The sequence below is a fragment of the Pseudarthrobacter sp. S3 genome (assembly GCF_050156905.1).
Lineage (GTDB): Bacteria > Actinomycetota > Actinomycetes > Actinomycetales > Micrococcaceae > Arthrobacter.
Genome location: NZ_CP189583.1, coordinates 2,673,471 through 2,729,820 on the forward strand (window position 1 = coordinate 2,673,471; position 56,350 = coordinate 2,729,820).

At 66.0% G+C, this 56,350-nt stretch carries 52 protein-coding genes (2 of these 52 only partly in view); 20 read left to right on the top strand and 32 right to left on the bottom strand.

Annotated features, from left to right (window positions below; translation table 11 throughout):
• From ACQCSV_RS12825 to ACQCSV_RS12840, 4 genes are all read left to right on the top strand, one after another.
• Positions 1 to 1,081, top strand: the 3' portion of a protein-coding gene (locus ACQCSV_RS12825) for a malate:quinone oxidoreductase (RefSeq protein ID WP_354153669.1). It extends 422 nt beyond the left edge of the window; only the last 1,081 of its 1,503 coding nucleotides appear in the window; its start codon lies beyond the left edge, outside the window; it ends in the stop codon at positions 1,079 to 1,081.
• An 80-nt stretch (positions 1,082 to 1,161) separates the two neighbouring features.
• Positions 1,162 to 4,395, top strand: a complete 3,234-nt coding sequence (locus tag ACQCSV_RS12830; protein ID WP_426938530.1) for an efflux RND transporter permease subunit — start codon at positions 1,162 to 1,164, stop codon at positions 4,393 to 4,395.
• 113 nt (positions 4,396 to 4,508) lie between these two features.
• On the top strand, positions 4,509 to 5,618 hold the full coding sequence (locus ACQCSV_RS12835) for an LLM class flavin-dependent oxidoreductase (protein WP_426938531.1): 1,110 nt from the start codon (positions 4,509 to 4,511) through the stop codon (positions 5,616 to 5,618).
• A complete protein-coding gene (locus ACQCSV_RS12840; RefSeq protein WP_426939564.1) occupies positions 5,618 to 6,103 on the top strand; it encodes a MarR family winged helix-turn-helix transcriptional regulator in 486 nt (161 codons plus the stop codon). Before ACQCSV_RS12835 ends, ACQCSV_RS12840 begins: the two co-directional genes overlap by 1 nt.
• Before the next feature lie 57 nt (positions 6,104 to 6,160).
• On the opposite strand, the gene ACQCSV_RS12845 is transcribed toward ACQCSV_RS12840, so the two are convergent.
• Together ACQCSV_RS12845 and ACQCSV_RS12850 are read right to left on the bottom strand one after the other, a co-directional pair.
• On the bottom strand, positions 6,161 to 6,967 hold the full coding sequence (locus ACQCSV_RS12845; protein ID WP_426938532.1) for a transglutaminase-like domain-containing protein: 807 nt from the start codon (positions 6,965 to 6,967) through the stop codon (positions 6,161 to 6,163).
• 68 nt (positions 6,968 to 7,035) lie between these two features.
• A complete protein-coding gene (locus ACQCSV_RS12850) occupies positions 7,036 to 7,851 on the bottom strand; it encodes a hypothetical protein (protein WP_426938533.1) in 816 nt (271 codons plus the stop codon).
• Positions 7,852 to 7,945: 94 nt separating this feature from the next.
• Here ACQCSV_RS12850 and ACQCSV_RS12855 point away from each other — a divergent pair, with 94 nt between their 5' ends.
• The 3 genes from ACQCSV_RS12855 (at position 7,946) to ACQCSV_RS12865 (ending at position 10,036) form a co-directional block, all read left to right on the top strand.
• Positions 7,946 to 8,608 carry a DUF1684 domain-containing protein gene (locus ACQCSV_RS12855; protein ID WP_426938534.1) on the top strand — a complete coding sequence of 221 codons (663 nt, stop codon included), beginning with the start codon at positions 7,946 to 7,948 and terminating at the stop codon, positions 8,606 to 8,608.
• A gap of 70 nt (positions 8,609 to 8,678) precedes the next feature.
• Complete coding sequence (locus ACQCSV_RS12860; RefSeq protein ID WP_426938535.1) at positions 8,679 to 9,527, top strand: fumarylacetoacetate hydrolase family protein; 849 nt, start codon at positions 8,679 to 8,681, stop codon at positions 9,525 to 9,527.
• Positions 9,528 to 9,544: 17 nt separating this feature from the next.
• Positions 9,545 to 10,036: a GtrA family protein gene (locus ACQCSV_RS12865; RefSeq protein WP_426938536.1), complete on the top strand. Its 492-nt coding sequence runs from the start codon at positions 9,545 to 9,547 to the stop codon at positions 10,034 to 10,036.
• Here the strand turns inward: ACQCSV_RS12865 and ACQCSV_RS12870 are convergent.
• From ACQCSV_RS12870 to ACQCSV_RS12890, 5 genes are read right to left on the bottom strand one after another with little or no spacing between them, the layout of a single operon-like run.
• Entirely contained in the window at positions 10,033 to 11,187 is a 1,155-nt protein-coding gene (locus tag ACQCSV_RS12870) for a cysteine desulfurase family protein (RefSeq protein WP_354223125.1), read from the bottom strand. The genes ACQCSV_RS12865 and ACQCSV_RS12870 overlap by 4 nt on opposite strands.
• Before the next feature lie 7 nt (positions 11,188 to 11,194).
• Complete coding sequence (nadC, locus tag ACQCSV_RS12875) at positions 11,195 to 12,067, bottom strand: carboxylating nicotinate-nucleotide diphosphorylase (RefSeq protein WP_426938537.1); 873 nt, start codon at positions 12,065 to 12,067, stop codon at positions 11,195 to 11,197.
• Positions 12,060 to 13,865: an L-aspartate oxidase gene (locus tag ACQCSV_RS12880; RefSeq protein ID WP_426938538.1), complete on the bottom strand. Its 1,806-nt coding sequence runs from the start codon at positions 13,863 to 13,865 to the stop codon at positions 12,060 to 12,062. Before ACQCSV_RS12880 ends, nadC begins: the two co-directional genes overlap by 8 nt.
• Positions 13,866 to 13,918: 53 nt before the next feature.
• A complete protein-coding gene (nadA, locus tag ACQCSV_RS12885; RefSeq protein ID WP_354153658.1) occupies positions 13,919 to 15,241 on the bottom strand; it encodes a quinolinate synthase NadA in 1,323 nt (440 codons plus the stop codon).
• The gene (locus tag ACQCSV_RS12890; RefSeq protein ID WP_354153787.1) at positions 15,238 to 15,948 is read right to left on the bottom strand and encodes an NrtR DNA-binding winged helix domain-containing protein; all 711 of its coding nucleotides are present in this window, start codon (positions 15,946 to 15,948) and stop codon (positions 15,238 to 15,240) included. The genes nadA and ACQCSV_RS12890 overlap by 4 nt, the downstream gene beginning before the upstream one ends.
• Before the next feature lie 477 nt (positions 15,949 to 16,425).
• On the opposite strand from ACQCSV_RS12890, the gene ACQCSV_RS12895 reads away from it, so the two are divergent.
• From ACQCSV_RS12895 to ACQCSV_RS12915, 5 genes are all read left to right on the top strand, one after another.
• On the top strand, positions 16,426 to 17,805 hold the full coding sequence (locus ACQCSV_RS12895) for an amino acid permease (protein ID WP_426938539.1): 1,380 nt from the start codon (positions 16,426 to 16,428) through the stop codon (positions 17,803 to 17,805).
• 33 nt (positions 17,806 to 17,838) lie between these two features.
• The gene (locus ACQCSV_RS12900; protein WP_354223133.1) at positions 17,839 to 18,132 is read left to right on the top strand and encodes a biotin/lipoyl-containing protein; all 294 of its coding nucleotides are present in this window, start codon (positions 17,839 to 17,841) and stop codon (positions 18,130 to 18,132) included.
• A gap of 14 nt (positions 18,133 to 18,146) precedes the next feature.
• Positions 18,147 to 18,974: an alpha/beta fold hydrolase gene (locus ACQCSV_RS12905; RefSeq protein WP_354153655.1), complete on the top strand. Its 828-nt coding sequence runs from the start codon at positions 18,147 to 18,149 to the stop codon at positions 18,972 to 18,974.
• An 83-nt stretch (positions 18,975 to 19,057) separates the two neighbouring features.
• Positions 19,058 to 19,381 (top strand): hypothetical protein, encoded by a 324-nt coding sequence (locus tag ACQCSV_RS12910; RefSeq protein WP_354153654.1) that lies wholly within the window; start codon positions 19,058 to 19,060, stop codon positions 19,379 to 19,381.
• Positions 19,382 to 19,472: 91 nt separating this feature from the next.
• Entirely contained in the window at positions 19,473 to 20,120 is a 648-nt protein-coding gene (locus tag ACQCSV_RS12915; protein WP_354153653.1) for a phosphoribosyltransferase family protein, read from the top strand.
• Between the two features lie 120 nt (positions 20,121 to 20,240).
• Here the strand turns inward: ACQCSV_RS12915 and ACQCSV_RS12920 are convergent, their stop codons facing one another.
• Positions 20,241 to 21,575, bottom strand: a complete 1,335-nt coding sequence (locus ACQCSV_RS12920) for an MFS transporter (protein WP_354153652.1) — start codon at positions 21,573 to 21,575, stop codon at positions 20,241 to 20,243.
• 281 nt (positions 21,576 to 21,856) lie between these two features.
• On the opposite strand from ACQCSV_RS12920, the gene ACQCSV_RS12925 reads away from it, so the two are divergent.
• On the top strand, positions 21,857 to 22,582 hold the full coding sequence (locus ACQCSV_RS12925) for a helix-turn-helix domain-containing protein (RefSeq protein ID WP_354153651.1): 726 nt from the start codon (positions 21,857 to 21,859) through the stop codon (positions 22,580 to 22,582).
• Between the two features lie 43 nt (positions 22,583 to 22,625).
• Here the strand turns inward: ACQCSV_RS12925 and ACQCSV_RS12930 are convergent, their stop codons facing one another.
• The 4 genes from ACQCSV_RS12930 to ACQCSV_RS12945 all read right to left on the bottom strand — a co-directional run bounded on the left by ACQCSV_RS12930 (position 22,626) and on the right by ACQCSV_RS12945 (position 29,407).
• A complete protein-coding gene (locus ACQCSV_RS12930) occupies positions 22,626 to 23,945 on the bottom strand; it encodes an MFS transporter (RefSeq protein WP_354223135.1) in 1,320 nt (439 codons plus the stop codon).
• Between the two features lie 127 nt (positions 23,946 to 24,072).
• Complete coding sequence (locus ACQCSV_RS12935; protein WP_426938540.1) at positions 24,073 to 27,150, bottom strand: AAA family ATPase; 3,078 nt, start codon at positions 27,148 to 27,150, stop codon at positions 24,073 to 24,075.
• A complete protein-coding gene (locus tag ACQCSV_RS12940; RefSeq protein WP_354153648.1) occupies positions 27,147 to 28,328 on the bottom strand; it encodes an exonuclease SbcCD subunit D in 1,182 nt (393 codons plus the stop codon). The genes ACQCSV_RS12935 and ACQCSV_RS12940 overlap by 4 nt, the downstream gene beginning before the upstream one ends.
• 71 nt (positions 28,329 to 28,399) lie before the next feature.
• Positions 28,400 to 29,407: an aquaporin gene (locus ACQCSV_RS12945; RefSeq protein WP_354153647.1), complete on the bottom strand. Its 1,008-nt coding sequence runs from the start codon at positions 29,405 to 29,407 to the stop codon at positions 28,400 to 28,402.
• Positions 29,408 to 29,550: 143 nt separating this feature from the next.
• Here ACQCSV_RS12945 and ACQCSV_RS12950 point away from each other — a divergent pair, with 143 nt between their 5' ends.
• Positions 29,551 to 30,633 (top strand): ADP-ribosylglycohydrolase family protein, encoded by a 1,083-nt coding sequence (locus tag ACQCSV_RS12950; protein WP_354153646.1) that lies wholly within the window; start codon positions 29,551 to 29,553, stop codon positions 30,631 to 30,633.
• On the opposite strand, the gene ACQCSV_RS12955 is transcribed toward ACQCSV_RS12950, so the two are convergent.
• Together ACQCSV_RS12955 and ACQCSV_RS12960 are read right to left on the bottom strand one after the other, a co-directional pair.
• Positions 30,620 to 31,138, bottom strand: a complete 519-nt coding sequence (locus ACQCSV_RS12955) for a DUF4395 domain-containing protein (protein WP_354153645.1) — start codon at positions 31,136 to 31,138, stop codon at positions 30,620 to 30,622. The two genes, ACQCSV_RS12950 and ACQCSV_RS12955, sit on opposite strands and share 14 nt — an antisense overlap.
• A gap of 66 nt (positions 31,139 to 31,204) precedes the next feature.
• Entirely contained in the window at positions 31,205 to 32,197 is a 993-nt protein-coding gene (locus ACQCSV_RS12960) for an exonuclease domain-containing protein (RefSeq protein ID WP_354153644.1), read from the bottom strand.
• A gap of 178 nt (positions 32,198 to 32,375) precedes the next feature.
• Here ACQCSV_RS12960 and ACQCSV_RS12965 point away from each other — a divergent pair, with 178 nt between their 5' ends.
• Positions 32,376 to 33,149 (top strand): DedA family protein, encoded by a 774-nt coding sequence (locus tag ACQCSV_RS12965; protein ID WP_426939565.1) that lies wholly within the window; start codon positions 32,376 to 32,378, stop codon positions 33,147 to 33,149.
• A gap of 101 nt (positions 33,150 to 33,250) precedes the next feature.
• Here ACQCSV_RS12965 and rdgB read toward each other — a convergent pair whose 3' ends face one another.
• The 6 genes from rdgB to clpS all read right to left on the bottom strand — a co-directional run bounded on the left by rdgB (position 33,251) and on the right by clpS (position 37,647).
• Positions 33,251 to 33,907, bottom strand: a complete 657-nt coding sequence (gene rdgB / locus ACQCSV_RS12970) for an RdgB/HAM1 family non-canonical purine NTP pyrophosphatase (protein WP_354153643.1) — start codon at positions 33,905 to 33,907, stop codon at positions 33,251 to 33,253.
• Between the two features lie 11 nt (positions 33,908 to 33,918).
• Positions 33,919 to 34,677, bottom strand: coding sequence for a ribonuclease PH (gene rph / locus ACQCSV_RS12975; protein ID WP_056349350.1), 759 nt, complete (start codon positions 34,675 to 34,677; stop codon positions 33,919 to 33,921).
• Positions 34,678 to 34,764: 87 nt separating this feature from the next.
• Entirely contained in the window at positions 34,765 to 35,562 is a 798-nt protein-coding gene (locus ACQCSV_RS12980; RefSeq protein WP_282328972.1) for an MBL fold metallo-hydrolase, read from the bottom strand.
• Complete coding sequence (gene murI / locus ACQCSV_RS12985) at positions 35,559 to 36,626, bottom strand: glutamate racemase (protein WP_354153642.1); 1,068 nt, start codon at positions 36,624 to 36,626, stop codon at positions 35,559 to 35,561. The genes ACQCSV_RS12980 and murI overlap by 4 nt, the downstream gene beginning before the upstream one ends.
• A 69-nt stretch (positions 36,627 to 36,695) precedes the next feature.
• Entirely contained in the window at positions 36,696 to 37,262 is a 567-nt protein-coding gene (locus tag ACQCSV_RS12990; RefSeq protein WP_426938541.1) for a DUF2017 domain-containing protein, read from the bottom strand.
• The gene (gene clpS / locus ACQCSV_RS12995; RefSeq protein ID WP_354153640.1) at positions 37,255 to 37,647 is read right to left on the bottom strand and encodes an ATP-dependent Clp protease adapter ClpS; all 393 of its coding nucleotides are present in this window, start codon (positions 37,645 to 37,647) and stop codon (positions 37,255 to 37,257) included. Before clpS ends, ACQCSV_RS12990 begins: the two co-directional genes overlap by 8 nt.
• Before the next feature lie 111 nt (positions 37,648 to 37,758).
• Between clpS and ACQCSV_RS13000 the strand changes: the two genes are divergently transcribed.
• Together ACQCSV_RS13000 and ACQCSV_RS13005 are read left to right on the top strand one after the other, a co-directional pair.
• Positions 37,759 to 39,087, top strand: coding sequence for a nicotinate phosphoribosyltransferase (locus ACQCSV_RS13000; protein WP_426938542.1), 1,329 nt, complete (start codon positions 37,759 to 37,761; stop codon positions 39,085 to 39,087).
• On the top strand, positions 39,087 to 39,719 hold the full coding sequence (locus ACQCSV_RS13005) for an isochorismatase family protein (protein ID WP_193342345.1): 633 nt from the start codon (positions 39,087 to 39,089) through the stop codon (positions 39,717 to 39,719). The genes ACQCSV_RS13000 and ACQCSV_RS13005 overlap by 1 nt, the downstream gene beginning before the upstream one ends.
• 86 nt (positions 39,720 to 39,805) lie before the next feature.
• Here the strand turns inward: ACQCSV_RS13005 and ACQCSV_RS13010 are convergent, their stop codons facing one another.
• From ACQCSV_RS13010 to ACQCSV_RS13045, 8 genes are all read right to left on the bottom strand, one after another.
• Entirely contained in the window at positions 39,806 to 41,590 is a 1,785-nt protein-coding gene (locus ACQCSV_RS13010) for a DEAD/DEAH box helicase (protein WP_354153638.1), read from the bottom strand.
• Positions 41,590 to 41,931, bottom strand: a complete 342-nt coding sequence (locus ACQCSV_RS13015; protein ID WP_354153637.1) for a DUF3039 domain-containing protein — start codon at positions 41,929 to 41,931, stop codon at positions 41,590 to 41,592. The genes ACQCSV_RS13010 and ACQCSV_RS13015 overlap by 1 nt, the downstream gene beginning before the upstream one ends.
• A gap of 122 nt (positions 41,932 to 42,053) precedes the next feature.
• Entirely contained in the window at positions 42,054 to 42,836 is a 783-nt protein-coding gene (gene nagB / locus ACQCSV_RS13020) for a glucosamine-6-phosphate deaminase (RefSeq protein WP_354153636.1), read from the bottom strand.
• Positions 42,837 to 42,867: 31 nt separating this feature from the next.
• On the bottom strand, positions 42,868 to 44,439 hold the full coding sequence (locus ACQCSV_RS13025) for a transporter (protein ID WP_354153635.1): 1,572 nt from the start codon (positions 44,437 to 44,439) through the stop codon (positions 42,868 to 42,870).
• The gene (locus ACQCSV_RS13030) at positions 44,421 to 45,227 is read right to left on the bottom strand and encodes an ABC transporter ATP-binding protein (RefSeq protein ID WP_354153634.1); all 807 of its coding nucleotides are present in this window, start codon (positions 45,225 to 45,227) and stop codon (positions 44,421 to 44,423) included. Before ACQCSV_RS13030 ends, ACQCSV_RS13025 begins: the two co-directional genes overlap by 19 nt.
• 72 nt (positions 45,228 to 45,299) lie before the next feature.
• Positions 45,300 to 46,397, bottom strand: a complete 1,098-nt coding sequence (locus ACQCSV_RS13035) for an NADH:flavin oxidoreductase/NADH oxidase (RefSeq protein ID WP_426938543.1) — start codon at positions 46,395 to 46,397, stop codon at positions 45,300 to 45,302.
• On the bottom strand, positions 46,397 to 47,404 hold the full coding sequence (locus ACQCSV_RS13040) for a co-chaperone YbbN (RefSeq protein WP_426938544.1): 1,008 nt from the start codon (positions 47,402 to 47,404) through the stop codon (positions 46,397 to 46,399). The genes ACQCSV_RS13035 and ACQCSV_RS13040 overlap by 1 nt, the downstream gene beginning before the upstream one ends.
• A gap of 65 nt (positions 47,405 to 47,469) precedes the next feature.
• Entirely contained in the window at positions 47,470 to 49,170 is a 1,701-nt protein-coding gene (locus ACQCSV_RS13045) for a hypothetical protein (RefSeq protein ID WP_354153631.1), read from the bottom strand.
• Positions 49,171 to 49,386: 216 nt separating this feature from the next.
• Here ACQCSV_RS13045 and ACQCSV_RS13050 point away from each other — a divergent pair, with 216 nt between their 5' ends.
• Positions 49,387 to 50,706, top strand: a complete 1,320-nt coding sequence (locus ACQCSV_RS13050) for an AI-2E family transporter (protein ID WP_354153630.1) — start codon at positions 49,387 to 49,389, stop codon at positions 50,704 to 50,706.
• Between the two features lie 24 nt (positions 50,707 to 50,730).
• Here the strand turns inward: ACQCSV_RS13050 and ACQCSV_RS13055 are convergent, their stop codons facing one another.
• A complete protein-coding gene (locus ACQCSV_RS13055; RefSeq protein WP_354153629.1) occupies positions 50,731 to 51,531 on the bottom strand; it encodes an alpha/beta fold hydrolase in 801 nt (266 codons plus the stop codon).
• Positions 51,532 to 51,626: 95 nt separating this feature from the next.
• Entirely contained in the window at positions 51,627 to 51,983 is a 357-nt protein-coding gene (locus tag ACQCSV_RS13060; protein ID WP_354153628.1) for an ATP/GTP-binding protein, read from the bottom strand.
• A gap of 37 nt (positions 51,984 to 52,020) precedes the next feature.
• Here ACQCSV_RS13060 and nucS point away from each other — a divergent pair, with 37 nt between their 5' ends.
• Both nucS and ACQCSV_RS13070 read left to right on the top strand, forming a co-directional pair.
• Complete coding sequence (nucS, locus tag ACQCSV_RS13065) at positions 52,021 to 52,716, top strand: endonuclease NucS (RefSeq protein ID WP_282328956.1); 696 nt, start codon at positions 52,021 to 52,023, stop codon at positions 52,714 to 52,716.
• A gap of 315 nt (positions 52,717 to 53,031) precedes the next feature.
• Complete coding sequence (locus ACQCSV_RS13070; protein WP_011692441.1) at positions 53,032 to 53,235, top strand: cold-shock protein; 204 nt, start codon at positions 53,032 to 53,034, stop codon at positions 53,233 to 53,235.
• Between the two features lie 145 nt (positions 53,236 to 53,380).
• Here ACQCSV_RS13070 and ACQCSV_RS13075 read toward each other — a convergent pair whose 3' ends face one another.
• Together ACQCSV_RS13075 and ACQCSV_RS13080 are read right to left on the bottom strand one after the other, a co-directional pair.
• On the bottom strand, positions 53,381 to 55,930 hold the full coding sequence (locus tag ACQCSV_RS13075) for a bifunctional lysylphosphatidylglycerol flippase/synthetase MprF (protein ID WP_426938545.1): 2,550 nt from the start codon (positions 55,928 to 55,930) through the stop codon (positions 53,381 to 53,383).
• A protein-coding gene (locus ACQCSV_RS13080; protein ID WP_354153626.1) for an alpha/beta hydrolase-fold protein crosses the window boundary here: on the bottom strand, positions 55,927 to 56,350 show its final stretch. It continues 884 nt past the right edge of the window; the window shows 424 of its 1,308 coding nt (coding positions 885–1,308); its start codon lies beyond the right edge, outside the window; it ends in the stop codon at positions 55,927 to 55,929. Before ACQCSV_RS13080 ends, ACQCSV_RS13075 begins: the two co-directional genes overlap by 4 nt.

Consider the following 56,350-nt stretch of genomic DNA (forward strand, 5'->3'; position numbering starts at 1 on the left):
CACGCTGTTCCGCAGCATGGAGTACTCCGAGGACCACGCTCAGATCGCTAAATGGGCGCCGCTGATCGTCAAGGGCCGGGACCCTAAGCAGAACATCGCCGCCACGCGCGCAGCCGAGGGGACCGACGTTGACTTCGGGGCACTGACCCGCGAGCTCACCACCTATCTCGGGAACAACGGCGTCGAAATCAATTACGGCCATGACGTCAGTGGCATCTCCAAAGCGGCCGACGGCGGCTGGGACCTTTCGATCAAGCACCCGGCTTCCGGGGAACACGGCAAGATCCACGCCAAGTTTGTGTTCGTGGGCGCAGGCGGCGGCGCACTGCACCTTCTCCAGGCCTCCGGCATCCCGGAGAGCAAGGGCTTCGGCGGTTTCCCCGTGTCCGGCCAGTTCTTCCGCTGTACCGACGAGAAACTCTCCGCCCAGCACAGCGCCAAGGTCTACGGCCAGGCTTCGGTGGGTGCCCCGCCCATGTCAGTCCCGCACCTGGACACCCGCTACGTGGACGGGAAGCGTTCACTACTGTTCGGCCCTTACGCCGGTTTCTCCACGAACTTCCTGAAAAACGGCTCGTACCTTGACCTGCCGCTGTCCATCCGGCCCAGCAACATCATCCCGATGCTTGCTGTGGCCAAGGACAACATGGACCTCACGGCCTACCTCGTTAAGGAGGTGGCCAAGCGCCACGGCGACAAGGTCGAGGCACTGCGTGAGTACTACCCCGAGGCCAAGGACGGCGACTGGGAGCTGATCACCGCAGGCCAGCGCGTACAGATCATCAAGAAGGACCCGAAGCGGGGCGGCGTGCTGCAGTTCGGTACCGAGGTCATCGCCGGCCGCGACGGCACCATCGGCGCGCTGCTGGGCGCATCGCCCGGCGCCTCCACGGCCGTGCCCATCATGATTGAACTGCTGCAGAAATCCTTCCCCAAGAACTTCAAGGCCTGGCAAGGCAAGCTCAAGGACATGATGCCGGGCTACGGTGTGAAGCTGGATGAGAATCCGGATCTGGCCGCAGAGCTCGAGGCGGCAACGGCCAAGGCATTGCAGCTCGAGAGCGTTTCCGCCAATCACTGATTCGGGCTGTCCGGCAGGCGTGAAGAACCGGCTGGACGGTCTGGTCCGCAGGAGTCCGTCAACCCCAGGAGAGACCCGCGATGTTCCGGCTGGCACAACTTTCATTGGCAAACCGGGCGCTGATCGCGCTGATCACCGTCTTCGCGACGGTGTTCGGCGTAATCACCATGTCATCGCTGAAACAGGAACTCATCCCCTCCATTGAGTTCCCGCAGATAACCGTCCTCTCCGCGATGCCCGGCGCGTCACCCGAAGTGGTGGACAAGCAGGTCAGCGCACCGCTGGAAACCGCCTTGAACGGCGTGGAGGGCCTGGAGTCCACGTCCTCGACGTCGCGCAACGGCGTCTCGCAGATCTCAATGGTGTTCACCTATGGGACAAACCTCGACCGCGCCCGCAACCAGATCGACCGGGCCATCTCAAACGCCAAGCGTTCCCTGCCTGAGGAGGTGCAGCCACAGGCCATCGCGGGCAGCATCAGCGACTTCCCCATTGTGTTCCTGGCCGTGTCTTCGGACAAGCCGCTGAGCGAACTGAACGCTGACCTGGCGCGCCTGACCGTTCCACGGCTCCAGAAGATCGACGGCGTCCGCGGAGCCGACGTGACCGGCGGCGCCACCCAGCACATCGAGATCCTCCCCCGGCCCAAGGAAATGGCCGCCAAAGGCGCCACGATCGAGTCCATCCGGAACGCCCTCTCCAACAACGGTGCGCTGATCCCGGCCGGGACCATCCAGGAGCAGGGTAAAACGCTCTCCCTCCAGATCGGCAGCCCGGTGGATTCCCTGGACGCCATCAAGGCATTGCCCCTGGGCGGGGCCAAGGATGCCGCAACGATCGGCACGGTGGCCGACGTCAGCCTGGAGGACAACGAACGGACGTCCATCACCCGGACCAACGGCCAGGAAACGCTGGCAGTCTCTGTGACCAAGAAGCCCGAGGGAGACACCGTGGGAATCTCCCACGCAGTGAATGAGTCGCTTGCGGCCCTCGAGGCCGAACTGGGGTCCAATGCAAAGTTCACTGCAGTGTTTGACCAGGCCCCGTTCATCGAGAAGTCCATCAAGGACCTCACCACCGAAGGCCTGCTCGGGCTGGGCTTCGCCGTCGCCGTCATCCTTCTCTTCCTGATGTCAGCCCGATCCACCCTTGTTACCGCGGTGTCGATTCCGCTGTCGCTGCTGATCACTTTCATTGGCCTGTCCGCGACGGGCTATTCGCTGAACATCCTGACCCTGGGCGCACTCACCATTGCGATCGGCCGGGTGGTGGACGACTCGATTGTGGTGATCGAAAACATCAAACGCCACCTCAGCTACGGGGAGGAGAAAGTCTCGGCGATCCTCACCGCCATCCGGGAGGTGGCCGGCGCCATCACCGCCTCCACGTTGACCACTGTGGCGGTCTTCCTGCCCATTGCATTCGTGGGTGAGCTCGCCGGCGAACTCTTCCGGCCCTTCGCACTGACCGTCACCATGGCGCTGCTGGCATCGCTGCTGGTATCACTGACGATCGTTCCGGTCCTGGCCTACTGGTTCCTTAAGAGCCCCGCCGGTTCGGCAACAGGTTCGCCGGCTGCCCGCGAAGATGCTGCCCGTGCTGCCGACGCCGCCCGTGCCCACGCCCAGGAGGCGGAACAAAAGAGCCGGCTGCAGCGCGCGTACCTGCCCGTCCTCAGCAAGACCCAGAAGCATCCGGTGGTGACGCTGGTAGCCGCCGTCCTAGTCCTCGGCGCCACTGCTGCCATGACGCCGCTGCTTTCCACCAACCTCCTCGGCGAATCCGGCCAGAACAGCATGACGGTCCGCCAGGTGATGCCCGCCGGGACAAGCCTGGCCGACACCAGCGCAGCCGCGGCCAAGGTCGAGGACGTCCTTCGGGGCATCGAGGGTGTCAGGAATGTGCAGGTCACCACAGGCAACGCCCAGGCCGGTTTCGCCGCCCTGACATCCTCCGGATCCGCCAACTCCACTTTCACCGTGGTGACGGATGAGAAGGCGAATCAGGCAAAGCTGCAGGAAACCGTCCGGACTGAGGTAAGCAAGGTGGCCGGTTCCGGGAAGATTACGGTCGGCTCACAGCAGGGTGGTTTCGGGACGTCCTCCACGGTGGACATCACCATCAAGGCTGCAACATCCGAGGATCTCCGCACAGCCAGCGAGGCCATGGTGGATGCAATGACCGGCGTGCCGGAAACCAGCGAGGTGGCAACCAACCTGGCGGCCAACCAGCCGGTGGTCCAGGTCAAGGTTGACCGGGCCAAGACCGCGGCAGCCGGACTGAACGAGCAACAGGTAGCCGGCGTCCTGGCTGCCACGATCAGCCCGATCCCTGCAGGCACGGTCCGGATCGACACCAACGATTTTCCGGTCCAGATCGGCAAGGGCACCCGGTTCACCAGCGTTGACGCCGTGCGCAACATCGCGCTCCCCGCCGGGGGCGCACCGGTGACCCTGGGCAGCATCGCTTCCGTGGAACAGGTGGACGTGCCGGTCTCTATTACCGCCAGCAACGGCCAGCGGACCGCCAAAGTGTCAGTCACGCCGTCGGGCTCCAACCTTGGCGCCGTGAACGCGGAGGTGCAGAAGCGCCTCACGGACGTCAGCCTGCCCGCCGGCGTCACCGCCGAACTCGGCGGCGCCACCACCCAGCAGGCCGAGTCCTTCCGGCAGCTTGGCCTCGCGCTCCTGGCGGCGATCGCAATTGTCTACGTCATCATGGTGGCCACTTTCAAGTCCCTGATCCAGCCGCTGATCCTGCTGGTTTCCGTCCCCTTTGCCGCCACCGGAGCCGTCGCCCTGCTCCTGGCCACGGGCGTTCCGCTGGGCCTGCCGTCGCTGATCGGCATGCTGATGCTGGTGGGCATTGTGGTCACCAACGCCATCGTGCTCATCGACCTCATCAACCAGTACCGGCGGCCACGGGACGGCCGCGCCGGGATGAGCGTGGCGGACGCAATCACCCATGGCGCGAGGCAGCGCCTCCGGCCCATCCTGATGACCGCACTGGCCACCGTTTTCGCCCTGACACCCATGGCGCTTGGCCTGACCGGGGGTGGCGGCTTCATTTCCCAACCGCTGGCCGTAGTTGTGATCGGTGGCCTGGTTTCTTCCACAATGCTGACCCTGGTGCTGGTTCCGGTACTGTACCGGCTGGTGGAGGGACGGCGGGAAACCAAAGCACTGCTTCTTGCCATGCAGCAACGTCCGGAGTTTGCGGCAGCGGACGACGTCGATGCCGAGTTCCGGGACTGGACCACCGGTAAGGTGCCCCGCGTCAGTGGCCGCCGAGCCGCTCCGGGCGACCCCGAGTAAATCCTGGAATATTCTCGCCGCGGCGGCGTTATACCGGTCGATACATGCAAATGCATGCAAATCGCGTATAGTGGAAGCAAGCCCAGAGAAGTCCAGGAAACGGAAGGCACACCATGCAGATCGGCGTATTCAGCGTCAGTGACATCACCACTGACCCCACCACCGGCCGGACGCCCACGGAGAACGAGCGCATCAAGGCGGCCGTGGCGATCGCCAAAAAAGTCGAGGACATCGGCATGGATGTCTTCGCCCTCGGCGAGCACCACAACCGCCCGTTCTTCTCCTCCTCGCCCACCACCACCCTCGCCTACATCGCCGCGCAGACCGAGCGGATCACGCTCTCCACTGCCACGACGCTGATCACTACCAACGATCCGGTCAAGATCGCCGAAGACTTCGCCATGCTGCAGCACCTCGCGGACGGCCGCGTGGACCTGGTCCTTGGCCGCGGCAACACCGCTCCGGTGTACCCGTGGTTCGGCAAGAACATCCAGGACGGCGTGGAACTGGCCGTAGAGAACTACAGCCTGCTGCGCCGGCTGTGGGACGAGGACACGGTCAACTGGTCCGGCAAGTTCCGTACGCCGCTGCAGAACTTCACGTCCACTCCTCGCCCGCTCGACGGCGTGGCCCCGTTTGTGTGGCACGGCTCCATCCGTACACCGCAGATCGCCGAGGTGGCTGCCTACTACGGCGACGGGTTCTTCGCGAACAACATCTTCTGGCCCAAGGAGCACTATCAGCAGCTGATCAGCCTCTACCGTGAGCGCTACGAGCACTACGGCCACGGCAAGGCGGATCAGGCCATCGTGGGCCTCGGCGGCCAGTTCTTTATGCGGAAGAACTCCCAGGACGCCGTGAAGGAATTCCGGCCCTACTTCGATAACGCGCCCGTTTACGGCCACGGCCCGTCGCTGGAGGACTTCACTTCCCAGACGCCGCTGACAGTCGGCAGCCCGCAGGAAGTGATCGAAAAGACCCTGACGTTCCGCGAGTACTTCGGCGACTACCAGCGCCAGCTATTCCTGATCGACCACGCGGGCCTGCCCTTGAAGACGGTGCTGGAGCAGCTTGACCTGTTTGGCGAGGAAGTACTCCCGGTCCTCCGCAAGGAATACGCGGCCCTCAAGCCCGCGCACGTCCCGGACCCGCCTACGCACGCCGGCCGCGTCGCCGCGCTGATGGCCTCGCAGGCGTCTGACACTGCCCCTTCGGAGGCATGATGGCTGCCGGCGGCAATGAATCACCCATTCGTTTGGCAGCGGAAACCTGGGAATCCCTGTTCCGGGCGCAGGTTGCCGTTATGCGGAAGCTCCAGGCCGGTCCCGCTTTCCGGAAAGTGGCACTGAACGAATACGACGTGCTGTTCACGCTGTCCCGGTGTCCGTCCGGCTGGCTCCGGCTCAATGAACTCAACGACCATGTCCTGCTGAGCCAGTCAAGCCTCAGCAGGCTGGTTGAAAGGCTGGAGAAGCGCGGGCTCGTGGTCCGGATGGCGGCCCCCGACGACGGCCGCGGCGTGCTGCTGAAGCTCACCGAGGAGGGATCCGCCCTCCAGAAGGAGATCGGCCGGGAACATGTGAGGGACATCGCCACCCTGGTGGGGCCGGCCCTGACGGCAGCCGAGCAGCGGGAACTTCAGCGGCTGACCGAGAAACTCCGGCATTCCGTGGGAACGCGGCCGGCAAAGCAGCCGCCCGGGAACTGACTTGCCGGGAACTCACCGCCCGGCACCGGCCGGGAGGTGTCGTTCCGAGCCGGGAAACTAGCCCAGCATGACCAGCCTGGCCGGATCTTCGGCCGGCAACTGCCCGTTGACCACAGCGCTGACACGCAGCTCGGTCAGCGTCAGGCGCCCGCCCACTGTGGACAGGAACGCGGTGTCGGACGAGTCGCGGCCTGCCGTGATCCGCAGCATCGACTCCCGTGGGGCCAGCCCTGTGGGGTCGATGACGTGCCAGGCGCCGTTGACATGCGCCTCGGCTACCGCGTGGAAATCCATGGGACTCAGCCCTGGCGCGTACACGGCGGTGAGCCTTGCCGGGACGTCCTTGGAACGCAGCAGGGCGATGGCCAGGTGCGCAAAGTCCCTGCACACTCCCCTGCGGTGCAGCAGGGTTTCGACGGCGCCGTCAGTGCCCCTGGAGGAACCGCTGATGTACCGCAATTCCCCGAAGACCCAGCTGCGCACGGCCTGGAGCAGTTCGGCACCGTGCAGGCCGCCAAATTCGGCGTAGGCCGTGGGCAGCAGCCTGTCCGACTCCGCATAGCGGCTTGGCCGCACGTAGCGGATGAGCTCAGCGAGGGTGGCTTCTTCCGCGATGGCCTGCCCTGCAACCGTGGCCGAGTACTCCACGGTGACCTCGGTGGGTTCAACGAATTCCAAATAGTGCAGGCGGCCGCCATGGTTGTCCGCGAGTTCCTGGAACGGAACCGGCTGCCCGTCGGCCGTGACAGTCAGGGACTCATCAAACGAGGTATAGCCGGGATTCCTGGCCACAGCGATGGCGAGGGCTGCCTTCGTGTCGGCGATGGTCCTGAAAACCATACGTGCTGAAACGGTGCGTTCCATGTATCTCCGGGTGTGAGGTAGTGGCAGAACTTCCCGCTCAGCCCGGGGATGAGAAGGCAAGAGCGGGACTAGTTTTTGATCTCCAGAGACATTAGCATCCGCTGGACGTTCGCGAATTCCGGGCTCCCGTCCACGTACTTTTCGGCCTGAGCCAGGGTGTCGAACGCCTTGGCCGGTGCCACCTGCTCATCCGGGGCAAAGGCCTTCAGGACGCCGAGGTCGCCGAAGGAGTAGTCGCCCTTTCCCCCCGGGCCACGGACCACGTTACGCAATTGGCAGGCTTGGCCGCCGGCCCCGCCCACAATGTTGGTAATGCCGTAGGAACCGAAATAGCGGTAACCCTGGATGACGCGGAACACCACGTGCGGCACGATCAGCCCTTCCCCCGTCAAACCGGGAAGCTCTACCGGCACGCTGCTGATCACCACATAGGGTTTGCGGGCAGCTTCGGCGCACTCAGACGAGGACGGCGGCAGTCCTGTCCGCAGGGCAGCCACCACCGTGCCGTCCTGCTTCTTAACCTCGATCCTCAAGGCACCCGGCAGCGTACCGTCCTCGGGCGTGCCGGACTGGGCGATCCATTCCTCCGGCAGGTCGAAGCTGATGGTCTTCGCCGGGTCAGTGAAGGTCTTCCAGGCAGTTGCCGTTGCGGCCGGGCCGGGTGAGGCGGACGTCGAGGCGCCATCTGTGACAGAAGGATCCGCCGACGGGGACCCTGTAGCGCCGGCGGTTGAGCCCGTGCCGGCGACAGGGCTGGCCGACGTTTCCGGCTGGGCCGTCCACGCTGAATCGCTGCTACCAGGAGCGCTGCACCCGACTGCCAGCGTCCCTGCCATCAGCAGCGCGGCCGTCCGCGTTCCCCACATTGCCGCCTTATGAGTCATGCAGCCAGCCTAGTGGCGGACGGCGGCGGCCAAGAGCCGCACCCTCGTGTCGCCGTCGGACATTCCCCGCGTGCAAGGGACTAGGCTGGTGCCTATGGCGGATGAGCATTATGGCGCGGACCTTGAGAGCCTGGCGGACATCTCTGCCATCGACATTGCGGACTGGCGGCTGCGGACTTTTGCCCTGTACGACGCTGTGCGGAAGGTTGCCGCCGAAGATCCGGCGGAGGCCCATTCCCTCTGGCGGCATGAACGCGACCGTATGTTCGCAACGCATCCGGCCTCAGCGCTCAGCGCAAACGACAAATCGCAGTTCTCCGGCCTGAAGACGGCTGACTACGATCCCATCTACCGCTTTTATGTTCCCCTGACCCTTGAGGGCGCCGGCCGGGAAGTGACCGTGGAAACCGCCACTGACGGTGTTGTCCGTTTTGTCCGGCTGGGCACATTCGACCTTCCCGAACTGGGCCAGCTGGGTGTGTGGAAGCTGCAGGGTTACGGCGGCGGGATTTTCGTGCCGTTCCGGGATGCCACCGCCGGTCAGCCCGGCGGAACGTACGGCGCTGGCCGGTACCTAATGGATACTATTAAGGGCGCATTCCACGGGGTCCACGGCTCCGGGGCGGGAGCCGAGTTCGTCTTGGATTTCAACTTTGCTTACAACCCGTCCTGCGCCTACAACGAGGCCTGGGCCTGCCCGCTGCCCGGCCCGTCCAACCGCCTGGCTGTGGAGATCCCGGTGGGAGAGCTGTACTGAGCCGACCAACCCGGTGATTGGGCCTGTGAAGATCCGGGTACGGCTCGCCCGGAGGACGTAGGATGTCATCATGACTGCCAGCGCCCCCCACCGCCTTGCCCGTGTCCGCCCACTGTCTTCCACTGTTGCCGACGAACATTTCTTCGTGGCCAATGACGCCCACGACTTCGGCTCCGACGCAGGCCGGTCCTGGACAGTTGTTGATTCCCCCTTCGAGGCGTCCCGCGCAAACGCCAACCACCCGGCCCGGCCGGGGTGGGAGACCGGCACCGTAGTGGACCAGGAGTCCTTCACTTTCCTGGCCCCGTCCGTCCCCGCCAATGTCTTCGGCATGGCGCATAACACTGGCCAGGCCGGCCGGAACCTCCCGCCGCAGGCCTTCCACAAGGCGGCATCCAGCGTGATCGGCCCCGGCGACGCCATTGAACTGAGCTCAACGGTGGGCTACGTGGACCCGGAAGCGGAACTGACCGTCGTCGTCGGGCGCACCGTCCGCGGCCTGACGCTGGAGACCGCCCAGAGCGCTATCCTGGGCTTCACCATCGGCAACGATGTCTCGGCACGCGATCTGCAGAAGTCGGACGAACTGTGGATCAGCGCCAAGAGCCAGGACACCTTCACTCCCGTGGGCCCCTGGATTGTGACGGACCTCGACGATTCGGACCTGGCCATCAGCATGGTGCACAATGGCGCCGAGCTGAAGGCCGCCAGCAGCGCAGACCTCGGCTGGAAGGTGGACGAAATCCTCGTGTACCTCAGCTCGTTTATGACCCTGCACGCCGGCGATCTGGTCCTCACGGGCTTCCCGGCGGAGTGTGCACGCATCCAGCCCGGAGACACTGTTCTGTGCCGTGTGGAGGGCATTGGCGAGCTCCGCAACCCGGTCAAGGCTGCGTCCTGGGAGGAAACTCCCGCCTGATATGTCAGGCTTAGGCCATGGAATCTCCTGCTGCGCCCAGTGCCCAGCTGACGCAGCAGCCCACCCGTGGAGCGGCTGCCACCAGACACTACCGTGGAATCTTCAGGTTTCCACTGGTCCGGCAGCTCCTCCGCTTCACCGGCGTCGGCATTATCTGCACCGCCACGTCACTGGCTTTGTATGCGTTGCTGCGCCCCTGGCTGGGACCGCAGCTGGCCAATGCGGCCGCCCTGGTGCTTACGTCCTTGATGAACACGGCACTGAACCGCAGGCTGACGTTCAAGATCTCCGGGCAGCGCCGGATGGCCCGTGACCACCTGAACGGCATAATCGTCATTGCCGTTGCGCTGGTCATCACCGGCGGCAGCCTGGGCGTGCTGCATTGGCTGCACCCGGACGCCAGCGTGTCCGATGAGCTGTGGACCACCACGTTGTCAGGCTTCGTAGCCACCGCCGTGCGGTTCACGATGCTACGGCATTGGATTTTCCGCCGCGCCCGCCATATCTAGCGGCCGAGGGTCCTGACGCGTCCGACGGCGGTGCCCACCGCTGCCGCCGCCTGCTCCAGTTCGTCCGCGGTCACGTCTGAGGTGAAACTGAACCGCACGGCCGTCTGCGCCACTTCGGCGTCATAACCCAGCGCGGTCAGCACCGGCGACGGCGCATCCGAGCCGGCGGCACAGGCCGAACCGCTCGAGCACACCACACCCTGCCGCTCCAGCTCCAACAGCACGGATTCGCCGCTGGTGCCGGGGAAACAGAACGATGCCACGGACGGCAGCCGTTCCGTCCGGTGCCCGGTGAGCAGGGCGCCGGGAACGGTGTCCAGGATAGTGGCGATGTAGCGTTCGCGGAGAAGAGCCACACTGGCGGCGAGTTCCGGCAGCTCGGCGTGGGCGAGCGTCAGGGCCTTAGCCAGCGCCACGGCACCGGCAACGTTTTCGGTCCCGGACCGGCGGCCGCGTTCCTGGCCGCCGCCGTGCACCAGGGGCTCAACGCGGGTCCGGCCGCGGACGTACAACACGCCGCACCCCTTGGGCGCGCCGAGCTTATGGCCGGAAATGCTCAGGGCGTCCACGCCCAAGGCCTTGACGTCCAAGGGCAGCCACCCAGCGGCCTGGACGGCGTCGGTGTGGAACGGGATGCCCCGCCTGGTGGCGACGGTGGCCAGTTCGGCGACCGGCTGGATGGTGCCCACCTCATTGTTCGCATACATGACGCTGACCAGGGCAGTTTCCGGCCGGAGCACGGCGGCGAGCGCCTCCGGCGTCACCCGGCCGGTCCCGTCCACCGGAACCACGTCCGCGGTGAACCCGTGAAACCGTTCCAGGAAGCGCGCGGACTCCTCCACGGCTGGATGTTCGACGGCGCTGATCACCACGCGGTTGAGGGCCGGGTCCGCAGCCTGCCGGGCCAGGGCAACGCCCTTGACGGCGAGGTTGTCCGCCTCCGTGCCTCCCGAGGTGAAGGTGACCTCGCCCGGACGGCAGCCGAGCACCTTGGCCACGGCCGCACGGGCGCCTGCGAGCGCGGACGCCGCAGCCTCGCCCAAGGTGTGGCGGCTGGAGGGGTTGCCGAACTCGCCGCTCAGGTAGGGCCACATGGCCTCGAGGACCTCGCGGCGGATCGGGGTGGTGGCGGCGGCGTCGAGGAAGATCATGGGCGTTTCACCCGACGCTTAGTTCGACGTCCAGGCCCAGGTCCAGGGCAGCCACGCTGTGGGTGAGACCGCCGATGGAGATGACGTCCACGCCGGCCGCGGCGATGTCGGCGACGGTGCCGACGTTGACGTTGCCGCTGGCTTCCACAATGGCGCGTCCGTCCACCTGCTTAACACCGGAGCGGAGCTCGTCGAGGGTGAAGTTGTCCAGCATGATGGTGTCCACACCGGCAGCAAGGACAGGTTCAATCTGCTCGGCGCTGTCCACCTCCACTTCGAAGTGCGTGGTGTGCCCCAGCTGGGCCTTGGCCGCGGCGAGCAGGGCGGTGAGCTTCGCGGAGTCTCCGCCTGTGATGACGGCCAGGTGGTTGTCCTTGGCCAGCACGGCGTCGGAAAGGCTGTAGCGGTGGTTGGCTCCCCCGCCGCAGCGGACGGCATAGCGCTCCAGCACTCGCAGGCCGGGCGTGGTTTTTCGGGTGTCCGTGATGCGCGCCTTGGTGCCTTCGACGAGCCGGACGAATTCCGCGGTCTTGGTTGCGATGGCACTCATCCGCTGCACAAGGTTCAGCCCGACCCGTTCGGCGAGCAGCACCGAGCGCGCGTTGCCGGTGACGCGCGCGAGGTGCGTGCCGGCGTCGAACACTGCCCCCTCAGCGAGCAGCAGTTCCACGTCGGTGTCCGGGTCCACAAGCTTCATGGCGTCGCGGAACACCGTTCCACCGCTGAAGACGCCGGGCACCCGCGCGTTCAGAACCGCGGTGGCGCGGGCGTCGGCCGGGATCAGCAGCTGCGAGGTGATGTCACCGTTGGGCGCGTCCTCGGCAAAAGCCCGCTCCAGTATGTCCCGGACGGGTCCTGCGGGGAGGGTCAGGCTAGTCATTGACGAGGCTCGCTTTCCGGCTCATGGTGTAACGCTTATCAAAATGTTCGACGGCGGCATTCACGGACACACTGTCGCTGCGGTAATGCGCCCCCAAGGATTCCCGCCGCTCGCGTGAGGCATGCACCAGCAGCTGCGCAGCCAAAAGGAGATTGGCATCCTCATGATCGCGAGGATCGAAAGAGTCAGGAACGGTAACCGGATCGTCAGCGGAGGCCCAGGCCCCAAGCAAGCCCGAAGCCTCCCTAAGCAACACGCCATGACGCAAAACCCCAGCGTTGGCAGTCATCAAGCGCCGAAGAGCCACCCGGGAAAACGGCCCCGCCGCAGCGAAGGAAGTTTCACGAGGACCAGGTGGCGGGACTGTTTCAAACTGCCAAGGAGTGGACGCGGATGCCTCGTTGAAACGTGATCCAGAAGGGTGCGCATCCTCCACGAAGTCGTGGGACAGCGGTGCGGAAGCGTGCGTCAAGGGGAGGCCGCTCGCGGCCGAGACAGCACGCGGAGCATCGGTGTCCCGCGACGGACCGGAAGCCAGGAACCCCTCAACAGCCCGGCGCCCGAAGACCAGACCCTCAAGCAAAGAATTGCTGGCAAGCCGGTTGGCACCTTGGACGCCGGTGCAGGCAACCTCGCCGGCAGCCAGCAACCCGGGTACAGAGGTCCGCCCGTAACGGTCGGCAACAACGCCGCCCATCCAGTAGTGCGCTGCCGGTGCCACGGGGACGAGTTCCCGGGTCCAGTCGACACCGGCTTGGCGGGTGCGGGTGCTGATGGTCGGGAATCGCTTTTCGAGGTACCCCTTGCCGTGCAGGGCCTCGACCACCATGGCGTCAAGGAACACGTGCCCGTTGGGATCCCCAAGGGTGGCGAGGTGCAGGGCGATGCTGCGGGAGACGACGTCGCGCGGGGCAAGTTCTGCGTCAGGGTGGTAGGCGGGCATAAAGCGTTCGCCGTGGGCGTCCAGCAGGATGGCGCCTTCGCCGCGTACGGCTTCGGAAATCAGGAGCGGTTCAGCCCCGTTGCCGGCTGCCTCAAGGGCATCGGCCGGGAGCACCATGCAGGTGGGGTGGAACTGGAAGAACTCCAGGTCCGCCACTGCGGCTCCAGCCCGCCAGGCGAGCGCCAGCCCGTCGGCAGTTGCCACGGCGGGGTTGGTAGTCTGGGCGAACAGCCTTCCAGCTCCCCCGGTGGCCAGGAGCACGGCATCGCCGCGGATGGCGAGTTCCCGCCCGTCGTGGAGGAAATTCACTCCGTCCACGCGTCCTTCGCTCTGGGACAGGGACGTCACCTGGGCGTGCCCGATAACCTGGATCCGGCCAGCTGCCTGCGCATCCAGGACGGTCTTGATGAGCGCCCTGGCCACCCCGGCACCGGTTGCGTCGCCGCCGGTGTGCAGGATCCGCGGCGCGGAATGGGCGGCTTCGAGACCCAGTGAGGGGTCGCCGTCGTCGTCCATATCGAAACGCACGCCGAAGCGTTCCAAGCCGGCGATATCCAGACGGGCCTCCGTGCAGAGCACGCGGACTGCCTCTTCGTCGCAATGCCCGGCCCCGGCCTTCAGCGTGTCTGCGATGTGCGCGGCCACAGTATCTCCGGGCGCGGGTTCGTCGAGCACGGCGGAGATGCCACCCTGGGCGTAGTAGGTGTTGCTGTCCGCGAGCGCGCCCTTGGTCAGCAGCACCACTGCGGCGCCGGCGTCGGCGGCAAGCAACGCGGAGTACAGTCCCGCAATGCCGCTCCCGACGACGATCAGCCGCCGGGGTACCGGACCACCGGCTGGGCTCGCTGCGCTCATGTGGGGCTCGTTTCGGTTTCCAGGGTTACAGCGGGCGGGACTGCAGCGGCGGGCTACAGGGGACGCGCGGCGAGCATACGCTCGAGCGCGGTTTTGGCGTTGTCCTGGACGGAGTGGTCCACGCTGATGCGGTTGACGATGCGACCTTCGACGAGTTCCTCCAGGACCCAGGCGAGGTAGCCGGGGTGGATGCGGTACATCGTGGAGCAGGGGCAGATCACCGGATCTAGGCAGAAGATGGTGTGCTGCGGGTACTCGGCAGCGAGCCTGTTAACCATGTTGACTTCCGTGCCGATTGCGAAGGTGGTCGGTTCGGTGGCGGCCGCGATGGCCTTCTTGATGAAGTCGGTGGAGCCGGCGGAGTCGGCAGCGTCCACCACCTCCATGGGGCACTCGGGGTGCACAATCACGTTGACGCCGGGGAACTCGGCGCGGGCCTTTTCGATCTGGCCGACGTTGAAGCGCTTGTGGACCGAGCAGAAGCCGTGCCAGAGGATCACGCGGGAATCGAGCAGGGCCTGTTCATCGTTGCCGCCCAGTTCCTTGCGCGGGTTCCACATGGGCATCTGCTCCAGCGGCACACCCATGGCCTTGGCGGTGTTGCGGCCCAGGTGCTGGTCGGGGAAGAACAGGACCCGCTGGCCGCGTTCGAACGCCCATTCCAGGACCACCTTGGCGTTGGAGGAGGTGCAGACAATGCCGCCGTTGCGGCCGCAGAAAGCCTTCAGGGCGGCGGAGGAATTCATGTAGGTGACCGGAATGACCGGAACCCGACCCTCTGCGTCGGCCTCGGTGCCGAAGATTTCTTCGAGCTGTTCCCAGCACTCCTCCACGGAGTCGATGTCCGCCATGTCTGCCATGGAGCAGCCCGCGGCGAGGTTGGGCAGGATGACGGCCTGTTCCGGGGTGGAGAGGATGTCCGCGGTTTCGGCCATGAAGTGCACGCCGCAGAAAATGATGGCCTCGGCGTCAGGCCGGGTGAGCGCGGCGTTGGCCAGCTGGAAGGAGTCCCCCACGAAGTCGGCGTACTGGATGACTTCGTCGCGCTGGTAGAAGTGGCCCAGGACCACTGCCCGGTCGCCCAGCTTTTCTTTCGCCGCACGGATGCGGACGTCCAGCTCGGCATCGCCGGCGCGTTTGTATTCCTCCGGAAGCTGGCCTTGACGGGGGGTGGCGGCCGGCGCAACGTCAGCACTGGAGGCGCCGGGACCATAAGCCGGGGCACCGGCGAGCGCCCCTGCGAGGTCGTATTCCCACGGCCCCTTGGCGAGCGCCGGGCTGCAGGTGGCTGCTGTTTTGCCTGCAGCCGCGCTCCGGGACGCGCTTTCGGCCTGTTCGCGCGTGATCAGCTGGATGGCTGTGTTGACGCTGCTCATGGTGTGCTCCTGTTGTCGGGATCAAGGCCGGGGCGGCCGGTGAAGCGGTAGAGACGTGGCGGGCGGTGCTTGCCGCCCTGGAGGTACTCGCCGGTTTCTTCGATCTCCGGCGTGGATTTGAGCTGGCGGCGGAAGTTGGCCGGGTCCAGCCGGGTGTCCAGGACTGCTTCGTAGACTTCGCGGACCTGGGCGAGGGTGAAGTACTCACCCAGGAAGTGGTAGGCCACCGAGCCGTAGGCCAGTTTGTTCCGCAGGCGCCGGAGCGCGTACTCAACAATGGCGTTGTGGTCGAAGGCCAGGTCCCCCACCTTGTCTGCCCTGAACCACTTCACGTTCTCCGATTCGTCGGCCAGGGCGGCTTCGGTGGGCTGGACCAGGGCCCAGTAGACGATGGACACAACGCGCTGCGTGGGTGAGCGGTGCAGCCCGCCGAACGCATAGAGCTGTTCCAGGTAGCTCGGGGTGAGTCCGGTGGTTTCCCGGAGGTTTCGGGACGCAGCATCCTGCAGGGATTCAACATGCGTCAGCGGTCCGCCGGGAAGTGCCCAAAGGTCTTTGTACGGCTCACGGATCCTGCGGACCAGGGGTAGCCACAGCGTAGGCCGGCCCGAGGTTTCGCTGGGCCGCAGGGCGAAGATGACGGTGGAGATGGCAAGCGAGGGTGCAGCGGTGGCCCGCTCGGAGACGTTCGCTGAACTGCTGTACACGGTCACTCACCCGCTCCCTGCTTTTGGGCTTCACTGCCATCACCTAGTTATAGTCAATATGACTAGAACTGATTCTACGGCCACATTCCCCTGATTCAAAATGTTTCGCCGCACAATGCAACCGGATGAAGGCCCCTGTGGCTGGTCCGCCAGACCGGGTGGCGATCATCGCATCCAAAACGCGCCGCAGGTCCGGACTGCCGGAAACGGTGTGAACCTCGATCAGTTCCGGGATCGCAGCCAGCACCCCGGACTGTCGGTAAAACGTCGAACAATTTTGGCATCCAAGGCCTCGACGTTTAGACAACCGCCTTCGCTAGCACCTTGGGGTAAGCAACTTGCCAGCCAATAGTCATCCAAATGATTCAAAGTGCCGGCATCGTTGCAGACCGGTTGCCCGCGAGCCAGCGACTTAGGCGGTAAATTCAAATGGTCCCCTTAGTGGCACCCACCCCAACCCCAAGAAGGTTCTCAGGCATGACATCGACGTCCACGGCAGTGCGGCCGGCATCCCACCTCGGCCACACCATGAAATCCCGGCAGCTCACCATGATGGGACTGGGCAGCGCCATCGGCGCCGGCCTGTTCCTGGGTTCAGGGGCCGGCATCCAGGCCGCCGGGCCTGCCGTGCTGATCTCCTATCTTGTCGCCGGGACGCTCATCATCCTGGTGATGTGGGCGCTGGGCGAGATGGCCGCTGCGAATCCCACGAGCGGCGCCTTCTCCGTGTACGCCGAACGGGCGCTGGGAAAAACCGCCGGCGCTACGGTGGGCTGGCTGTGGTGGCTCCAGCTGGTGGTGGTCATCGCTGCGGAAGCCCTGGGCGCAGCGGGCCTCCTGTTTTCCGTCTGGCCGGTTATCCCCGTCTGGGCCCTGGCCCTGATCTTTATGTTTGTGTTTACGGCCATCAACCTGACGGGTGTGAAGAACTTCGGCGAGTTCGAATTCTGGTTCGCCATCCTGAAGGTCGCCGCCATTGTGGCGTTCCTGGCCGTGGGGGCCGCCCTGCTGCTGGGCCTCCTGCCCGAAGTAGCTTCGCCCGGACTCGCCAACATCACCACCGATTTTGCTCCTGCCGGGCTTGGCGGAATCGCCACGGCATTGTTCGTAGTGATCTTTGCCTTTGGCGGAACCGAGATCGTTGCCGTGGCCGCCGCGGAAACGGAGGACCCGGAGCACAGCGTGGGCAAGGCGATCCGCACAGTGCTGTGGCGCATCCTGGTCTTCTACATCGGCTCGGTATTTGTCATCGCTGCAGTCCTGCCGGTCTCCTCCAAAGGACTCGCCTCGCCCTTTGCCGGCGTGCTCGACGCGGCCCGGATCCCGGGCGCCGGGACGGCGATCACCCTGGTTGCCGTCGTCGCGCTTCTCTCCGCACTTAGCGCCAACCTCTACGGCGCGTCCCGCATGGTGTACTCGCTCGCCGAACGGGGCGAGGCTCCCCGGTTCCTGGCCAGGCTCAGCGGCGCCAGCGTGCCCATGGTGGCAGTGGGCGTGTCGGTGGCGTTCGGCTTCTTCGCCACGGTCCTGGAGCTGCTGTTCCCGGACCGGATCCTGCCGGCACTGTTCCAGCTGGTCGGATCCACGTGCCTGGTGGTCTGGGGCACGGCCCTTGTCTCGCAGCTGATCCTCCGGCACCGCGCGGACCGGGATGGTGCCGCGCTTCCGCTGCGGATGCACGGATTCCCGGGCCTGACCATCTTCGGACTCGTCCTCCTGGGACTGATTTTCGCTGTGGGCTTCAGCGCGGAAAGCACCCGCGGCCAGCTGCTGAGCACCTTTGTTCTGGTTGCCTGCCTCGCCGCAGCCTGCTGGCTGGGCGCCCGGCCGGGCACCCGCGATCGCCAACCCAAGTAAGTAGCAGGAAACGGTCCCGTCCTCTTCTAAGCCATGACCTACCGCTATATGGCCAGCGCCGATACTGCCGGCTGCTCCAACACGCTCAAGGCGCCGGTGGAACGGAACCGGCCGCTGGCGGAGGTGGAAACCAGCGAATCCGCTGTTGAACTGCCCGGTCCGAAGGCAGGTAAAGTGGTGCGTACCTTCGGTGGTGCAGGCGACAGGATCAAGGCCGGCGAACCCCTGATCGTGTTCGAGGTACCGGACAACACTGCCGGAATCGTGGGCACGGTCCCGAAGGACGAGGCACCGACGCGCCCGGGTCCGCCTGAGCGCCGTACTTGATGAGGAATGACACCATGAGCGGCAGGCACACCGGCGAGATGCATTCCCACACCGTTGAGGGCACGGACCCCCAGCTGTACGTGGAGGTGCTCGATCCCCAGGACGACGCCGGACTGCGCCCCGTGCTGCTGCTACACGGCTTCTCCTCTTCCAGCAAACTCAACTGGCATGACACCGGCTGGGTGGCGGCCCTGCTGGAGGCAGGCCGCCGCGTCATCACCGTGGACCTGCCCGGCCATGGCCGCAGCGGCGCTCCCGAAGACATGGACTCCTACTCCCCCAGCCGGATCCGCGCGGACCTGCTGCAGATAGCGTTCGACGCCGGCGTGCGGCCATTGCGCAATGGTGACCCCACGAGCGGGGTTGACGTGGTGGGCTATTCCTTGGGCGCGCGGCTTGCCTGGGAATTCGGCGCCACCCAGCCCGAGATCGTCCACCGCCTGGTCCTGGGCGGACCGAACATCGCCGATCCGCTGGCAGCCTTTGACCTCATCGCCGCCCAGAACTACCTCGCCGACGGAACCCCCATCGCGGACCCGTCCACGTCCGGCCTGCTCAAGATGGCCATGCTCCTGCCGAGCAACAACATCTTCGCGCTGCTGTCCCTGGTGGATGCCATCAAGGCCGAACCCTTCGATCCAGCCGAAGCCGTTCCCCACATGCCGATGCTTCTTGTGGCCGGCGACCAGGATGAACGTGCGGCCACCATGCCGAAGCTCGCCGAACTTGGAATCCGGGCAGGGTCCATGGCTGAACAGCTGACGTTGCCTGGCCGCAGCCACACCAACGCCATCACCAGCCGGGCCTTCAAACAAGGCGCCATCGCTTTCCTGGGAGTCTGAGCACAGCGCGGCTGACCCCTGGCGGCTGATTCCTGACAGGGATTTCATGGCTCCCGCATAGGTTCCGCTGCTTGGATCCTCAGATGCAGCATCCTTCAAAAATCCTGACTGCCACGGCCTACTCCCACCTGGTGGAGGAAGGTTCGGCGTCCCTCGATGATCCGCTGGGCGCGTTCACCTCGGAGTTCCAGCTCCAGGCGATGGTCCAGGACAGCAACAACGAATCGCGGAGCCTGCTGATGGCCGCTGTGCGCCTTTCCGACCTCCACGACGCCGCCATCCTCTCCATGTCCGCCGGCAGCTTCGTGCTGGTGGTTTTCACAAAGCGTGCCGACCTCAGCGACGTCCCCGAACGGACGGCGCCGATCCAGGACATCACCAAGACCGTTTCCGCCGCGCTCGCTTGACTCAGCTGCGGCGGGAGGCCGTATCCCCGCTTCCCGCTGCGGCGGCAGAAGGTAGGCTGGAATCGGGCGGAGACAGCCGGAGAGGGAGCAAATGAGCACGCGTTTTGAAGACCGCACCCATGCCGGTGAACGGCTGGCGGCGGTGCTCACCCAGTTCCGGGAACGCCCCGACACCATCGTCCTGGGGCTGGCCCGCGGCGGTATCCCCGTCGCCGCCGCGGCCGCGAAGGCCCTGTACCTGCCGCTCGGCGCCGTTCTGGTCCGTAAACTCGGCATCCCCGGCCACGACGAAACAGCGTTCGGCGCACTGGCCTGGTCCGGAGGCCGGATAGTGCGCCTGCTCAACCGTCCCCTGATCACCCGCATTCTGGATCACGGAGTCCGCCAGGAATGGCTGGATGAAGTGGAGAAACGCGAGCGGGCCGAGCTGCTCCGCCGGGCCGGGACCTACCCGGGGATCAGCAACAACCTCACCGGCAAAACAATCCTCCTTCTCGACGACGGCCTGGCCACCGGAGCCACCATGCGCGCCGCCGTCGAGGCCGCCCGTTCGGGTGGCGCGGCACTCGTCGTCGCCGCAGCCCCGGTGGGTTCGGTGGAGGCCTACGCGGCAGTGTCCAGGGTGTGCGATGCCGTGCTGTGCCTGCATCTGCCGGGCAAGTTCCGCGCCGTGGGTAGCTTCTACCGGCACTTCGAGCAACTTGCCGATGAGGACGCCATCAGACTTCTGAACCAGTAGGCGCCCCGCAGCAGCCCAGCCCTCAGGGCGCCACCGGGCTCACGGCAACCGGCGGGCTCACGGCAACCGGCGGGCCCAAGCCAGATGGCCGGAACCCGCCGTTGTGCGATGCGGACTACCCTAGTGGTGACTGCTGACGCCGAGCGGGTTGCCCTTCGTCTCCTTGGCGAGCAGAACCCCGGCTGCTGAAATCACGCACAGGATCATGATGTAGATGCCGATGGATCCGGTCCATTTGGTGCTCAGCAGCAGAGTCTCGGCAATGGTTGCAGCGAAAGCACCACCGAGGATGGCGCCGAAGGCGTACCCGATGGAGATGCCCGAGTAGCGGACATTGGGCGGGAACATCTCGGCGTACATTGCCGACATGGGGCCGTAGGAGAGGCCGAGGCCGATGGTCAGGACGAAGAGCGCCACAGCGTAAAGCCAGATGTTCCTGGTGTCGATCAGGGCAAACATCGGGATCATCCACATGAAGATGATTGCATAACCGATCAGGAACGTCTTGACCCGGCCGATCCGGTCCGAGAGCCAGCCGCCTGCGAGCGTGAAGATCAGCCAGCCGAAGGAGGCAAGGGTGGTGGCCAGCAGGATTTCCGGGACCGGCATCTTCAACGTCCTGGTGGCGTAGGAGATGAAGAAGGCAATCAACAGGTAGCCAGCGGCGTTGTTGCCAATGAAGATCATGGTCGAGTAGAGCACGGGCCTCTTATGGTTACGAATGAGCTCGCTAAGGGGAGCCCCGCTTTCGGCCTTTCGGGCCGCCATCTCCTGGAAGACGGGGCTCTCGGCCACAGCCCGGCGGATCAGGTATCCCACCACAATCAGCACTATGGACAGCAGGAACGGCACCCGCCAGCCCCAGGCCGCGAAGTCTTCCTTTGACATGTTCGAGTTGAGAACGAAGAGCAGGCCGGTGGCCAGGATCATGCCGACCGGGACCCCGATCTGCGGGTACGCACCGAACACACCGCGGCGGCTCTTGGGCGCGTGCTCTACGGCCATCAGCGCAGCACCGCCCCATTCACCGCCGGCGGAGAAGCCCTGGACAACGCGGAGGAGGATCAGCAGGATGGGAGCCCAGACGCCGATCTGCGCATAGGTCGGGAGCATGCCGATCAGCGACGTGGCTGCGCCCATCATCAGGAGGGTGAAGACCAGCATTGCCTTGCGGCCGAGCCGGTCGCCGAGGTGGCCAGCGACAACTGCACCAAGCGGGCGGAACAGGAAGCTGATGCCGATGAGCGCGAAGGACAGGATCTGGGCCAGGCCCGGGTTGGATTCGTTCAGCGGGGCCAGGAACAGCGGGGACAGCAGCGTGCCCGTCAGTTGCGCGAAGATGAAGAAGTCGTACCACTCGATGGTGGTGCCGACCAGGGTTGCAGCGAGAACCTTGCGTTCCTCGTGCTTGCTGCTCGGGCCCACCTCGGAATCGACGCGTGAAGTTTCGGTCATTGGCACTCCGTGGCTTGGGGGCAGCCTGGTGAGGGATTCCGGCTGCCGGGGTGGATTCAGGTCGTTCGATTTACTGATCGAACGGTCAGTAAGTACGACGTTACGCCAAGATGTGACGAAACGCACGACTTTTCTTGAATCTTCGTGCGGATCAATTCCATAGTTGAACTTCTATTCGGAATCAACACACAGCTTTTTTGAGAATCAGCACACCTACCGGGGTGCGCGAAGCGCCGTCACGGTGCACGCGCAGCTCCTGCACAGCCGCCTAGGATGAATCCATGACGCCCACCGCAGTCCCCTCCGGAGCAGCTCAGGCTTCCCCTTCCCAGACCCTGTCGCGCGGAATCCGGGCACTGGAAATCCTGGCCGCGGCGCAGGCGCCGTTGACCATTGCGGAGCTTGCCGACGCCATGGGAGTCCACCGTTCCGTGGCCTACCGGATCCTGCGGACCCTGGAGGATCATTCCTTGCTGGTGCGCGATGACGCCGGCAGAGTCCAGCCAGGGCCCGGGCTCGCCGTCCTGGCGCGGGGCGTGGCCCGCGATCTCCAAACGGCGGCCTTGCCGGAGCTGACCCAACTCGCCAACGCCCTGACCATGAGTGCCTTTGTGGCCGTCTGGGACCGCGACGACTGTGTCACCATCGTCACTGTGGACCCGCGGCATACCGGCGCCGCGATTGTCCAGCACCCTGGCTCCCGGCATCCAATCAGCGCCGGTGCCCCCGGAATTGCGATCCAGTCAGCGTATTCAGAAGCTGACTGGCATGCGGCCGCGCCCGGAATCCCCTACCGGCCCGAGGCGGGAACCGCGCGGCAACTGGGCTTTGCCGCCAGCCACGATGAAGTCCTCGCCGGCGTCTCCTCCGTAGCAGTTCCGGTCCGGGTCGCTGGCGGCCGGCCGGCCGCGCTGGCCGTCGTTTACATCCGGGCAACCCAGAATCCGGACGAAATCGCCGCGGCGCTAGTGGCGGGCGCCGGGCGCATTGAGGCCCAGCTGGGCTGACCGCGGCATACCCCGACTGGCCGTGACCACCGCCCGGCGCCGATCAGTGGCGTTTGCGGAGAATGACTGCGGCCGCAGCACCCAGCACCAGCAGGCCGCCAGCAGCAACCACAGGCACAACGAATGCCGTGTGGTAGCCGTGGGCCTGCGCGAACTGGCCACCAACCGCGGCACCCAGCGCGGTGCCGGCCACGATACCGCTGGCCAAAGCCGTCATCACGGTCCCCAGCCGTTCCACCGGCGCCACCAGGCTTCCGATCGCGAAGACCGTGACCATCACGGGACCCACCGGCAGTCCCAGGACCAGCAGCACCACCACCATGCCGCCCAACGATCCCGGCACCAGAAGCAGCAACGCAAGCACCGTCATCAGTGCCGCGCTGACCAGCCACCGGGCCGCCGGCGTGAAGCGCTGGGGCCAGTACGCCACGGACAGGGCTGCGGCGGCAGAACTCAATCCCATGACCGCATACAGCAGTCCGGCGATTTCAGAGGAGGCGAAACTCGCAGAGAACGAGCTCAAGGACGTCTGGGCGGACCCAAAGAAGGTGCCCATGGCCACCATCGCCAGGACGGGCAGTGCGACGACGGCGGGAATCCTGGCTGCCTTGCGCGAGGCAGCGGAGACCCGGTTTACGGGAACCGCCTTGTGGGTGGAGTGCATGGCAAAGGCGGGAACCAGCGTGATGGTCATGGCTGCAGCAAGGGCCAACGGCAGCCAAGGGGCCACCAGGCTGGCCAAAATTCCCACTAGGGCCGGTCCCAGGACAAACGTCAGTTCATCGGCGGTGCCCTCGTAGGACAGGGCCGTATCAAGGTCCCTCCGGTCCTTCGCTTCCTTGCCCCGCGAGGTGAGCGCCATCCAGCGCACCCTGGCCAACGGCCCTACCTGCGGGCAGCTGGCACCGGCGAGGAACGCTGCAGTGATTACGGCGACGGGAAAGGACCCGGCGTCGGGCGCGGCCCAGGCCGTACCGATCAGCCCCAGGACGGCCAAGGCATTGAGCACCGCCGCAACCAGGAGGACGGGCCGCTGCCCCCTGCGGTCTGCGAGGGCACCAAAGAAGGGGGCGCCGAGAGCCGAGCCGATCCCCACGGCACCGGCGGCCGTACCGCCCAGCGCGTAGGAGCCGGTCACGGACGTGACGAGGGTCAGTGCACCGACGGTCAGCATGGCCAGGGGCAGCCGGGCGAACAGGCCCAGGGGGATAAAGCTGCGGCCGGCGAGGTGCGGGAGCCTGGCGAACCGACCCGTGGGCGGAGCCAGCGCAACGGACGCCGGCGCATTGTCGGGATGGACAGTGTCGGGAGCGTCGGCGCCGGCAGAGACCGGCGCCTCCAGGGAAGCGGACAGGGAGGACATCGCTGAAGATTTCAAGGTAACGGGCTCGTTCAGTAATGCGCATCGTCCCTCCTCCCGATGCGCGCGACCCGGTAACTGTTCAATCATATAGGCCGGTTTGGCCCAGTCCAGTCCGGCATGGCCGCAGTCACACCAGCGCCTCGGCGGCGTCGGAAATGCGGAGCGTGGAACCGTTCCGACCCTTGAGGATCTGGAGTTGGGTTCCGATGCGCTGTTTCATCTCCCCCACATGGCTGACCAGACCCACAACGCGGCCGCCGTCACGAAGGCCTTCGAGGGCATCCATGACCTGTTCTAGAGATTGTTCGTCCAGGCTGCCGAAACCCTCGTCGACAAAAAGCGTCTCGATCTGGATGCCACCGGATTCCTGCTGCACAACGTCTGCCAGCCCCAGGGCGAGGGACAGGGACGCCATAAAGGATTCGCCACCGGAAAGCGTAGAGGTATCCCGGCGGTGACCGGTCCACTGGTCCACCACTTCCAGCCCCAACCCGGATTTTGCGCCGCGCGCGGCCTTGGCGTCTGAATGCTGGAGCAGGTAGCGGCCATCGCTCATGGCGACCAGCCGTTCGGAAGCAGCCAAGGCCACCTGTTCGAGCCGTGCCGCGAGGACGTAGGTGTTCAGGCTCATACGGTAGGTGTTGTCTCCACGGCCGGCCGCGGTATCAGCCAGGGCTGTCAGGAGCTGGGCGCGTTCCCTGGGAACGCGCCCGGAACCGGCCAGCTGTTGGTAATCGTTGCGGACAGCGGCTAGCGCCTCCACACAGCGCGCGGCCATGGCGGCGGCAACATCGGCAGCCCGTGCTTCCTGTCCGGCCTTCTCCGCGGCGTCCTGCAGGTCAGCGAGGAGGGCTTCGTCCACCACGGGATGGGCGGCCTCTTCAGTCAGTGCCAGCAGCAGATCCTCGGATGCGAACAGCTCGGCAATCCGCGCCTGTTCGTCCTGGCCGGCCCGGACCTCGGCCTGCAAGGCAGCAGCATCAGCAGATGACAGCAGCTGTGCCCGGGCTTCAAGGTCAGAACTGAAACCAGCCTCCGGCAACGCCAGGTCAAGCTGGTTCCGTGCTTCCTCGGCCCTGGCCTTGGCTCGGCTGAGCAATGCCTGGGCCTCCACGGCCTTCTCCAACGTGGCGGCGGCATCCTGCAGCGCCCGCAGCCGCTGCGTGAGTCTGCGGTGACCGCCGCGCAGCGCAGAGAGTGCGCTGTCAAGGGACGCCAGCTGGTCCACCAGTCCTGACAATTCAGCGGTGACCTGTGCGAGTTCGGATGCCGCGCCGTGCCTGGCGGAATCCGCTGCCGCAATTCGGGCCTCCGCGGCCTCAAGCTGCTGCCGGAGGTCCGCGAGGTTTTTCACCGCCAGCTGCGACTCGCCGGCGGCATTGCGGGCGGACTCGAAAGCCGCAAGCGCATCCGTTTCGGGCATGTCCCCGCCCTGGCTTTCAAGGACAGCCACCAACTGGTTCGCGTCGCCCAACTCACGGGCCCGCGCTGCCAGCTTTGTCTCTGCGGCCTCATGGTCCTGCTGGGCAGCTTCCTCGGCCTGGCTGAGGCCCAGCGCTGACGCCGCAGCCTCCGCAGGAGCCGGGTGGTCCGCACTGCCGCAAACGGGGCAGGCCTCGCCTTCGGCCAGCTGGGCAGCGAGTTCGGCGGCGGCGTTGGCGAGTCTTTCCTCGCGCAGGTCCAGCCAACGGAGTTTCTTCTCGAGCTGGATCTCCCGGGACGCCGAGTGACGCTCCGTGGCGAGCGCCTGCGCGGCGCGTGCAGCCGCACAGCGCCGGACGGCGTCAAGAAGCTCCCCGGCCGCAGCGGCTTCCTTCTCATGGAGCGTGGCGGCTGAGGCCAGTTCCGTCAGTGGCTCCAGGCCTGCCGTCAGGGTTTCCTGCTCCGCGCGGAGACCCTGCAGCGAAACGCCAAGGTCAATGTCCTTTTGGGTGAGTTCCTGCTGCTTCGTGGTGAGCGAGGCGCGCCTGGCAACCAGTGATTGAAGGCGTTCCTCATCCGGCAACCTGGCTTCCACAACGGCCAACAGTGACCTGAGGCGGCTGAGCTCACCCACAACGTCAAGTGCCGCGGCGGCGGAAAGCCCGGCATCGCCGTGGTCTGCATCCAAGGCACCGAGGTCCAGCTGGCCCAGTTCGGGGTCTTCATCCGCGGCCATCCGCAGCAGTGTGATGGCGGATTCCATGGCTCCCGCGGCGTGCCGGACCTGGGTCTGGCTGGACTGGACAGCCTGCAGCTGACCGGTGAGCACCTCGGCGCGGCGGTGTTGTTCGAGCCGGGCGCCATGGAGCTGCAGGGATGGCAGGATTGCCTCAGCGGCGGCCTTCCGGGCCTCGGCGGCTGCCAGCTTGCGGTGGCGCTCCCGCCGCGCGGATTCGTTCTCCAGCCGGTCTGACGCTTGCCTGCTGACGGCCGCTGCGGCGTCCGCCGCCGCAGCCAGTTCGACTGCGCGGTGGGCCACGGTTTCCTGCAGCCATTCGATCCGGTCCGCCGGCTCCTCCTGGGCAGGTGCCGCAGAATCATCAATGGCCAGCGCCTCGGCCTCGGCTTCGGCCCGCGCCGCCAGCAGCTCAAGCTCTGCGTTCAGCCGGGCAACATCGCTCCGCGCGGCCTGGGCCTGCGCCGACAGCTCCTGTTCCAGGGCTTCGAACCGCTGGGTGCCAAAGAGTTTCTGCAGCAGTTCCAGGCGATCGGCTGCCTTGGACCGCAGGAAGGCGGCAAAATCGCCCTGCGGCAGCATCACCACTCGGGTGAACTGTTCCCGGTCCATTCCGAGCAGTGCGATGATTTCAGCGCCGGCTTCATCATTGCGTCCGGATCGCTCCGTCCACGTTCCGCTGAGGCGTTCCCGGAGGAGCGTTTTGGCCTGCTGTGTGGTGAAGCCGTTCTTTCCCCGGGCACTGGGTTTATCCCAAGCCGGCGACCTGGTGACTTCGAAATGCCGGCCCTGGGCGGAAAACTCGCAGGTGACCGCAGGCTCCAGCGAAAGCTCGGCATGATCGCTGCGCAGGCGCTTGCCGTCCTGGCGCGCCCCCGGCACGGATCCGTACAGCGCAAAGCAGACAGCGTCCAGCACGCTGGTCTTCCCTGCTCCGGTAGGTCCGTTGAGGAGGAAGAGTCCGTGGGCACTCAACCTGTCGAAGTCGATTTCCTCGGTGCCCGCAAAGGGCCCGAAGGCGGAGATGACAAGGCGGTGGATCCTCATAGCGATGCCTCCCTGAGGCGGACGTTATCCAGCGCCGCGGCGATAGCCGACTGCTCGTGGTCGTCCGCGTCCCGCCCCCGCACGTGATCGAGGAATCCGCAGCAGAGCGAGAGATCATCCTGGGCTTCGGCGAGCCGGCTGCTGTAGCTTTTGGACGCCTTGACGGCGCCGCCCTGCGGATCAAACCCGAGGACCAGCGTGTCCGGAAAACGGGCCCGCAGCCGCTCCATGGCCTGCGCGGGCCGCTGCTCATCCGTGAGCGTGATCTGGCAGTACGCCCCTTCGGCCCAGGAATGCTCTGCGGACTCCAGGAGTTCCGAGATTCCGCCGCGGAGCACGGCCAGCTTCCGCGGGGCTTCCCAGATCAGTTCCGATACGCCGGCCACACCGTCCGGGCTGACGTCGATCAGCCAGCTTCCCTTGTCGTGCTTGGCTTCGGAGAACGAGTAGGCCAGGGGCGATCCCGAGTACCTGACCTGCGGCGACAGCGTCTGCCGGCCGTGCAGGTGCCCCAGCGCGGTGTAGCTGAATCCGTCGAACAGGTCCAGGGGCACGGCTCCGACTCCCCCGATGCTGAGATCCCGCTCACTGTCGGAGCTGATCCCGCCGCTGGCGAACGTGTGGGCGAGGACCACCGAATGGACCGTTCCCGCTGCGTTGCGCTGCGCGAGGTCCGCCCGGATGCGGTCAGTGGCGGCGCGCGTGACTTCGAAGTGGCTGGCGGTTTCCGCGCCGAGTTGTTCGGCGACGAGGCGCGGTTCCAGCCAGGGGATTCCATAGATGGCCAGGACGGTCCCAGGCGTCGCACCGTCACCCGGGCCCAGCGGCAGGACAACTGGCTGGTCCAGGTCCGCCAGCCTGGTCCGCAGGTGGACGCCGCCACGTTCCAGCAGCCTGGACGCGAAGCCCAGCCGGATGGCGGAGTCGTGGTTACCGGATGTCAGCACCACCGTGGCACCGGCATCCGTGAGCCGCACCAGGGCATCGTCCAACAGCCCTACCACGTCGACGCCGGGCAGGGCGCGGTCGTAGACGTCGCCGGCAATCAGGACAACATCGACCGCGTTTTCGGTGACGGCGCTGACGAGCTGATCAACAAATGACCGTTGGGCGTCCAGCATCCCGACGCCATGGAAGGACCTGCCCAAGTGCCAGTCCGATGTGTGCAATAACCGCATATTCTTACGCTAGCGGCTGCCACCGACAGTTTAGGACACCGCCGCAACAGGCCGTGGCCCAGTCAGGCCAGCTAGCTGCGCTTTCCGTCGAAGAAATCCTGGGCCTCGTCGCGGCTGTCCGGCTGGTCCGCGGTGGAATGAACCGGTGCGGCCTTCACCGGGGCAGCTGCCGTTGCAGGCACCGTAGCGGCCTCGTCGGCGACGTCGGCATCGTTGGTATCGACGTCAACATCCTCGTCGTCAAAATCCTCAACATCGTCGGCGTCGCTGTCGTCAGGCACTGACCCGCCAGCGGCCGAAGCAGTTACGGAAACAACCGGCTCAGCGAACCCGCGGAAGACCAGCCCGGCGATGGCCGCGCCCGCCAAGGGAGCAACCCAGAACAGCCACAGCTGCTCTAGGGACCAGCTGGAGCTGAAGAGGGCCGAGGCAGTGGCACGGGCGGGGTTGAACGGTGCGTTGCCCACGGAGAGGCCCAGCTGCAGCAGGACGGCGACGGAGAGGCCCACGGCTACGGCGGCTGCCGTCTTGCTGACGTTGTTGCGCGCAGTGGTGCCCAGGAAGACTGCAACCAGGATGGCGGCCCCAAGTACTTCCAGCAGGAGCACGCCGGCGAGGGGCGCCTGGATGATGGAATGTTCGCCGAATCCGGCGGTCACGGTGTCGAACGCCGTGCGGCTGTCCTGGATGCCCGGCAGTGTGCGCAGGATGCCGAAGAGGGCGAGGGCGCCCAGGAGCCCGCCCACCAGCTGCGCGCCGATGTAAGCAGCGGCGTCACCGAGCCGGATCCGGCCGGCAACGGCGTGGCCAACGGTCACCGCCGGGTTGAAGTGTCCGCCGGAAACGTAGCCGAAGGCCAGCATCGCCGCAGTCACTGCCAGGCCTGCTGCGAGGGCGGCGGGCAGCGGGCTGGACTGCGGGATGGAGAACAGCGGCACGCCCAGGCCTGCCACCACGATGAAAAGGCTGCCAAAGGCTTCCGCAGACAGCCTGGACACCAGCCCGTGCCGGATTTCGGCACCGCTGCCGGCAGTCAGCCCGGGGGCGGGGTCACGGTGGACGGGCACAGGCGTGGTCATGGTGGGGCAATCCTTAACGTTGGGGTGTGGTGCCTTTGCATTCTGCCAAGGGATTCTGGGCGTTGGCTGAGTCCGAGCTTAGTGGACGGACGGTGTGGCACCTCCGGCGCGTTGCACCACCGCCCCACGGTAAATTTACTGTCATGAGCATTGAACCGGGCGCCGTTCCCGCACCCCCGCTGAAGTCACGCATCCACGGCTGCCTCCTGGGCGGCGCCTTAGGAGACTCGCTGGGCTACGCGGTGGAGTCCGACTCGATCGAGGCCATCCGCCAGCGCTTCGGCCCGGCGGGCCTGACGGACCTGGCAGGGCTCGACGGCGGCAGCCACTTTTCGGACGACACGCAGATGACGCTGTACACCGTGGACGGACTGGTGGAGGTGCTCGAATGGGCCAATGACGGCGTGGGCGCCGATGCGAACGCCTGCGTGTGGCTGGCTTATCTCCGCTGGTTGGACACCCAGGGTGAGTCTGTACCACCGCAGGCCCCGGCGCAGCCGCCGCGGTGGATCGACGGCAACGAGGTGCTGAGGCGCCGCCGCGCCCCGGAAAAGACATGCATCAGCGGACTGGCTACCGGTGAAATGGGTACGGTCTACCGGCCGGTGAACCCTGAGTCGAAAGGCCGCGGAACGGTGATGCGGTCCGCGCCGTTCGGCCTGATTCCCTACATAGCGTCCGACGCCGTCTATAAGTTAAGTGCCGACGCCGCCTCCCTGACGCACGGCCATCCGTCCGCACGGCAAAGTGCCGGCAGCTTCAGCCTGCTGATCCACCGCCTGGTGGCCGGTGACACCCTGCCGGACGCGGCGGCAGCGGTCCTGGCCGAAGTCCGTGGCCTGAAGGATGTGGCGGCGGAACTTCCCGAGCGGTTTGAAGCGGCCATCCGCTGTGCGGGAACAGGCGTCCTGTCGCCGGAGGAACTGGTTCGGCAGCTCGGCGGGGGCTGGGTCTCGGAGGAGGCGTTCGCCGTCGGGCTTTACGCTGTCCTGGCCACAGCGCCGGATGCGGACTCCACCCTGTCGCCGGAAGACCATTTCCGGGCAGCCGTGGCGCTCGCCGTCAACCACAGCGGCGCCAGCGATACCACGGGATCCATCGCCGGAAACATCCTGGGCGCCTACTACGGCGAAGAGTGCCTGCCCCCGGAATGGCTCAACGCATTCGAAGGGCTGGACGTCATCCGCGGCATGGCCGACCTTCTGGTGGGCGTTACGACCGCTTGAGCGCGACGTTGTTGCAGGCCTCGCAGATGTCCTCCGGGATCAGGCCCCGGCGCTGGAGCACTCCGAAGATAACGCAGCCCAGGCAGAATCCGGCGAAGGCCTCCAGCGAGGCAGCCGCGATGAGTACCGCGAGCACAATCCACGCTGCCGGGGCGGCGCCGGCAAGGAACAGGATCAGCGCCGTGGTGGAGACTACAGTCCCCATGCCCTGGGCAAAACGCTTGGGCGGTCCGGGAACCAGGCGAACGCGGCCCAGCCGGGGTGCCAGGACCTTGACGGAGAGCAGGGCCAGCGGCGAAATCCGTGGGCCGAAGAGCACCCGCAGCCAGAAGCCCGCGGCGATGAGCACGAGTCCCCACACGGACCCGCTCAGCAGCGTGGCGCCCGCGAGGAGCACCACCAGGCCGGCCGTGATCCTGGCCGCGTATTCATTGACGGGGTTGGGAAAGGCGAACACGGCGGACCAGTTGATTCCGGTTGTTTGGCCGTCCGTTAGTTTGCTCATCCTGCAAGGCTAGGAGCCGGGCACGCCGCAGGGAAGATTTGTTGCGCCGGATGAACGCAGTGCGGCTCAGCCGCCCACCATCTGCAGGAACTCGCCTTCGGAGAGTACTTCAATGGGCTGGCCGCGGTCATGGAGCTCCAGGACGCGCCGGGCCTTGCCGGTCAGCCTGCCGGACCGCAGGTCCGCGGCCACAAAGCCGTCACCCACCACCAGCACCGTGGTGCGGGCGGTTACCCGGCTTTCCGGCCGGGCACCCAGCTCGGCGGAACGCACCTTCGCTTCCGGCCGGGCCATGGAGAGCTCGCCGGTGAAGACAACGGTCTGGCCGTACAGCGGGTGGGAGGGTTCGGCGTCGGCATTGGGCACGGGGTTGTCGCCCTCCTCCGGCCACCCGGACACGAACGGGCGGACCAGCGCTGCGCTGCCTCCGCCAGCGGCACCGGCAAGTGCAGTAAGGCTGGCTTTGGACAGGACATCGTGCGCCGGGTCAAAAGCCGCCTGATGCGGCAGGACCAGACCCAGCGACAGGTAGAGCTCGGCAATGCTGTTGGCGTTGTTCCGCGCAGCGATATCGATCAGGATGCCGGCGCAGGCCCGGGCGTCTTCTGCGGCGTCGTGATGGTTAACCAGCGGCACGCCGGCTTCCTCCGCGGCGAACGGCAAGGAATTGGAGACCAGGGAGTAGCAGCGCCGGGCCAGCATCACCGTGCAGACGTAGTCGTAGGCAGGCCCGGGCAGGCCGGAGACCTCAAGCCCGGACCGGATCACGCCCAGGTCAAAGGCCGCGTTATGCGCCGCCAGGATGTCGTCCCCGATGAAGGCACCAATCTCCGGGAACAGCTCACCGAAGCGGGGACGGCCGGCCACGTCCGTAGCCTTGATGCCGTGGACCCTGACGTTGTGGTACTCGAAGTGGTCGTGGTTGACCGGCGGACGCATCAGCCACGACGCCTCATCCACCACGCGCCCGCCCCGGACCTTCGTCAGGCCAACAGCGCACGGTGAACCCCGGAAGCCATTGGCCGTCTCGAAGTCGATCGCCGTAAAGTCCAAACCCACGGCCCATACTTTACCGCCGGACACGGCCGCTCCGTGTCACCGGGGCGGCCCTGTCGCGCAGATCACGCGTCCGACGCCGGGTGGCGGGGTTGCGGAACCGCCCGCCGCAGCGTGAGGTGCTGATGCAACAGGGACGCCCAGGTGCGTCAAGTACCCTGAGGAGGTGAACTTTCTTGCGATCAGCGACCTTGCCCCGCCCATGCTGGGTGGTGCAGGACCGGTCCAGCCGCAGCTGGCCTCCTTCCTGCCCGACTGGCTGAACCCCCAGATTTTCCTGGCCGATCCCGCACTCGCGCCCTGGGTGGTGCTGCTGGTCTGCGGAATTGTCTTCGCGGAGACGGGCCTGCTGGTGGGATTCTTTCTTCCCGGGGACTCGATGCTGTTCACGGCAGGGCTGCTGGTGGCAACGGACACCATCCAGTTCAATGTCTGGCTCCTGGCGCTCCTGATCACTATTTCCGCCATCATCGGCAACCAGACCGGCTACCTGATCGGCTCCAAGGCCGGCCCCGCCATCTTCAACAAGCAGAACTCCCGCCTCTTTAAGCGCGAAAGCGTTGAGAACGCCCACGCTTTCTTCGAAAAGCACGGCGGCAAGGCCCTGATCCTGGCCCGCTTCGTGCCGATCATCAGGACCTTCGTGCCTGTGATCGTCGGCGTGGCCCAGATGGACAAGAAAAAGTTCTTCCTGTTCAACGTGATCGGCGCGGTCCTGTGGGGCAGCGGCGTCACATTGTTGGGCTACCTGCTCGGTGACAGGGTCCCGTGGGTACGTGAGAACCTGGACATCATCTTTATCGCAATTGTGCTGGTCTCCGTGATTCCCATCGGCATCGAAGTACTCCGCGGCATTTCCGCCAAGCGCCAGGCGGCTAAGTTCGGCACCGACGCCGTCGACGAATTCATCGAGGAACAGGCTCCCCACGAAGAGCGCAAGACTAACCTGGACTAGCTCCCTGCAGCGCTGCTGGGCGGCGCTGCAGCCAAGGCAAAGCGAAGGGAGCCCCACCATGGTGGGGCTCCCTTCGCTGTTAAGGCGTTTCCGGAACGGCCTTACTGCCGCGCCAGCGCGTCGACAATGGCCGGCACCAGCGCACGGAAGGCCTGCCCGCGGTGGCTGATGGCGTTCTTTTCCGCCGCTGACAATTCAGCGCAGCTGCGGTCCCCGCCGGCGGGCTGCAGCACGGGATCGTAGCCGAAGCCACCCTCACCACGGGGTTCGCGCAGGAGGGTCCCCTCAAGCTGGCCGTACTCCACCACTTCGCGGCTCCCGGCACCGGGCCCCGGGACCGCCAGGGCCGCAGCGCAGACAAATGCGGCCCCCCGGTGCCCGTCCGGGACATCGGCGAGCTGGTCAAGCAGGAGCCTCAGGTTGGCGGCGTCGTCACCGTGCCGGCCGGACCAGCGCGCGGAAAAGATACCCGGCGCCCCGCCGAGCACGTCCACGGCGAGCCCCGAATCGTCGGCAATGGCCACCAGGCCCGTGGCTTCGGCCACGGCCCGCGCCTTCAACAGCGCATTCTCGGCGAACGTGACACCGGTTTCGACGACGTCGGGCGCACCTGCCGCCGCGGCGTCCACTACCTGGGTGTCGACGTCGAGCCCGGGGACCTGTCCGCGCAGCAGCTCGCGGAGCTCCTTGAGCTTGCCCTTGTTGTGCGTGGCCAGGACGAGGCGAAGCACAGGCGCGCTAGCGGATTCAGCGTTCACGGCGTTCGGGTTCACAGTGCGTCTGCGAGGGTTTCGCGCTGGATCGCCGCCAGCGCGGTGGTGCCCATGAGGGCCAGGTCCAGCAGCTGGTTGAGCTCGTCACGGTCGAAGGGAGCGCCCTCGGCGGTGCCCTGGACTTCCACGAACTTCCCGGAGCCGGTGACCACCACGTTCATGTCGGTTTCGGCGCGGACGTCCTCAACGTAGGGCAGGTCCAGCATGGGCACACCGTCGATGATGCCCACCGAAACGGCTGCGATCGTGTCGATCAGGGGCTGGGCGTTCTTGGCGATCAGTTTGTTGTCGCGGGCGAACCGGATGGCGTCCGCGAGTGCCACGTAGGCACCGGTGATGGCCGCGGTGCGGGTTCCGCCGTCGGCCTGGAGGACGTCGCAGTCCAGGACGATCGTGTTTTCGCCCAAGGCCTTGGTGTCAATGATGGAACGCAGCGAGCGTCCGATCAGCCGGGAAATTTCGTGGGTCCGCCCGCCGATTTTGCCCTTGACCGACTCGCGGTCGGAGCGGGTGTTGGTTGCCCTGGGAAGCATGGCGTATTCCGCCGTGACCCAGCCGCGGCCTTCGCCCTTGAGCCAGCGCGGCACCCCGGCCGTCAGGGACGCCGTGCACAGGACCCTGGTGTTGCCGAACTCGATGAGGGCCGATCCCTCGGCCTGCTTGGACCATCCGCGGGTGATGCTGATGGGGCGGAGCTGGTCGGGGGCGCGGCCATCGGCGCGCACTACGGGCACTGCGGTTGCTTCAGAAGTCATGCCTTTAGCTTATCGACTCGCGGCGAGCAGTCCCGCCGCAGCCGGGGCAGCCAACCACGCAGGGCGGCGGACCCGGCAAGCATGGGATCAGACGGTGTAGTGCACACCGGCCACGGCAACGGCCACATCGCCGCCGAATACGGGGCGCGCTTCGGCCATAACAGTGGTGGGCGATGTCCAGACGGGGATGTGCGTGAGCAGCAGCCGGCGTGCGCCTGCGCTCTCAGCAGCCTGACCGGCGCGCTTTCCGGTCAGGTGGACGTCCTTGATGTCGTCGTCCCGGCCTTCTTCAAACGCGGCCTCGCACAGGAACAGGTCAGCGTCCTTTGCCGCTTCCTCCAGCCCGGCACAGGAATCGGTGTCCCCGGAATACGTCAGGACCCGGCTGACCAGGTTGCCCTGCTTGTCCGGTTCGGTCACTTCCACCCGCAGGGCGTAGGCCTCCTCCACGGGATGGTTCACCGCAAAGGGCGTCACCGTGAACGGCCCCACCGTGACGGACTCCCGTTCGGTCCAGTTCGTAAAGTCGAATTCCTCGTGCATCCCCGGATCCAGCTCCAGGCCGTAGGCGGTGGCCATCCGGTCCGCCGTCGCGGCCGGCCCCCAGACCGGAATCCTGCCGCGTCCCCAGCCGCCGGGCTTCCAGCGGACCGCCACGTGCAGCCCGCACAGGTCCATGCAGTGGTCCGGGTGCAGGTGGGTGAGGAAGATCGCGTCGATGTCTTCAAGGTCTGTGTAGCGCTGGATGGCGCCCAGCGCTCCGCTGCCCAGGTCCATCACGATCTTCCAGGTCCGCTCGCCGTCGTTGGCGGTCAGGAGGTAACAGGACGCCGGCGAGCCGGGGCCGGGAAAGGAGCCGGTGCAGCCGACGATGGTGAGCTTCACAGGAGAGGACCTCCGGCCCGGTGGGCGCCTACAAAGTTCGAAATCCTGGGTCCCGACGACGACTGCCGGGCGCTGGTGGCCTGCGCGGCGGCGATCATCTCGGGGGTGATCCTCGCCAGGCTGCCGGTGGGGTACTGGGCCGCCACGTGGTCCACGTGCCGGACGGACAGGACCTCCGGACCCAGGAACCGGCGGGCCAGCGTTTCGAACTGGCCGGCGTCACCGGTGGCGATGAAGTGGTGTTCCGGGGGGGACGCGGCGGTGCGCTGAAGATCGTGGGTGGCAAGGGCCCGGTACACGTCCTTGGCCGTTTCCTCGGCGCTGGACACCAAGGTGACGGCGTCGCCCATCACGAAGGAAATGACGCCGGTCAGCAGCGGATAGTGTGTGCAGCCCAGCACCACCGTGTCCACGCCGGCCGCCTTCAACGGCGCCAGGTATTCTTCGGCGATGGCCAGCAGGGCGGGTCCGGTGGTGATCCCGGCCTCCACGTAGCTCACGAACTCCGGGCAGGCCACGGAGGTGATCGCCAGATCCGGCGCGGCGGCAAACGTGTCTTCGTAAGCCCGCGAACCAACGGTGGCGGAAGTACCGATGACGCCGATACGCCCGCTCCTGGTAGCGGCGACAGCCCGCCGGACGGCCGGCTGGATCACCTCGATGACGGGAATGCCATATTTTGCGGTGTACCGCTCGCGGGCGTCCCGCAGGACAGCGGCCGACGCCGAGTTGCAGGCAATGGTCAGCAGCTTGACGCCGGAGTCCACCAGTTCGTCCATCACGCCGAGTGCGTTCGCACGGACTTCGGCGATGGGCAACGGCCCATAGGGCCCGTGGGCGGTATCCCCCACATAGAGGATGGACTCGTTGGGGAGCTGGTCGATGATGGAACGGGCCACCGTCAGTCCGCCGACACCGGAATCAAAGACGCCGATGGGGCGCGACCCCACCTGGCCGGTGGTGCTGCTGGCTGCGGAGTCCGATGCGACTGCGGCTGACGGATCCATGCTCGAGGCTGTAGTCATGATTATTCGAGGATAGGTCTTCCCCGGGGCCGCAGCCATCACATTGTGGCGCCCGACTCATGTCAAATTTGTCACATTGGGGGTAGTATTCCGGAACGTGACAGCAGGTCAGGCCCGGGAATCCAGGGACTGGAGCATGGCCTGGACCAGGGATTCCTGCAGCCACGTGGTGAAGTTGTATACCAGGGCGAGGTAGCTTTCCACGTCCTCGGCCTGGGACCAGTCCTGCATCAGGTGCACGTGTTGGGCGTCCTCTTCATCCCGGATGTCCAGGCGCTCCGCCAGCACCAGGCGCACGTCATTCAATGCCATGGACCAGAGCCTGGCTCCTTCTGCGGTGAGGACCACCTCGTCCTTGTCCAGGTCCAGCGCGGTAGCGCGCAGCGCGCCGATCTTGGTTTCCCGCAAGGAGCGCTCGGTGAGCTGGCGGAACTCCAGGGACGCGCCGTCGTCGTTCTTCATCACATTGGGCAGCAACCGCTTAACCGCACGGTCCGTCGGTTCCTGGACATCCATGTCCAGTCCGATCAGGGCGGCCAGCGGATCCTGGCTGGCGTGTTCGACCGGCTGGAGCATGGAGATGACATCATCAATCAGGCTCCGGAGCAGTTCCCGTTCGGCGGGCTCCAGGAACCCGGTGATGCCCTTGAGCCCGTACTTGAATGCCTTAGCCACGTTTCCCCTTGCCCTGCCCGGACCCGCCGGATTTTCCTGTGTTTCTGGAACTTCCACCATTCCCGCCGGTGGCCTTCTCCACGGTCGCCCAGAGGCCGAAGCCGTGCATGGCCACGGCATGCCGCTCAACCTGTTCCTTGCTGCCGTGGGCAACAATGGACCGGCCCTTTTTATGGACTTCCATCATCAGCTTGTTGGCTTTGGACTCGGAGTAGCCGAAATAGCTTTGGAAAACATAGCTGACATAGCTCATCAGGTTGACGGGATCGTTCCAGATCACCAGGTTCCACGGGATGTCCGGGGCAGTCAGGGAGTCGGTGGACGCCTCTGTCCCGGTCCGGGTGCCCTCCTGTGTATCAGGGCCGAGCGCAACGCTTAAGGTCATCTGTCCATTCTATGGGGAGTATGGGCCCACGCCGGCTGGGCCCACGCTGGCGAGGGCCCCGCGGCGAAGCGAAGCGAGACGGGGGAGCCGGTGGGGACTAGAGTGAATTTCGTGAGTACCTCCGCCGGCTGGGACCATCCCCGCACGTCCTTTTACACAGACCACTACGAGCTGACCATGCTGCAGGCATCGCTGCATTCAGGCGCCGCGCACCGCCGGTCGGTCTTCGAGGCCTTTGCCCGGCGCCTGCCCGACGGCCGGCGGTACGGGATTGTGGCGGGAACGGGCCGCCTGCTGGAAGGCATCGCCGACTTCCGGTTCGGCGAAGCGGGACTGGAGTTCCTGGCCCGGACCGGCGTGGTCAACCAGGACACCCTGGACTATCTGGCGACCTACCGCTTTTCCGGTGACATCTGGGGCTACCCGGAGGGCGAGGCATACTTCCCCAACTCCCCCATCCTGATTGTCGAATCAACGTTTGCCGAAGCCTGCATGCTGGAGACGTACCTGCTTTCGGTCCTGAACCATGACAGTGCCATCGCCTCCGCCGCATCCCGCATGATCACCGCGGCCGGCAACCGGCCCTGCATCGAGATGGGGTCTCGCCGCACGCACGAGGAATCCGCAGCCGCGGCCGCCCGCGCCGCCGTCATCGCCGGCTTCGACAGCACCTCCAACCTTGAGGCCGGCATCCGCTACGGCATCAAGACGGTTGGCACCGCCGCGCACTCCTTCACACTCCTGCATGACACCGAGCGGGACGCCTTTGAGGCGCAGATCGCCTCCCTCGGTCCCGGCACCTCGCTGCTCGTGGACACGTACGACGTCGAAGCGGCGGTGCGTGCCGCTGTCGAGTTGGCGGGGCCCAAACTGGGCGGCGTCCGGCTGGACTCCGGGGACCTCGTGGCGCAGGCCCAGTGGGTCCGGCAACTGTTGGACGAGCTCGGCAATGTGAACACCAAGATTGTGGTTACCTCGGACCTGGACGAGTTCGCCATCGCCGCACTGCAGTCGGCGCCGGTGGATTCATACGGGGTGGGCACATCCCTGGTTACCGGCTCGGGGGCACCCACAGCGAGCATGGTCTACAAGCTCGTCAGCCGGACCGACGACGCGGGCAACTTCGTCTCCGTGGCGAAGGCGGCCAAGAACAAAACCAGCAAGGGCGGACGGAAGTACGCACTGCGCAAGCTCAACGAGCGGGGGGTGGCTACCCAGGAAATTGTGGGCATCGGCCACCGTCCCGAAGACGACGGCAACGACCGTCCGCTGCTTCAGCAGTTTATGAAGAACGGCGAACTGCTGCCGGGCTGGACCGGACACGAGGGTGTGGTCCGCGCCCGCCAGCGGCACGCGGACACCATGGCCGAACTGCCCGGCGTCGTCAACCGCCTGCAGCGCGGCGAGCCTGCCATCCCCACCATCTACGAGGAGAACTGATGTCCCGCGCCCTGATCATCGTTGACGTGCAGAACGACTTCTGCGAGGGCGGCTCCCTGGCCGTGGCCGGCGGTGCCGATACTGCCGGGGCCATCAGCGAGTACGTGGACGCCCACCACAACGAGTTCGACCACATTGTTGCCACCCAGGACTGGCACATCGATCCCGGGGCGCATTTTTCCGACACGCCCGACCTCAAGGACAGCTGGCCCCGGCACTGTGTCGCCGGCACGCGCGGAGCCGAACTCCATCCGGACCTGGACACCGAATACATTCAGGCCTATTTCCAGAAGGGCCAGTTCACCGCGGCGTATTCCGGCTTTGAGGGCCTGCTGGCCCCTGAGGACGCCGTCCCCACCGGGGAACGCCAGCCTGGTGCCATGCCCGCTGACGCAGCTGCCTACGCGCCGGCGGAGAACGCCATCGGGCTGGACGACTGGCTGCAAAGCCACGATGTGGAGGACGTTGTCGTCGTGGGGATTGCCACCGACTACTGCGTGATGGCGACCTCGCTGGACGCGGTCCAAGCCGGCTACTCCGTCACGGTCATCCGCTCACTGACCGCCGGCATCGCCGAGGACCTGGAGGATGCCGTTGCGGAGATGGAGCTCGGCGGCGTCGAAGTCTCCTGACGCCTGGCACCAGCCGCCTGATACAGGACCTATAACAAGCATGGCCCAGGATGCAGAGCACCGGGCCACTGCTGTTTCCTGGGCCGCTATTTACGGCCGATGAACCAGTCCTGGAGCTTGCGCAGCCTGGACTGGAGCTGCTCCTCGTTCGCCTGCGCCACCGGCGGGCCGCCACAAACCGTCCGCAGCTTCGTGTGCACCACACCGTGCGGGGTTCCGGTCCGCGCCGACCAGGCCGCCACGTTTTTGGCCAGCTCGTTGCGCAGGTCCATCAGCATCCGGTGGTCCGGTATGGCCGGAGCCGCGGCGGCCGGCTCGGCTGCCGGTGCGCGCCTGTTTTTGCGGTTGAGCTGTTCGTGTTGGCGCTGCCGCAGCAGCGTCCCCACCTGTTCGGCGTCCAGCAGCCCGGGGATGCCCAGGAAGTCCAGTTCATCCTCCGAGCCCACCTCACCCCCGGTGCCGAACTCGCCGCCGTCGAACAACACCCGGTCGAAGGACGCCTGCGAGTCGAGGGCCTCGAACGTGCCCTTGGTGAGGCTGTCGGACGCCTTGTCCTCCCGGTTGGCCTCTTCCATCAGCGAGTCCTCGGGATTGAACAGGCCGTCGCTGTCCTCTTTCTCGGGTCGGTCCAGCGCGTGGTCGCGTTCGGCCTCCATCGAGTTGGCCAGGGCCATCAGCGTCGGCACGGACGGCAGGAAGACCGAAGCGGTTTCGCCGCGTTTCCGGGCACGCACAAAGCGGCCCACCGCCTGGGCAAAGAACAGCGGTGTGGAAGTGGATGTCGCATAGACGCCGACGGACAGCCGGGGCACGTCCACACCTTCTGACACCATCCGGACGGCTACCATCCACCGCTTCTCGCTCACGGTGAATTCCTCGATCTTGCTGGAGGCCTTGGCATCGTCGGAAAGAATCACGGTGGGCGATTCGCCGGTGATCCGTTTCAGCTGCCCGGCATAGGCCCTGGCGTCGTCGTGGTCCGTGGCGATGACCAGCCCGCCGGCGTCCGGAACCGTGCGGCGCACTTCGCTGAGCCGTTTGTCCGCCCCCGCCAGGACCGCCGGAATCCATTCCCCGGCCGGGTTCAGAGCCGTGCGCCACGCCTGCGATGTGATGTCCTTGGTGACCGCGGCCTCGCCGAGGGAAGCCGCCATTTCCTCGCCGGCACTGGTGCGCCACCGCATCTGGCCCGAGTAGGCCATGAACATGACCGGGCGCACCACGTGGTCACGCAGGGCGTTGCCGTAGCCGTAAGTGTAGTCAGCTTTCGAGCGCCGGATGCCGTCCTTGTCCTGGGCGTATTCAACAAACGGGATGGGCGAGGTGTCGGAGCGGAACGGCGTCCCGGTCAGGGAGAGCCGCCGTGCCGCAGGGTCAAACGCTTCGCGGAGGCCATCGCCCCAGGACAGTGCTTCGCCTCCGTGGTGGATTTCGTCAAGGATCACCAGCGTCCGGGCGGCCTCGGTCTTGGCCCGGTGCAGCATGGGCTTGCTCGCCACCTGGGCGTAGGTGACAGCCACGCCAACAAATCCGCGGCCGTGTTGGCCGTCGGAGTTCTTGAAGTTGGGGTCGATGGCGATGCCCACCTTGGCCGCGGCGTCGGCCCACTGCCGTTTCAGGTGGTCCGTAGGCGCCACAATGGTGACCCGGTTGACCGCCCCGGATTCGATGAGCATGGAGGCCACGCGCAACGCGAAGGTAGTTTTACCGGCGCCGGGAGTTGCTACGGCCAGGAAGTCGCGGGGATCGGTCCTGAAGTAGAGGTCAAGGGCTTGCTGCTGCCAGGCACGGAGTTTTTGGGCGGTTCCCCAGGCTGCGCGTTCCGGATAAGCCGGTGGCAGGGTGGGGCCGCCAAAGAGCGTCTCCGTCACTATTTGTTGTTGCCCGAGTCCCCTCCGGGACCCTTGCCGCCGTCATTACCCGGGCGGAGGCCGTCATAAACCTCTTTACACATGGGACAGACCGGGAACTTCTGCGGATCCCGGCCCGGCGTCCACACTTTGCCGCAGAGGGCAATGACAGGATCACCCGACAGCGCGGATTCCATGATCTTTTCCTTGCGCACATAGTGCGAGAAGCGTTCCCGGTCACCGGGCTCCACTTCCTGGCGCAACTCTTCGCGCTCGATGGTTGCCGTGGACGTTCCAGCCCCGGAAAGCTCGCGCATCGGGTCGTTCTCGAGAGGGTCCGTCATGCTAGTCATGGCATCCATCTTAGCGTCCCGGGAGGGCGGACGTTCGACGGCGGGAGGACCGTTTTGCACTCACCGCACCGTCCGTCGTCGCCGGTTCCCCGCAACGCCGGTTCCCGCCCGCCCGCAGTGTGTGGCCGGAATTACAGCTCCTGCCAGTCAGGTTTGTGATCGTACGTGTGCCGGTAGAAGTCGGCGAGCTTAAGCGACGACGCCGCGGCCTCATCCACCAGGATAGTGGCGTGCGGATGGAACTGGAGGACCGAAGCCGGGCAGATGGCGGCAACGGGTCCTTCCACGAAGTCGCGGACCGCAGGCGCCTTCTGCGCCCCGGTAGCGATGAGGACAACGTGCCGTGCCTCGAGGATGGTGCCCAGACCCTGGGCCACCACGTGGTGCGGCACCTCTGCCAGGCTGGTGAAGAACCGGGCGTTGTCGCGGCGGGTCTGCTCGATCAGCGTTTTGATGCGGGTCCGGGATGCGAACGAGGACCCGGGCTCGTTGAATCCGATGTGGCAATCCGTACCTACGCCCAGGAGCTGCAGGTCCACCCCGCCCGCTGCCCGCATGGCATCTTCGTAGGCTCGGCAGGCGGCGGCCAGATCCCCGGCCGCCCCGTCGGGAGTATGGACGTTACCTTCGTCGATGTTGACCCGGCTGGTGAATTCCCGCCGTATGACTTCCCGGTAGGACTCCGGATGCCCGTGGGCCAGCCCCACGTATTCGTCCAGGGCAAAGGCGTGGGCCTTGCTGAAGTCCAGCCCGTCACGCTGGTGCCTAGCCGCCAACTCGTCGTAGACGGGCAGCGGAGATGACCCCGTGGCCAGGCCCAGTACTGCGGCGGGCTTGCGCCGGACCAGGGCCTCGATCGCGTCAGCGGCCAGCATGCCGATCTGTTTGCTGCCTGGAAGGATGACGACTTCCATGTCCGGCCGCCTTTCTGGTGCTATACGGAAATCAGCGGTTGATGGTCAGCTGGGCCAGCAGTTCAGGCCCACGGGCGTCAAGCCATTTTCCGCCCAACCTTACTCCGGCCACAAAAAGGCCAAGCCCCAGGAACAGGCCCACTGCAAGGTTGGCCCATCCGAAGAGGAGATTCCCGGTAACACGCTGGGCTATCAGCAAGACGATCTCCGGCAGGACCAGCAGTCCCAGGATGCCCATGCCGGCAAACTGCACGGCCATGGTCTGGCCCACGTTGCCCGGAGGCTTTTTGAACGGGCTGTCGCCGGGCAACGGGACCGTGACGGTGTAGCGGGCCGACACCACGGACGACAGCCCCAGGCCCGTAAACAGGATGCCCAGGCTCAGGCCCAGCTGGCCCGGCAGTTCTGCCCAGCCGCCGGTAAAGAAACATTGGCCCACCGCAAAGACCAGCACCACAGGCAACGCCAGTGCCAGGCAGGCCAGCGCCCGCCCCAACCGGTCAGCCACACCGCGGACGCCAATGGCCACATGCAGGGCAAAGGCCGTGTTGTCGTAGGAGACGTCCGCCGAAATGGACCAGGCCAGCAGGAACGCTGCCAAGGGTGCCGCGAACGCCAGTGACCCGTAATCACCTGACCTGCTGCCCTGGAACACCAGCAGGATGGGCAGCAGCGGGACCACCACCAGGGAACCGGCGTAACGGGGATCGCGCAGCCAGTACGTAAGCGACCTCGCCGTCACGGCCCCGGCCGGAGTGGCTGGGAACAGGGCGAACAGGCCCAGTTTCCCTCCCTTACGGCTCCCACTGCCGGCGTAGGGCGGCGTAACCAGGGCCTGTTCCAGCAGGATCTTCCAGCACCAGGCAAGAGCACCGAGTGTGGCCACCGCGATGAGGAATTTCAGGACAGCCTCCGCCGGGCGTCCGGACCCAACATCGCCGCCGAGGGACCACGCCGCGCCCAGGGGCGTCCAGGACAGGGTGGCTGCCAGATCCGGCAGGAAGCCCGCTGATGCCACAACTCCCCGGCCGATTCCGGCCACGATGGGGCCCATCAGGACCAGCGGGATCATGAACGCAATGGAGCTGACATCCTTGAACCTGCGGGACGATGCAAGGCTGGCGGTTCCAGTGGTGACCACCTTGGACACTACAACGCAGGTCAGGACGCCAACAGAAGCACCCGCCAGGGCCGCACCGGCGGCGAACGGGCCGTGCGAGAAGGTCCAAACGGTAACGAGGGACACTAGCAGCGTGGCGAACCCGGGAATGCCTATCAGGCCGCCAAGGGCCAGTCCGGTCAGCAGCTGGCGCATTGGCACCGCGAAGGTGCTGAAACGTGCAGGATCCAGGGTCATGTCCACGGCGGAGACTGCGACCGGGATGAGCGCCCAGCCCAGGACTGCTGCCGACCCGCCCAGCACCACCGCCGTGTGGGCCAGTTCCGGATCGGCCCGGCGCAGCAGTACCAGCGCCATCACCAGAGCACCTACGATTCCGAGCGCGTAGAGGCCGCCGATGGCCAGGCCCACAAGCTGCCATGGACTGCGGCGAAGGCCATTGCGCAGCAGGGTCAGCTTCAGCCTTAGAAGGTGCGCAACCATTCCAGGCCTTCCGTGTGGTTGCGTCCGCCGACAAGCTGGACAAATCTTTCTTCCAGCGTTGCCCCGGAACGTACTTCGTCCACGGTCCCGGCAGCGAGGAGCCGTCCGGCCGCCACCACGGCGACGTGGTCGCACATGCGCTGGACCAGGTCCATAGCGTGGCTCGAGACGATCACCGTCCCGCGGGACGCTACATAACTGTCCAGGATGGACCGGATGTTGGCCGCCGAGACAGGATCCACGAACTCGAAGGGTTCATCGAGCACCAGCAGCCGCGGCGCATGGATCAGGGCCGAGGCCAGGGCGATCTTTTTGGTCATGCCGGCGGAATAGTCCACCACGAGGGTCCCGGCGTCCTGCGCCAGGTCAAGGGCCTCCAGCAGCTCACCCACCCGGGCTGCGACCACATCCTTGTCCATCCCCCGCAGGAGCCCGGCATAGGTGACCAGCTGTTCGCCGGTGAGCCGGTCAAAGAGGCGCACGCCGTCAGGGAGGATGCCCATCAGCTTCTTTGCCTCTAATGGACGCGACCAGACGTCCACCCCGTGCACAACGGCTGTGCCGAAATCCGGACGCAGGAGGCCGGTGGCCATCGACAGCGTGGTGGTCTTGCCGGCACCATTGGGCCCTACAATGCCAAAAAACGAACCCGCCGTAACGTCCAGGCTGATGCCGTCGACGGCGATTTTTTCACCGAAGCGCTTGGCGAGCCCGCGGATGGACAGGGCAGGCACGGGCCCGGTGTGCGCCACCGGATCAGAGTGGGGACCAGGATGCGGAGCAGTCATAACGCCAGCCTAGACCCAGGACCCTGTCGACCGGGTCCACCCGCAGGAGTAAGGCCAAAGGCGTAGGCGAGCCTAGAACGAATGCCGCGGCAGGGCCCGTTCGTACTGTGGCGCCCAGGGGAGGTCATGCCCAAGTTCAAAAGCCGCCCGGAGCCACCAGTGCGGGTCCCGGAGCGCGGCCCGGGCAATAAACACGCCGTCAGCCTGCCCTGTGGCCACGGCATGCTCCGCCTGGCCCGCGGAGGTCAGCAGGCCCACGGTGCCCGTGGGGACGCCGGCCTCCCGGCGGATGCGCGCGGAGAACTCCGTTTGATAACCCGGACCCGGATCGATGTCCTGGTGGGCAACTGCCCCTCCGCTGGAGACATCGATGAGGTCCACCCCGCGCTCCGCCGCCTGCGCGGCCAGCCGGACCGAAGCCTGGGCATCGACGCCGCCCGGCGCCCAGTCCGTGGCTGAAATCCGCAGCAGCAGGGGCATGGATTCAGGGATGATGCTGCGCACGGCGTCAACGACGGCGAGCACCAGCCTGTTGCGGCCAGCCTCGTTCCTGCCCCAGGAATCCGTCCGGGTATTGATCAGCGGGCTTTGGAACTGGTGCAGGAGGTAGCCGTGCGCACCATGGATTTCCACAGTATCGAAGCCGGCGTCAACCGCCCGCACGGCGGCCGCCGCGAAATCGGCAATAACGTCCTGGATCTGCGCCTCGGTCATTGCGGCGGGTTCGGCATAGCCGTCGAAAGCGAGCCCTGACGGACCCACTGTGGGCCAGCCGCCGTCGGATTCCGGCACGCTCCCCCGCTGCCCGGCGAACGGCCAGTAGGTGGACGCTTTCCGGCCTGCATGGGCAAGCTGGGCACCGATCTTCGTTTCCGCCGCGCCATGCCGGTGCACGAACGACGTGATCCGCTGCCAGGCCTCGGCCTGCTCGTCGTTGTACAGCCCGGCGTCCCGGGGGCTGATCCTGCCGGCTGCATTCACGGCTGCCGCTTCGGTGAGGATCAACGCGGCGCCGCCCGCGGCGAAGGAGCCCAGATGCATCAGGTGCCAGTCGTTCGGAACCCCCGGGGCGCCGTCGGGCCCGCAGCTGTACTGGCACATCGGGGAGACCCAGCCGCGGTGCGTGAGCTCCAGGGAACGGAGCCTGAGCGGCTGGAACAGGGCCGGCACTAGAAAAGCACCCTGGCGAGTCCTTGGCGTGCCTTGGCAACCCGGGGGTCGGAGGTACCCACCACGTCAAAGAGTTCCAGGAGTCGTACCCGGGCGGTCTCCCGTTCCGGGCCGAAGTTCCGGCCGATGAAGCTGACCACGCGGTTCAGCGCGTCCTCCACGTGGCCGCCGGACACATCAAGGTCCGCCACGCCCAGCTGGGCAGCCAGGTTGTCAGGCTCGTTGGCGCCGACGGTACGCAACGCTTCCGAGTCCTCGGCGGAGAGCAACTGGAGCCGGGCCATCAACTCCACCTGAGCGAGGCCTGCCTTGGCCTCGGCGTCGGCGGGCATTTCCAGCAGGGCCTGGCGGTAGGCTACGGCTGCTGCCTCGTAGTCGCCTGCCTCAATGGCGTCGAAGGCGGCCTGGTGCAGCGGCGGAAGGGGCGCGGGTTCGGTTTCCGGCGGCGTACCGCCCCCGCCGAGGCTGCCCGTGACACCGTTGGCGGCCGCCACTTTGAGCAGTTCATCCAGGAGTGGCCGGATCTGGGCTTCATCGGCGCCACCCTGGAAGAGCGGTACGGGCTGGCCCTTGAGCACGGCGACGGCGGTGGGCACGGCCTGGACCTGGAAGGCCTGTGCAAGCTGCGGGAAGGCTTCGATGTCCGCCGCCCCCAATACGAGGCGGCCACCGTAGCTGTTGATGACCCGCTCCAGCGCATCGAGCATCGCGGCGGATTCCGGCGAGTACGCCGCCCACAGCGCGAAGACCACCGGCACCTGGGCGGAAAGCTCCACGAGTTCCTGGAAATTGCCCTCGGTGACAGTGACCCGCAACGGCGCCGCGCCGTCGTCGGGCGCTGCGGAACCTGCCTCCGGGCTTGCACCTTTGTCCCCTGAAACCGGCGGATTGCCGGCAGCCGCAGCAGGTGCCTGGCGCTGTTTCAGGGCTGAAAGGTCGACGGCGCCACGCAGGTTAAGCAGGCTGGCAGCGGCTGGAGGGACTGGGCGGGAAGCTGGCGAACTCATGCTTTCCACTCTAGCCACTCCGGCCGCTGCCGGGGGTACTGCTTCAGGGACTGGACCCTGCGTGCCTATTTGAAGCTGGCGCCTACCAGCCCTCGCGTTGCGGCCACCAGCTTGATGGGATCCGTCGAACCTGCCGGCGGGACGTAGACCGCCATTGATTCTGCAAAGTTCAGCACCATGCCGGTGGTGGTCTCCTTGCCGCCGGCGAGCGCCGCGGCGTCGTCGCCGATGGTCAACTTGTCACCGGAGGCTTTGGGCGTGCCATCAAAGCCGAAGTTGATCCGGCCCAGCACCAGCGCCCCGCCGTCAGCCGTCCTGAACACCACGGTGCTTTCCGGCACTACCTTGTGGGTGAAGGAGAAGTTCCCGTTTTCGCCCGACTTGACCACCTCGGCCTGGTACGAGAGCGTGTCGGCGATGTACGGCGAGGATGCGCCCTCCACCAGTTTGTCCTTGAAGCTCGACTCTGAATTGGTCAGGCGGTCGGCCAGCCCGGCCAAGGCCTCTTCACCGCTGTACAGCAGACCCGATTTGTCGTTGGCGGCGAGCGTGTCGGTGCCGTTTCGGACGATGGCGGGGAAGGTGGTTCCCGGCTGCAGCGGGGTGGTCTCGGTCAGCTTGTAGTTCTCCCGCGGGGAGGGCTGGACGAGGGTGAGCAGCTGCGGGACGACGTTGCCGTCACCCTGCGTAACTGCGAGAACCGAACGGGGCCAGGTCCGGTCGCTGGTGACCACCGTGGTGAGGAGCTTTGTGGAACGGACGGGCATCCGGGCTTCATAGGTGCCCACCTGGGAACGGATCTTGTAGTTCTGGGTACGGACCTCAAGCTCCGTCCCGGCGACCCGCTCTGCAAGCTTGGCTGCGTCCTTCGCGGCGTCGCCGGCGTCGGTGGCGCTGGAGACCTGCTCCAGGATTCTGCGGAACTGGGCGTCCAGAAGGACCGGCGCGGCCGTCTGGGCGGCCTCCGGTGCCGCAGATCCGGTGGCGGGCGCCGGGGCGGGTGTGGTGGCCGCGTTCGCAGCAACACCCGTTCCGGCCACAACAAGGGCGGTCACTGCGGCGGTGACCATGCCGCCGGAAACCATGCCGAGCCGTGCGGAGGACTTTGCCTCAGCCTTGGCCTGGGCACGCCGGGCGAACAGGCTGCCCTTGCCGTCACCGTCACCGTCGCGCTTGCGGGCGGACATGACCAGCAGGGCGACGCCGGCCAGGATCAGCAGGCCGCCAATCACCATGAGCGGGACGGCCCACGGGGTGGAGGTGTCGTTCGGGAACGTCATTGAGATCGACGAGGGTGCGGGCTTGGTGCCATCGGACGCCAGCAGCAGTGACCATTCGCCGTCGGCCGGCGGCGTCCACGAGTACTCCAGCTCACCGCTCGAGTTCTCAGTGGAAACCCAGAGATCGGATCTGGACGGATTTGGCGCTGTTGCGTCGCCATCGGTGTGCTCAACCTGCAGGGATTTGTTGTCCTCGGAAACCCCCGTGATGGTGTTGTGGGCCGTCGGGCCCACCCAGGCATCCACGTCGTCAGGCCGGCCGACGGCGAGCAGGAAGTTGCCGTCGCCCTCGATTTTGATCTTCACCGTTCCGCCCTGCGCGGTGCGCAGGTTCTGGTCGATGACGGCCAGTGGAGCCTCCGCGGCATCTGCCGGGACGGAAGCCGTGAAGGTATCGGAGGGAGCCCAGATTGTCTTTTGGCCGATTCCGGCCAGAAGTGTCAGGAGGCCGAGCAGCACGAGTGCAACTGCAGTCTTGAAGCGCAAAGGAAACACCTATCATTCGCGGGGGTTTACTTTCAATAGTAACCGTTTTGTTACCAGAACCCCCGTTTGGGCGCCGGAGGAGTCCGGAAACAGGCCAGCCCGGGCGGCCCGGCGGGCGCCCTCGCTCCTGTTGACAAGGCTGCTGATAGTGTTTGCGATGATCATCACACCGGCCCGCATACGCGGCGCCACGCACGGAACAGGCCCCATTAACCAGTGACTGACAAGACGGAAGAGTCCTCCACGGGACACGAAAATCAACCGGCCGCTGACGCATTGGAATCCTCGCCGGACGTCCCTGCCACCGCGAAGCGACGAGGGCCCGCCGCTGTGGCCTTTGGGCAGCTGGCGCGGCGCCTGCGCCAGCCGCTGCCGGGCGCCCAGCCCAGGCGCCGGTTTGAGTTCCCGCCGGAATACAACGACACGGAAGAATCTGCCGCCACCGACGTCGACGAGTCCGCCGGGACGCCCGAGCAGTTCGGCCCTCCGGGTCCCCAGATGTCGATGCAACATCCCCTCTATATGGGCTTCATGGGAACCGTCGGCGTCGGCCTTGCCCTGCTGGTCTACTGGATTGGCTCCAACACCACGCAGCTGCTGCTGTGGATCGTGGCTGCCCTGTTCATTGCCCTCGGCCTGGAACCTGTGGTCGGCTGGCTGGAGAACCGCCGGATTCCCCGCCCGGCCGGCATTCTACTGGCCGTACTGGTCCTGGTGATGGCCGTGGGCGGGTTCTTCGCCACCCTCATCCCCACCATCGTGGAACAGGTCACCCAAATCGTGGTGCAGGCACCCACCTGGGTACGGGACTTCATCGACTCTGAATTTTTCCGCACCGTGGACGACCAGTTCGGTGTGCGAGACCGCATCAACGAGGAACTCGACAAGTTCGTCAAAAACCCCGATGCGATGGGCGGGATCTTCGGCGGCGTGGTGGGCTTCGGTTCCACCCTGGCCAACGGCCTCTTCGGCACGTTGATCGTCCTGGTCCTGAGCCTGTATTTCCTGGCAGCCCTTCCGGCCATGAAGAAGTGGGGCTACCGGCTTGCCCCACGGTCACGCCGGGCCCGGGTGGAAGCCCTTTCCGAAGAAATCACCCGCTCCGTAGGCAACTACGTGATCGGGCAGGCCTGCGTGGCATTGCTCAATGCCACGTTTGCGTTCATCGTGATGTCCATCGTGGGTGTTCCGTTCGCCCTCTTGCTGGCCTTCGTAGTGGCCCTGCTGGCCTTTATCCCCCTGGTGGGGGGCATGATCGCCGGCGTCGTCGTTGTGCTGATCGCCGTGACGGTCGGGTGGCAGACGGCCGCCGTCTACGGCATCTGCTACTTCGCCTACCTCCAGTTCGAGGCCTACTTCATCTCGCCCCGCATCATGCAGAAAGCCGTGGCCGTACCTGGTGCCGTTGCCGTCATCTCCGTGATTGCCGGCGGCAGCCTTTTGGGGGTCCTGGGCGCACTCATCGCCATCCCGACGGCGGCCGCCATCCTGCTCCTGATCAAGGAGATCTACATCGTCCGCCAGGACAAACACTGACAGACAGAAACCCTTGCGGGCGTGCTAGGCAGCTGAGGTAGCCAATGGGCCGTTCCACACCTGCGGCAGGCCCTCGGGACCGGAACCTGCTTCCGTCACATCATCAACGATTTCATTGAGCACGCGGGAAGCGTACTTCTCCCCTACCCAAAGGTGCTTGGCGCCATCCACCCCCACCACTCTGGCCAGCGGCACCAGTCTGAAGCGTTCAGCGGCGGCCTCGGGCTGCAGGTAGTCGTCATGCTCCGGAACGAGCACTGTGAGCGGCTTCGCGGAGTCTGCCCAGAGGCGCAGGTGGGCGTCGGTGGCACGGTGCAGCGGCGGCGACAGCAGCACGGCACCTTCAATTTGGCTGGCAACCGGCTCAACGGCACCGTACATCAACGCCAGTTCGGTACCGAAGGACCAGCCCACCAGCCACCGGTTGGGCAGTTGGCGTTCGACTGCGAAACGCACCGCCGCCTCTACGTCCTGCCGCTCGCCGATCCCCTCTTCGAAGGAACCCGCGCTGGTTCCCCGCGGCGAACCGGTCCCGCGCGTGTTGAACCGAAGCACGGCGACGCCGGCGAGGGCAGGAAGCCGGTACGACGCCTTGCGGTACACGTGCGAGTCCATAAAACCGCCGTGCGTTGGAAGCGGATGCAGGGTGATCAGCGTCGCAGTGATCGGGCCGGACTCGGGCAGCGCCAGTTCCCCGACCAGAATGTGGCCATCCTCGGTGCGTAGCTCGATGTTCTCCCGCCGGGCCGGCAGCACCGTTGACGCGCGGATGGGTACGGGCCCTGATGGCTGGCTGAATTCATACGACGCCGGATCAAAAGTCATGCCTGCCAGCTTAGCGACTTCCGGAGTCCCCCAGTCGCGGTGCCCCGGATCGTAGCGCGGCTTTACGGGGCGCCGTTCGCCCGGGCTATTCAAAGTCAGCGGTAACGGTAGGTCCGGGACAGCCAACAGTTTGTGTGCCAGTGCCGGCGCTCGGCCAGCCCTGCCGCGGCACCGAAAATATGATCATCTTTCCACACCACCAGGTGGGCGATGCCGGGGACAACAGCGGTGGAGCATCCAGGGCAAACGTACGTCTTTTCCGCGTTTCTGGCGGTCATCGTCCTGACCATCCACTCGCCGTCGGGCGCGCTTTCCCGCCGGGCGATTCCAGCCCGCGCCCGCTCCAAATCCAGCTCAGGAACGTCGCTGTTGCCCTTCTTGCCGGCCGGCTTTCCGGCAGCTATGCCCGGCCTTCCGGAGGCAGGTCGGCGGGGGCGGTTGGAACGGGGCATGCCTCTATTCTGCCCCAGCCCCGGTAGTGTGTACGGCGTGCGACTTGTCATAGCCCGATGTTCAGTTGATTACGTTGGCCGGCTCAAAGCCCATCTCCCCCTAGCCACCAGGCTCCTGCTGGTCAAGGCCGACGGCTCGGTGCTGGTTCATTCCGACGGCGGCTCGTATAAGCCACTGAACTGGATGAGCCCGCCCGCCACCCTGCGGGTGTCCTCGCCGGAGGACATTGACCTTGAGCTTGGCGTCACGGAACAGTGGACCGTCCAGTCGGCCAAGACCGATGACCGCCTGATCATCAATATCCACGAGCAGTTGCACGAGTCCTCCCACGACCTTGGGCTGGATCCCGGTCTGATCAAGGACGGCGTCGAAGCTGACCTCCAGCGCCTGCTCGCCGATCAGATTGAGACCCTCGGCTCAGGCTTTTCACTCATCCGGCGCGAATACTTCACGGCCATCGGCCCCGTGGACATCCTGGCCCGCGACGCCAGCGGGGCCACCGTGGCCATTGAGCTGAAGCGGCGCGGCGACATCGACGGCGTGGAACAGCTCACCCGCTACCTTGAACTCCTGAACCGGGACCCGCTGCTGGCCCCGGTTCGTGGCATCTTCGCTGCCCAGCAAATCAAGCCGCAGGCCAAGGTGTTGGCAAACGACCGCGGCATCGACTGCATCACGCTGGACTACGATGCAATGCGCGGTGTGGACGACAGCGATTCCCGGCTTTTCTGAGGCCCGCAACCCGCTTTTCTGGAGCCGGGTGTCCGCACCGGCGCCGGCATTCGGCCCTGACAAGGGGATTCATCCGTTTTATCGGCTAAATTTGCGGTATTGACCGTTCAGAAGCGTTGACCTGACGGAATCGGCGTGAAATTCTTAGACCAGTCTTTGTGTAGGTGTTTTTCATGCTCGCAAGACATGTTGCGAGCGCGAAGCTCCTGCAGCGCATGTTCCCAGGAACGGCATTGAAGGATTCTTCTCGCGGAGTGACCGAGTCCTGCACGAGGTGTGCCGGACTTAGACAAGTCCCATAATGAGGAGAAATAAATGGCACAGGGAACCGTCAAGTGGTTCAACGCTGAAAAGGGCTTCGGCTTCATCACCCCGGATGACTCCGATGGCGATGTCTTCGTTCACTACTCGGAAATCCAGACCGGTGGCTTCAAGACCCTCGACGAGAACCAGCGCGTTCAGTTCGAAATCGGTCAGGGTGCCAAGGGCCCCCAGGCTACCGGCGTAACGCTGGTCTAGTCCCCCGCCCAGCGGCCACCATCTGCGCGGCCTCCACCGAAGAGAAGCTCCCCGGCACCCGCGCCGGGGATCTTTTCTTTGTCCACCGGCGCTCTTTTATCCACTGTGACTGTCCAGTCGCAAATCGTTCGGGCCGCTGCGGGGATCAGCTTCCCTGGCCCACCAGGCCCCGAATCAGCCGTGCCCCCTGCTGCAGCGAAAGGCCGGGCAAATAGGCCCGGGTGAGCGCCCGTCCGATCGCCGGCAGCTGCAAAGGATCCTGATAATACAAGTAAAGCGCCCGGTATTCAGGTTTGAAGCGTGATTTGAAAGCGGCCAGGGACCGGAACCCGTAGACCGGTTCGAGGGCGTGGCCCACAACATCGAGGATCCGGACGAGGTTCTCTGCCTGCACCGGCTCCCCCGGTGTTTCGTCGCCGGGCCGGCTGGCGAGCGGTGACCCGGAGAGCGAGATCACCTCCACGGATTCGCGCAACTCCAGGACTGCCGAAGCGATCAGGAACTCCATCACCCCGGGAAACCCGTCGGCACCCCGGCGCATGACGTCCAGCGTGCGGCTGACCAGCGTCCCGCCGTCGTAAACGGGCAACCAGCTCGTTACGCCGTGCACGTGGCCCTCGCCGTCCACGGCGAGGCAGCAGAGCACTTCGTCGTCCATCAGCTCATCCATGCCGCCGAGCGTGAATCCCATTTCCGGAACTGATTTGCCCGCCGCCCATTCCTCCGACACTTCGCTGAGCCGGGCACGGAGGGCGGAGGGAAGCCCGTGGTAGGTACCCCAAACGGCTTTGACGCCCATCTTGGCGGCGCGGTTGCGCGCAGTCCTGACGTTCTGCCATTCTTTGCCGGAAAATTCGAGGTGCCGGACGGACAGCCTGGTCTCCTGCGCCACGGACACTCGCTGGAACCCCCGGTCCTGCAGGAGTGGCCACAGCGTGTCATCGCACGAGTAGAACGCCGGGCTGAGCGCCCGGTTGCCGCAATACGAGAGAAACCCTTCTGCGGTCTGCTGGCGGGCATCCGCCGCGCCGAAGGGGCCCGCCAGCGTCAGGGCAACACTGCCGTGCAGCTGGTAGGCCACCGCACCGCATCCGTCCGGGCTAAACCAGTACCGGTTGGGTTCCCAGAGAGCCATCCACGACAGCGACTCGCCGCCCTCGTGCAACAGCGTCCGCGCTGCCGCCCTGTCATCGTGGCCCGAATCACTGCCATGGTGCCGTCCTAGGAGCACGGACCAGACTCCGGCCAACGCAACAAGCCAGAAGACCGGTCCGGAGTAGGCAAAAATCAGGGCCTCGAGGCCGTCCCGATCAGCAAAAACCCGGTGGTAGAGATTCGGCAGTGGAACCGGCAGATACTGCCTGGAAAGTTCAGCAAGCAAGCCCAGCAGGCCGCCGTCGCGCGTCATTCCCCCCGCGGCAAACCAGGCCACTGCATAGCTCCCGGCCAGCAGGAGCCAGACGCCGCCCACCACCCCTAGGAGCCGACGGCGGGCGGCCGGGATTGTCTCGACGCGAAACTGCAGGCGGTTGGCCCAGAGCAGGATTGCCAGCAGCAGTGGGACGATCACCAAAGGCAGGATGTGAACAAAACCCGAACCCATGGCGGCAGTATGAGGACGCGCGGGATAGAGCGGGATCAGCGCAAACAATGCCAGGTAGACGGCCGCCATCGCCGTGACCGCTACTTGGAGCGCCAACGTGATGTGCAGGGCCATGCGGCGGCCCCGGCGCATTCCGTCAGCACAAATGAGGAGCAGAACCACCGGTACCACAGCCAGCGCGAGGCCGAAGGGGCCGGCAAAGCCCGTCCGCCCCATCTCGAGGCAGGATGCCTCCACTGTTGCTCCACAGTTGGCTTCGAGCTGGCCGAGTGTGGGCATGGGGTTCAGCACCACGTCCCGGAGCAGCGCCAGGGGGCCGGTGGGCGTCCGGGCAACGGCGGTCAGGATAGGTCCCACAGCGAACACGGCCACCGTGAGGGCGAGGAGGTTCCTGGTTTCCCTGCCGCTCGAACGCGGCGGGTGAAGCTGGCCGTGGTCGCCCTGGTTCCACCAGCTGGCGGCGAGACCCACCACGGCCCCTACCAGGCCGATGACGGTCTCGGCATGCCCCACATACAGAACCAGCAGGAGCGACACCGAGAGCAGCGCCGTCCGCAGCCGGCGCCGCCACAGGACAGGAACCCTGCCGCTCGCGGCCAGGGACGCTGCCAGCACAGCGGCGTAGGGCCCGATCAGGCTGTAGTCCGCCATCAGCCCCAGCCAGCCGTCTCCCGCATACCTCGCCAACTGGGTCAGGAGCAGAAAGACCGTAACAGCAGCAAACTGGCCGCCAAGGAAAAACGCTGCAGTCTGAAGCAGCCCAAGGGTCCTCTCGGCCAGGCCCAACAGCAGCAGGATCATCAGGGACGCCACCAGATAGGCCAGCGGGTTCGTGGCAAAGAACAGCGACGTCATAAGGGCCCACCAGTTGCCCGCCTTCAGGCCAGGGGCGCTGACGCCTGCGACGGAAAGAAGCTCCTCAGGCGGTCCGCTGAGGAAGCTGCCGGTTACCGCCCCGACCAACAGGAAAATGCCGAGGATGCTGAGCGTCAGCGGCACCGACCGCAGGTAATCCCCCAGCCGTCGGCAAGCCGGAAGCAGGACCGTTGACCAGAGCAAACCCGGCGCACGGGATTCGCCTGCTTCCCTCATTTCGCCCACCCCCCGTGTGCAGCCAGCAGCTCAAGCCCGTTGCCCATGCCGGGAGTCAGCACGTCCCATGAGTGGCCAGTGTGAGCCACGACGTCCGAGCCGACGGTGAAACCTGCCCCTGAAGACGCCGCCTCAAGGGTCCGCATATTTAGCACAAACTCCGGGTCGGTGGCCCCGGCCGCGAAATACGCCACGCTGCCAGGATACTGGCGCTCCTTCAACAGGGTCAGCGGTACCTGGGCGTCAAACGCGGCGGTGTCGCCGTGGAAAGCTGCGTCAACCGTTTTCTGGCGTTCCTTGGCCAGGGCTGGCTCAATCTCGCTGGAGAAGGCCAGAACGCCCGTGTACACCTCCGGGTGGCGGGTGCCCATCTGAACTGCACACGTGGCACCAAAGCTGAAACCGCCGATGGCCCATTGC

Bases quoted from the DNA above. Each gene is read 5' to 3' on its own strand.
- ACQCSV_RS13015 (WP_354153637.1), bottom strand. From the start codon at position 41,931: ATGGATGCCATGACTAGCATGACGGACCCTCTCGAGAACGACCCGATG.
- ACQCSV_RS12905 (WP_354153655.1), top strand. From the start codon at position 18,147: ATGAGCGGCAGGCACACCGGCGAGATGCATTCCCACACCGTTGAGGGC.
- murI (WP_354153642.1), bottom strand. From the start codon at position 36,626: ATGGCTGCGGCCCCGGGGAAGACCTATCCTCGAATAATCATGACTACA.
- ACQCSV_RS12895 (WP_426938539.1), top strand. From the start codon at position 16,426: ATGACATCGACGTCCACGGCAGTGCGGCCGGCATCCCACCTCGGCCAC.
- ACQCSV_RS12860 (WP_426938535.1), top strand. From the start codon at position 8,679: ATGACTGCCAGCGCCCCCCACCGCCTTGCCCGTGTCCGCCCACTGTCT.
- rph (WP_056349350.1), bottom strand. From the start codon at position 34,677: ATGACTTCTGAAGCAACCGCAGTGCCCGTAGTGCGCGCCGATGGCCGC.
- ACQCSV_RS13075 (WP_426938545.1), bottom strand. From the start codon at position 55,930: ATGAGGGAAGCAGGCGAATCCCGTGCGCCGGGTTTGCTCTGGTCAACG.
- ACQCSV_RS12950 (WP_354153646.1), top strand. From the start codon at position 29,551: ATGAGCATTGAACCGGGCGCCGTTCCCGCACCCCCGCTGAAGTCACGC.
- ACQCSV_RS12945 (WP_354153647.1), bottom strand. From the start codon at position 29,407: ATGACCACGCCTGTGCCCGTCCACCGTGACCCCGCCCCCGGGCTGACT.
- ACQCSV_RS12930 (WP_354223135.1), bottom strand. From the start codon at position 23,945: ATGTCCTCCCTGTCCGCTTCCCTGGAGGCGCCGGTCTCTGCCGGCGCC.
- ACQCSV_RS12835 (WP_426938531.1), top strand. From the start codon at position 4,509: ATGCAGATCGGCGTATTCAGCGTCAGTGACATCACCACTGACCCCACC.
- ACQCSV_RS13055 (WP_354153629.1), bottom strand. From the start codon at position 51,531: ATGACTTTTGATCCGGCGTCGTATGAATTCAGCCAGCCATCAGGGCCC.
- ACQCSV_RS13070 (WP_011692441.1), top strand. From the start codon at position 53,032: ATGGCACAGGGAACCGTCAAGTGGTTCAACGCTGAAAAGGGCTTCGGC.
- ACQCSV_RS13060 (WP_354153628.1), bottom strand. From the start codon at position 51,983: ATGCCCCGTTCCAACCGCCCCCGCCGACCTGCCTCCGGAAGGCCGGGC.
- ACQCSV_RS12915 (WP_354153653.1), top strand. From the start codon at position 19,473: ATGAGCACGCGTTTTGAAGACCGCACCCATGCCGGTGAACGGCTGGCG.
- ACQCSV_RS12925 (WP_354153651.1), top strand. From the start codon at position 21,857: ATGACGCCCACCGCAGTCCCCTCCGGAGCAGCTCAGGCTTCCCCTTCC.
- ACQCSV_RS12940 (WP_354153648.1), bottom strand. From the start codon at position 28,328: ATGCGGTTATTGCACACATCGGACTGGCACTTGGGCAGGTCCTTCCAT.
- ACQCSV_RS12935 (WP_426938540.1), bottom strand. From the start codon at position 27,150: ATGAGGATCCACCGCCTTGTCATCTCCGCCTTCGGGCCCTTTGCGGGC.
- ACQCSV_RS13040 (WP_426938544.1), bottom strand. From the start codon at position 47,404: ATGAGTTCGCCAGCTTCCCGCCCAGTCCCTCCAGCCGCTGCCAGCCTG.
- nadA (WP_354153658.1), bottom strand. From the start codon at position 15,241: ATGAGCAGCGTCAACACAGCCATCCAGCTGATCACGCGCGAACAGGCC.
- ACQCSV_RS13025 (WP_354153635.1), bottom strand. From the start codon at position 44,439: ATGGTTGCGCACCTTCTAAGGCTGAAGCTGACCCTGCTGCGCAATGGC.
- ACQCSV_RS12855 (WP_426938534.1), top strand. From the start codon at position 7,946: ATGGCGGATGAGCATTATGGCGCGGACCTTGAGAGCCTGGCGGACATC.
- ACQCSV_RS12830 (WP_426938530.1), top strand. From the start codon at position 1,162: ATGTTCCGGCTGGCACAACTTTCATTGGCAAACCGGGCGCTGATCGCG.
- nagB (WP_354153636.1), bottom strand. From the start codon at position 42,836: ATGGAAGTCGTCATCCTTCCAGGCAGCAAACAGATCGGCATGCTGGCC.
- ACQCSV_RS12850 (WP_426938533.1), bottom strand. From the start codon at position 7,851: ATGACTCATAAGGCGGCAATGTGGGGAACGCGGACGGCCGCGCTGCTG.
- ACQCSV_RS12955 (WP_354153645.1), bottom strand. From the start codon at position 31,138: ATGAGCAAACTAACGGACGGCCAAACAACCGGAATCAACTGGTCCGCC.
- ACQCSV_RS12910 (WP_354153654.1), top strand. From the start codon at position 19,058: ATGCAGCATCCTTCAAAAATCCTGACTGCCACGGCCTACTCCCACCTG.
- ACQCSV_RS12920 (WP_354153652.1), bottom strand. From the start codon at position 21,575: ATGACCGAAACTTCACGCGTCGATTCCGAGGTGGGCCCGAGCAGCAAG.
- nadC (WP_426938537.1), bottom strand. From the start codon at position 12,067: ATGACTAGCCTGACCCTCCCCGCAGGACCCGTCCGGGACATACTGGAG.
- ACQCSV_RS12900 (WP_354223133.1), top strand. From the start codon at position 17,839: ATGACCTACCGCTATATGGCCAGCGCCGATACTGCCGGCTGCTCCAAC.
- ACQCSV_RS13030 (WP_354153634.1), bottom strand. From the start codon at position 45,227: ATGACTGCTCCGCATCCTGGTCCCCACTCTGATCCGGTGGCGCACACC.
- ACQCSV_RS12840 (WP_426939564.1), top strand. From the start codon at position 5,618: ATGGCTGCCGGCGGCAATGAATCACCCATTCGTTTGGCAGCGGAAACC.
- ACQCSV_RS13005 (WP_193342345.1), top strand. From the start codon at position 39,087: ATGTCCCGCGCCCTGATCATCGTTGACGTGCAGAACGACTTCTGCGAG.
- ACQCSV_RS12865 (WP_426938536.1), top strand. From the start codon at position 9,545: ATGGAATCTCCTGCTGCGCCCAGTGCCCAGCTGACGCAGCAGCCCACC.
- ACQCSV_RS12880 (WP_426938538.1), bottom strand. From the start codon at position 13,865: ATGAGCGCAGCGAGCCCAGCCGGTGGTCCGGTACCCCGGCGGCTGATC.
- clpS (WP_354153640.1), bottom strand. From the start codon at position 37,647: ATGACCTTAAGCGTTGCGCTCGGCCCTGATACACAGGAGGGCACCCGG.
- ACQCSV_RS12845 (WP_426938532.1), bottom strand. From the start codon at position 6,967: ATGGAACGCACCGTTTCAGCACGTATGGTTTTCAGGACCATCGCCGAC.
- ACQCSV_RS12870 (WP_354223125.1), bottom strand. From the start codon at position 11,187: ATGATCTTCCTCGACGCCGCCGCCACCACCCCGATCCGCCGCGAGGTC.